General features: G+C 35.8%; 64 protein-coding genes and 2 tRNA genes (1 of these 66 running past the window's edge). 33 read left to right on the top strand and 33 right to left on the bottom strand.

All coding sequences use genetic code 11. From position 1 onward, the window contains the following. Positions 1 to 412: 412 nt before the first annotated feature. Together SB679_RS07375 and SB679_RS07380 are read left to right on the top strand one after the other, a co-directional pair. Positions 413 to 1,237 (top strand): hypothetical protein, encoded by an 825-nt coding sequence (locus SB679_RS07375; protein ID WP_410701619.1) that lies wholly within the window; start codon positions 413 to 415, stop codon positions 1,235 to 1,237. A 232-nt stretch (positions 1,238 to 1,469) separates the two neighbouring features. After that, a complete protein-coding gene (locus tag SB679_RS07380; protein WP_410701620.1) occupies positions 1,470 to 3,599 on the top strand; it encodes a carboxy terminal-processing peptidase in 2,130 nt (709 codons plus the stop codon). A gap of 52 nt (positions 3,600 to 3,651) precedes the next feature. On the opposite strand, the gene SB679_RS07385 is transcribed toward SB679_RS07380, so the two are convergent. Next, positions 3,652 to 4,155 carry a superoxide dismutase family protein gene (locus SB679_RS07385; protein ID WP_410701621.1) on the bottom strand — a complete coding sequence of 168 codons (504 nt, stop codon included), beginning with the start codon at positions 4,153 to 4,155 and terminating at the stop codon, positions 3,652 to 3,654. 149 nt (positions 4,156 to 4,304) lie between these two features. Here SB679_RS07385 and SB679_RS07390 point away from each other — a divergent pair, with 149 nt between their 5' ends. The 10 genes from SB679_RS07390 to SB679_RS07435 all read left to right on the top strand — a co-directional run bounded on the left by SB679_RS07390 (position 4,305) and on the right by SB679_RS07435 (position 13,054). Beyond that, positions 4,305 to 5,204: a GyrI-like domain-containing protein gene (locus SB679_RS07390; protein WP_410701622.1), complete on the top strand. Its 900-nt coding sequence runs from the start codon at positions 4,305 to 4,307 to the stop codon at positions 5,202 to 5,204. Between the two features lie 80 nt (positions 5,205 to 5,284). Then, on the top strand, positions 5,285 to 5,935 hold the full coding sequence (locus SB679_RS07395; protein WP_410701623.1) for a 4'-phosphopantetheinyl transferase family protein: 651 nt from the start codon (positions 5,285 to 5,287) through the stop codon (positions 5,933 to 5,935). A gap of 189 nt (positions 5,936 to 6,124) precedes the next feature. Continuing rightward, a complete protein-coding gene (locus tag SB679_RS07400) occupies positions 6,125 to 8,356 on the top strand; it encodes a TonB-dependent receptor (RefSeq protein WP_410701624.1) in 2,232 nt (743 codons plus the stop codon). A gap of 82 nt (positions 8,357 to 8,438) precedes the next feature. Next, positions 8,439 to 9,089, top strand: a complete 651-nt coding sequence (locus SB679_RS07405) for a hypothetical protein (RefSeq protein WP_410701625.1) — start codon at positions 8,439 to 8,441, stop codon at positions 9,087 to 9,089. Between the two features lie 128 nt (positions 9,090 to 9,217). After that, complete coding sequence (locus SB679_RS07410; RefSeq protein WP_410701626.1) at positions 9,218 to 10,543, top strand: 2TM domain-containing protein; 1,326 nt, start codon at positions 9,218 to 9,220, stop codon at positions 10,541 to 10,543. Between the two features lie 2 nt (positions 10,544 to 10,545). Beyond that, on the top strand, positions 10,546 to 10,845 hold the full coding sequence (locus SB679_RS07415) for a 2TM domain-containing protein (protein WP_410701627.1): 300 nt from the start codon (positions 10,546 to 10,548) through the stop codon (positions 10,843 to 10,845). A gap of 61 nt (positions 10,846 to 10,906) precedes the next feature. After that, a complete protein-coding gene (locus tag SB679_RS07420) occupies positions 10,907 to 11,476 on the top strand; it encodes a methyltransferase family protein (protein WP_410701628.1) in 570 nt (189 codons plus the stop codon). A gap of 181 nt (positions 11,477 to 11,657) precedes the next feature. Then, positions 11,658 to 11,954: a 2TM domain-containing protein gene (locus SB679_RS07425; RefSeq protein ID WP_410701629.1), complete on the top strand. Its 297-nt coding sequence runs from the start codon at positions 11,658 to 11,660 to the stop codon at positions 11,952 to 11,954. Positions 11,955 to 11,974: 20 nt separating this feature from the next. Then, positions 11,975 to 12,250, top strand: a complete 276-nt coding sequence (locus tag SB679_RS07430) for a 2TM domain-containing protein (protein WP_410701630.1) — start codon at positions 11,975 to 11,977, stop codon at positions 12,248 to 12,250. Between the two features lie 60 nt (positions 12,251 to 12,310). Then, a complete protein-coding gene (locus SB679_RS07435; RefSeq protein ID WP_410701631.1) occupies positions 12,311 to 13,054 on the top strand; it encodes a LytR/AlgR family response regulator transcription factor in 744 nt (247 codons plus the stop codon). Between the two features lie 154 nt (positions 13,055 to 13,208). Here SB679_RS07435 and mnmA read toward each other — a convergent pair whose 3' ends face one another. Beyond that, on the bottom strand, positions 13,209 to 14,396 hold the full coding sequence (gene mnmA, locus SB679_RS07440) for a tRNA 2-thiouridine(34) synthase MnmA (RefSeq protein ID WP_410701632.1): 1,188 nt from the start codon (positions 14,394 to 14,396) through the stop codon (positions 13,209 to 13,211). A gap of 116 nt (positions 14,397 to 14,512) precedes the next feature. On the opposite strand from mnmA, the gene SB679_RS07445 reads away from it, so the two are divergent. Continuing rightward, complete coding sequence (locus tag SB679_RS07445; RefSeq protein ID WP_410701633.1) at positions 14,513 to 15,040, top strand: hypothetical protein; 528 nt, start codon at positions 14,513 to 14,515, stop codon at positions 15,038 to 15,040. Here the strand turns inward: SB679_RS07445 and SB679_RS07450 are convergent. After that, a complete protein-coding gene (locus SB679_RS07450; RefSeq protein ID WP_410701698.1) occupies positions 15,037 to 16,035 on the bottom strand; it encodes a Gfo/Idh/MocA family protein in 999 nt (332 codons plus the stop codon). The two genes, SB679_RS07445 and SB679_RS07450, sit on opposite strands and share 4 nt — an antisense overlap. 35 nt (positions 16,036 to 16,070) lie before the next feature. Continuing rightward, a complete protein-coding gene (locus SB679_RS07455; protein WP_410701634.1) occupies positions 16,071 to 18,596 on the bottom strand; it encodes an ATP-dependent Clp protease ATP-binding subunit in 2,526 nt (841 codons plus the stop codon). A 374-nt stretch (positions 18,597 to 18,970) separates the two neighbouring features. On the opposite strand from SB679_RS07455, the gene SB679_RS07460 reads away from it, so the two are divergent. From SB679_RS07460 to SB679_RS07470, 3 genes are all read left to right on the top strand, one after another. Further along, positions 18,971 to 20,071, top strand: coding sequence for a glycosyltransferase (locus tag SB679_RS07460; RefSeq protein ID WP_410701635.1), 1,101 nt, complete (start codon positions 18,971 to 18,973; stop codon positions 20,069 to 20,071). Positions 20,072 to 20,178: 107 nt separating this feature from the next. Continuing rightward, the gene (locus SB679_RS07465) at positions 20,179 to 20,598 is read left to right on the top strand and encodes a SufE family protein (protein WP_034708936.1); all 420 of its coding nucleotides are present in this window, start codon (positions 20,179 to 20,181) and stop codon (positions 20,596 to 20,598) included. 2 nt (positions 20,599 to 20,600) lie between these two features. After that, on the top strand, positions 20,601 to 21,572 hold the full coding sequence (locus tag SB679_RS07470; protein ID WP_410701636.1) for a glycosyltransferase family 9 protein: 972 nt from the start codon (positions 20,601 to 20,603) through the stop codon (positions 21,570 to 21,572). Here SB679_RS07470 and SB679_RS07475 read toward each other — a convergent pair. From SB679_RS07475 to SB679_RS07530, 12 genes are all read right to left on the bottom strand, one after another. After that, a complete protein-coding gene (locus tag SB679_RS07475; RefSeq protein WP_410701637.1) occupies positions 21,562 to 22,683 on the bottom strand; it encodes a hypothetical protein in 1,122 nt (373 codons plus the stop codon). The two genes, SB679_RS07470 and SB679_RS07475, sit on opposite strands and share 11 nt — an antisense overlap. Before the next feature lie 216 nt (positions 22,684 to 22,899). Then, complete coding sequence (locus SB679_RS07480; protein ID WP_410701638.1) at positions 22,900 to 23,397, bottom strand: hypothetical protein; 498 nt, start codon at positions 23,395 to 23,397, stop codon at positions 22,900 to 22,902. A 4-nt stretch (positions 23,398 to 23,401) separates the two neighbouring features. Continuing rightward, on the bottom strand, positions 23,402 to 23,644 hold the full coding sequence (locus tag SB679_RS07485; RefSeq protein WP_410701639.1) for a hypothetical protein: 243 nt from the start codon (positions 23,642 to 23,644) through the stop codon (positions 23,402 to 23,404). Positions 23,645 to 24,064: 420 nt separating this feature from the next. Next, positions 24,065 to 24,316, bottom strand: coding sequence for a hypothetical protein (locus tag SB679_RS07490; protein WP_410701640.1), 252 nt, complete (start codon positions 24,314 to 24,316; stop codon positions 24,065 to 24,067). 15 nt (positions 24,317 to 24,331) lie between these two features. Next, positions 24,332 to 24,457, bottom strand: coding sequence for a hypothetical protein (locus SB679_RS07495; RefSeq protein WP_410701641.1), 126 nt, complete (start codon positions 24,455 to 24,457; stop codon positions 24,332 to 24,334). Between the two features lie 17 nt (positions 24,458 to 24,474). Continuing rightward, entirely contained in the window at positions 24,475 to 24,735 is a 261-nt protein-coding gene (locus tag SB679_RS07500) for a hypothetical protein (RefSeq protein WP_410701642.1), read from the bottom strand. A gap of 8 nt (positions 24,736 to 24,743) precedes the next feature. After that, the gene (locus tag SB679_RS07505; RefSeq protein ID WP_410701643.1) at positions 24,744 to 24,998 is read right to left on the bottom strand and encodes a hypothetical protein; all 255 of its coding nucleotides are present in this window, start codon (positions 24,996 to 24,998) and stop codon (positions 24,744 to 24,746) included. Between the two features lie 10 nt (positions 24,999 to 25,008). Next, positions 25,009 to 25,929, bottom strand: coding sequence for a cysteine peptidase family C39 domain-containing protein (locus tag SB679_RS07510; protein ID WP_410701644.1), 921 nt, complete (start codon positions 25,927 to 25,929; stop codon positions 25,009 to 25,011). A 27-nt stretch (positions 25,930 to 25,956) separates the two neighbouring features. Next, positions 25,957 to 27,408 carry a hypothetical protein gene (locus tag SB679_RS07515; RefSeq protein ID WP_410701645.1) on the bottom strand — a complete coding sequence of 484 codons (1,452 nt, stop codon included), beginning with the start codon at positions 27,406 to 27,408 and terminating at the stop codon, positions 25,957 to 25,959. A 246-nt stretch (positions 27,409 to 27,654) separates the two neighbouring features. Beyond that, positions 27,655 to 27,729 (bottom strand) — tRNA-Val (locus tag SB679_RS07520). Positions 27,730 to 27,764: 35 nt separating this feature from the next. Continuing rightward, positions 27,765 to 27,839, bottom strand: a tRNA-Val gene (locus SB679_RS07525). Positions 27,840 to 27,884: 45 nt separating this feature from the next. After that, positions 27,885 to 29,129 carry a bifunctional folylpolyglutamate synthase/dihydrofolate synthase gene (locus SB679_RS07530; RefSeq protein ID WP_410701646.1) on the bottom strand — a complete coding sequence of 415 codons (1,245 nt, stop codon included), beginning with the start codon at positions 29,127 to 29,129 and terminating at the stop codon, positions 27,885 to 27,887. A 97-nt stretch (positions 29,130 to 29,226) separates the two neighbouring features. Between SB679_RS07530 and SB679_RS07535 the strand changes: the two genes are divergently transcribed. Genes SB679_RS07535 through SB679_RS07555 form a run of 5 tightly spaced genes read left to right on the top strand, consistent with a single transcriptional unit; the run spans position 29,227 to position 33,450 of the window. Beyond that, positions 29,227 to 30,573, top strand: a complete 1,347-nt coding sequence (locus SB679_RS07535; protein WP_410701647.1) for a TolC family protein — start codon at positions 29,227 to 29,229, stop codon at positions 30,571 to 30,573. A 1-nt stretch (position 30,574) separates the two neighbouring features. Further along, complete coding sequence (locus tag SB679_RS07540) at positions 30,575 to 31,165, top strand: SprT-like domain-containing protein (protein WP_034708925.1); 591 nt, start codon at positions 30,575 to 30,577, stop codon at positions 31,163 to 31,165. 2 nt (positions 31,166 to 31,167) lie between these two features. Then, positions 31,168 to 32,250, top strand: a complete 1,083-nt coding sequence (locus SB679_RS07545) for a mannose-1-phosphate guanylyltransferase (RefSeq protein WP_410701648.1) — start codon at positions 31,168 to 31,170, stop codon at positions 32,248 to 32,250. Between the two features lie 35 nt (positions 32,251 to 32,285). Then, positions 32,286 to 32,948, top strand: coding sequence for a hypothetical protein (locus SB679_RS07550; RefSeq protein WP_410701649.1), 663 nt, complete (start codon positions 32,286 to 32,288; stop codon positions 32,946 to 32,948). Further along, complete coding sequence (locus SB679_RS07555) at positions 32,917 to 33,450, top strand: GNAT family N-acetyltransferase (RefSeq protein ID WP_410701650.1); 534 nt, start codon at positions 32,917 to 32,919, stop codon at positions 33,448 to 33,450. The genes SB679_RS07550 and SB679_RS07555 overlap by 32 nt, the downstream gene beginning before the upstream one ends. A 68-nt stretch (positions 33,451 to 33,518) precedes the next feature. On the opposite strand, the gene bcp is transcribed toward SB679_RS07555, so the two are convergent. Further along, positions 33,519 to 33,968: a thioredoxin-dependent thiol peroxidase gene (gene bcp, locus SB679_RS07560; protein ID WP_410701651.1), complete on the bottom strand. Its 450-nt coding sequence runs from the start codon at positions 33,966 to 33,968 to the stop codon at positions 33,519 to 33,521. A gap of 32 nt (positions 33,969 to 34,000) precedes the next feature. On the opposite strand from bcp, the gene SB679_RS07565 reads away from it, so the two are divergent. Further along, positions 34,001 to 34,621 (top strand): endonuclease III domain-containing protein, encoded by a 621-nt coding sequence (locus tag SB679_RS07565; protein ID WP_410701652.1) that lies wholly within the window; start codon positions 34,001 to 34,003, stop codon positions 34,619 to 34,621. Positions 34,622 to 34,666: 45 nt separating this feature from the next. Here the strand turns inward: SB679_RS07565 and SB679_RS07570 are convergent, their stop codons facing one another. Together SB679_RS07570 and SB679_RS07575 are read right to left on the bottom strand one after the other, a co-directional pair. Next, entirely contained in the window at positions 34,667 to 35,113 is a 447-nt protein-coding gene (locus SB679_RS07570) for a DinB family protein (RefSeq protein WP_410701653.1), read from the bottom strand. Positions 35,114 to 35,254: 141 nt separating this feature from the next. Next, the gene (locus SB679_RS07575) at positions 35,255 to 37,051 is read right to left on the bottom strand and encodes a DUF885 domain-containing protein (protein WP_410701654.1); all 1,797 of its coding nucleotides are present in this window, start codon (positions 37,049 to 37,051) and stop codon (positions 35,255 to 35,257) included. A gap of 168 nt (positions 37,052 to 37,219) precedes the next feature. Between SB679_RS07575 and SB679_RS07580 the strand changes: the two genes are divergently transcribed. The 4 genes from SB679_RS07580 to SB679_RS07595 all read left to right on the top strand — a co-directional run bounded on the left by SB679_RS07580 (position 37,220) and on the right by SB679_RS07595 (position 39,933). Continuing rightward, positions 37,220 to 37,684 carry a hypothetical protein gene (locus SB679_RS07580; RefSeq protein WP_410701655.1) on the top strand — a complete coding sequence of 155 codons (465 nt, stop codon included), beginning with the start codon at positions 37,220 to 37,222 and terminating at the stop codon, positions 37,682 to 37,684. A gap of 172 nt (positions 37,685 to 37,856) precedes the next feature. Next, positions 37,857 to 38,561, top strand: a complete 705-nt coding sequence (locus tag SB679_RS07585) for a MotA/TolQ/ExbB proton channel family protein (RefSeq protein ID WP_317740421.1) — start codon at positions 37,857 to 37,859, stop codon at positions 38,559 to 38,561. Positions 38,562 to 38,622: 61 nt separating this feature from the next. After that, entirely contained in the window at positions 38,623 to 39,021 is a 399-nt protein-coding gene (locus SB679_RS07590; protein WP_410701656.1) for an ExbD/TolR family protein, read from the top strand. A 30-nt stretch (positions 39,022 to 39,051) separates the two neighbouring features. Continuing rightward, entirely contained in the window at positions 39,052 to 39,933 is an 882-nt protein-coding gene (locus tag SB679_RS07595; RefSeq protein ID WP_410701657.1) for a ferric siderophore ABC transporter substrate-binding protein, read from the top strand. A 14-nt stretch (positions 39,934 to 39,947) separates the two neighbouring features. Here the strand turns inward: SB679_RS07595 and SB679_RS07600 are convergent, their stop codons facing one another. From SB679_RS07600 to SB679_RS07640, 9 genes are all read right to left on the bottom strand, one after another. After that, positions 39,948 to 40,340 carry a hypothetical protein gene (locus tag SB679_RS07600; protein WP_410701658.1) on the bottom strand — a complete coding sequence of 131 codons (393 nt, stop codon included), beginning with the start codon at positions 40,338 to 40,340 and terminating at the stop codon, positions 39,948 to 39,950. Positions 40,341 to 40,401: 61 nt separating this feature from the next. Beyond that, positions 40,402 to 41,805: a nucleoside recognition domain-containing protein gene (locus SB679_RS07605; protein ID WP_410701659.1), complete on the bottom strand. Its 1,404-nt coding sequence runs from the start codon at positions 41,803 to 41,805 to the stop codon at positions 40,402 to 40,404. Between the two features lie 104 nt (positions 41,806 to 41,909). Then, complete coding sequence (locus tag SB679_RS07610; RefSeq protein ID WP_410701660.1) at positions 41,910 to 42,422, bottom strand: DUF6973 domain-containing protein; 513 nt, start codon at positions 42,420 to 42,422, stop codon at positions 41,910 to 41,912. A gap of 54 nt (positions 42,423 to 42,476) precedes the next feature. Then, a complete protein-coding gene (gene accD / locus SB679_RS07615; RefSeq protein WP_410701661.1) occupies positions 42,477 to 43,331 on the bottom strand; it encodes an acetyl-CoA carboxylase, carboxyltransferase subunit beta in 855 nt (284 codons plus the stop codon). A gap of 90 nt (positions 43,332 to 43,421) precedes the next feature. Continuing rightward, the gene (gene fbaA, locus SB679_RS07620; protein ID WP_410701662.1) at positions 43,422 to 44,492 is read right to left on the bottom strand and encodes a class II fructose-bisphosphate aldolase; all 1,071 of its coding nucleotides are present in this window, start codon (positions 44,490 to 44,492) and stop codon (positions 43,422 to 43,424) included. Between the two features lie 71 nt (positions 44,493 to 44,563). Next, a complete protein-coding gene (locus tag SB679_RS07625) occupies positions 44,564 to 45,430 on the bottom strand; it encodes an NAD kinase (protein WP_410701663.1) in 867 nt (288 codons plus the stop codon). A gap of 3 nt (positions 45,431 to 45,433) precedes the next feature. Continuing rightward, positions 45,434 to 46,084, bottom strand: coding sequence for a CBS domain-containing protein (locus SB679_RS07630; RefSeq protein ID WP_410701664.1), 651 nt, complete (start codon positions 46,082 to 46,084; stop codon positions 45,434 to 45,436). Positions 46,085 to 46,269: 185 nt separating this feature from the next. After that, complete coding sequence (locus SB679_RS07635; protein WP_317740431.1) at positions 46,270 to 46,800, bottom strand: RNA methyltransferase; 531 nt, start codon at positions 46,798 to 46,800, stop codon at positions 46,270 to 46,272. Between the two features lie 4 nt (positions 46,801 to 46,804). After that, positions 46,805 to 47,419 (bottom strand): toxin-antitoxin system YwqK family antitoxin, encoded by a 615-nt coding sequence (locus SB679_RS07640; protein WP_410701665.1) that lies wholly within the window; start codon positions 47,417 to 47,419, stop codon positions 46,805 to 46,807. Between the two features lie 54 nt (positions 47,420 to 47,473). Here SB679_RS07640 and SB679_RS07645 point away from each other — a divergent pair, with 54 nt between their 5' ends. Continuing rightward, positions 47,474 to 48,073: a hypothetical protein gene (locus SB679_RS07645; protein ID WP_317740433.1), complete on the top strand. Its 600-nt coding sequence runs from the start codon at positions 47,474 to 47,476 to the stop codon at positions 48,071 to 48,073. Here the strand turns inward: SB679_RS07645 and SB679_RS07650 are convergent. Further along, positions 48,070 to 48,963, bottom strand: a complete 894-nt coding sequence (locus SB679_RS07650; protein WP_410701666.1) for a bestrophin family protein — start codon at positions 48,961 to 48,963, stop codon at positions 48,070 to 48,072. The genes SB679_RS07645 and SB679_RS07650 overlap by 4 nt on opposite strands. A gap of 49 nt (positions 48,964 to 49,012) precedes the next feature. Between SB679_RS07650 and SB679_RS07655 the strand changes: the two genes are divergently transcribed. Together SB679_RS07655 and SB679_RS07660 are read left to right on the top strand one after the other, a co-directional pair. Continuing rightward, positions 49,013 to 49,234 carry a hypothetical protein gene (locus SB679_RS07655; RefSeq protein ID WP_410701667.1) on the top strand — a complete coding sequence of 74 codons (222 nt, stop codon included), beginning with the start codon at positions 49,013 to 49,015 and terminating at the stop codon, positions 49,232 to 49,234. A gap of 137 nt (positions 49,235 to 49,371) precedes the next feature. Then, positions 49,372 to 50,250, top strand: coding sequence for a cupin-like domain-containing protein (locus SB679_RS07660; protein ID WP_410701668.1), 879 nt, complete (start codon positions 49,372 to 49,374; stop codon positions 50,248 to 50,250). Positions 50,251 to 50,257: 7 nt separating this feature from the next. Here SB679_RS07660 and SB679_RS07665 read toward each other — a convergent pair whose 3' ends face one another. After that, a complete protein-coding gene (locus SB679_RS07665) occupies positions 50,258 to 50,788 on the bottom strand; it encodes a GNAT family N-acetyltransferase (protein ID WP_410701669.1) in 531 nt (176 codons plus the stop codon). 195 nt (positions 50,789 to 50,983) lie between these two features. On the opposite strand from SB679_RS07665, the gene SB679_RS07670 reads away from it, so the two are divergent. Together SB679_RS07670 and mutS are read left to right on the top strand one after the other, a co-directional pair. After that, positions 50,984 to 51,583, top strand: a complete 600-nt coding sequence (locus SB679_RS07670) for a hypothetical protein (protein WP_410701670.1) — start codon at positions 50,984 to 50,986, stop codon at positions 51,581 to 51,583. A 61-nt stretch (positions 51,584 to 51,644) separates the two neighbouring features. Continuing rightward, complete coding sequence (mutS, locus tag SB679_RS07675; protein WP_410701671.1) at positions 51,645 to 54,236, top strand: DNA mismatch repair protein MutS; 2,592 nt, start codon at positions 51,645 to 51,647, stop codon at positions 54,234 to 54,236. 57 nt (positions 54,237 to 54,293) lie between these two features. On the opposite strand, the gene SB679_RS07680 is transcribed toward mutS, so the two are convergent. The 3 genes from SB679_RS07680 to SB679_RS07690 form a co-directional block, all read right to left on the bottom strand. Beyond that, entirely contained in the window at positions 54,294 to 54,455 is a 162-nt protein-coding gene (locus SB679_RS07680; RefSeq protein WP_410701672.1) for a bacteriocin, read from the bottom strand. Positions 54,456 to 54,623: 168 nt separating this feature from the next. Continuing rightward, positions 54,624 to 54,785, bottom strand: a complete 162-nt coding sequence (locus tag SB679_RS07685; RefSeq protein ID WP_410701673.1) for a bacteriocin — start codon at positions 54,783 to 54,785, stop codon at positions 54,624 to 54,626. Between the two features lie 39 nt (positions 54,786 to 54,824). Then, the gene (locus SB679_RS07690) at positions 54,825 to 54,989 is read right to left on the bottom strand and encodes a bacteriocin (RefSeq protein WP_410701674.1); all 165 of its coding nucleotides are present in this window, start codon (positions 54,987 to 54,989) and stop codon (positions 54,825 to 54,827) included. A 147-nt stretch (positions 54,990 to 55,136) separates the two neighbouring features. Between SB679_RS07690 and SB679_RS07695 the strand changes: the two genes are divergently transcribed. Both SB679_RS07695 and SB679_RS07700 read left to right on the top strand, forming a co-directional pair. Next, the gene (locus SB679_RS07695; RefSeq protein WP_410701675.1) at positions 55,137 to 55,622 is read left to right on the top strand and encodes a thioredoxin domain-containing protein; all 486 of its coding nucleotides are present in this window, start codon (positions 55,137 to 55,139) and stop codon (positions 55,620 to 55,622) included. Between the two features lie 10 nt (positions 55,623 to 55,632). Then, a protein-coding gene (locus SB679_RS07700; RefSeq protein WP_410701676.1) for a thioredoxin family protein crosses the window boundary here: on the top strand, positions 55,633 to 56,260 show its 5' portion. 26 nt of this gene lie beyond the right edge of the window; only the first 628 of its 654 coding nucleotides appear in the window; its start codon is at positions 55,633 to 55,635; its stop codon lies beyond the right edge, outside the window.

Here is a 56,260-nt window from a genome sequence, read left to right on the forward strand (position 1 = left end):
AGTACTGTTCATTTTATAGAAAAATTACATCGAAATATTGAAAAATTCAAGCTTTATAAAAACATTTTTTATAAAGCTTGAATTTTTCAAAGAGCGGAAAATCCTATCTGTCTTATAAAACTATTATTTTATGATACCAGATAAAAAGCAATCTACAAAATATAATCTTTCTTTTTAACACGACGAGTTCTGTCGTTTTCTCAATGGATATTTGCCTAAGAGAAAAAAAACAAAATGAAACATGATATTAAGAGGCAGGGTGGATATCCATTAGTAGGACACCACCTTAAAAAATAAAGCTAAATCTTCGAAAGTATTCTACTAAAAAGAAACTTTCAACAATTTAAACAAACTGCTGAAGGTGAAAAGTGATAAGCAAGCCTAAAGCATACAATAAAACACATTTACGAAAATGAAATCAAAAGACGAATTAAAACAATTATTTGAAAACGGAGACAAGCCTATACAAGAACACTTTTGGGATTGGCAGGACTCCTATTGGCATAAAGAAGAAAAATTACCTTTAGAACAGATCAATTATGATTTTTCACAAAAGGCAGATTTGGTAGGTGGAAAAATTCCTGCATCTCAACTTCCGAGTTATGTTGATGATATATTAGAATTTGCAAATTTTGCGACTTTTCCAATTATAGGTGAGCAAGGAAAACTATATATAGCATTAGATAAGAATAAATTATATAGATGGAGTGGTTCAATTTACGTAGATATTTCTCAATCATCTAACTTGCAAAACGTTATGAATACTGGAAGTCATGCTGTTTTACAAGATTCTAATTATTTATCTCAAACAGATTTTGAATCTTCCGGTATTCAATTTTTTGCCAACAGAACTAATGGAGTTAATGAATGGGGACAAGTGACAGCCTCTGCAGGTAACGTTGTCTTAATGACAGGAGACAATAATTCAGGAAGTGGCTCTGGGTATGGAGTATATGCAACAAATACCGATGGTTTACTAATATTTCCTAAGGAATTAAAAGCAGACTCATCATTTACAAAAATATTAGTATCTAAACCTGATGGAACCATTGGATTAACAGATATTTCAAATACATTAGATAGTTTACAAACTGTTGTGGATAAAGGAAATACATCTAATAAAGATATTGAAATTTCATCTTCAACAAAAGGTCTTATTTTACGTTCACCAAATGGAAGCAGATATAAAATATCAGTAAACAATTCAGGAGAGTTAGCAACAACTTTAATCCCTTAATTTGGAATGCTATCTTCGGTAGTTCAAGAATTAAAAAAAGACCATTATTTCAGGACTAGGTATTATTCATAAAGATGAACAACTATTATATTGTATTTCTTTTAACAAAAATATGTAAAACTATCTGATAATTGTAAATAAGGTATTAAATTTGATAGTTTGTAACAGCGAATTAAATGTTGCTACTAATATCAGTACATACTTTAAAAAAAATAATAAATTCAGACAGTTTATGTGGAAAAATTTTAAACTAAATAAATTTTTACTCCTAATTCCATTAACAAGTCTAATGTTTTGCTTCAACTCACCTAAAAATGATGATGAAAAAATGCAGACAATAATGGTGAGCGTTAAAAATACACTTTCTTATTTGCATTATAGTCCCAAAGCTATTAATGATGCCTATTCAAAGGATGTTTATAAGCATTATTTTGAATTAATCGATTCAGGAAAAAGATATTTCCTGCAGTCGGATATGGATGAATTCAGCAAGCATGAAACCAAGCTTGACGATTATATCAGCCAGGGAGATTTGATTTTCTATAAACTTACCATCGACAGATTGTATCAAAGGGTAGATGAGATTGATAAAATTACTCAGGATATTTTCAGCAAGCCGATTAACCTTGAAGAAGACGAATCCCTGACCCTTGAACCGAAACTTAAAAAAGTGCCGGCTAATAAGCAGGAGCAGTATAATGAATGGAAAAAATTCATTAAATACAATATTCTTCAGGAAATAGAATCGATGAACAGCAAAGAAGAAGCTCAAAAAGAGAAAAAAGATTCTGTTCAAAAGTATAACCTGAAAGATACGATCAAATTCCAGCCGCTTTCCCCTGATCAAAAAAGAATCAAAGCGACGGACGAAGTGAAAGATCTTGTAAAAGAAACATTTACCAGATTCAAGAAGAGAAAGAAAATGGATTGGTTTACCGTGTACATGAATGCGTATACTGAGGTATTCGATCCGCATACCAACTATTATTCTCCAAAAGATAAAGAAGATTTCGATACTCAGTTTAAAGGTAAAGTAATCGGTATTGGAGCACTTATTCAGGAGAAAAAAGGTAACCTGTATCTGGGCGCTTTAACGATTGGTGCACCGGCATGGAAATCTAAACAGCTTTCAGAAGGAGATAAAATTCTGAAAGTAAGATCGAATCCGAAAAGTGATGCTGTAAATGTAGTAGGAATGCTTTCTGATGAAGCAGTACGATTAATCAGAGGAGAAAAAGGAACACCGGTAACATTAACGGTTCAGAAGAAAGATGGTACAACGAAAGACGTAACGATGATCCGTGAAGAGGTAGCCATCGAAGATACTTTCGCAAGAAGTATTGTGGTAAATTCTCCAAACGGGAAAAAATATGGTTTCATCAACCTTCCAAGCTTTAATGCTGATTTTGAAGATGCTAAAGGAAGAAATGCTTCTGATGATATTAAAAATGAAATCATTAAACTGAAATCTCAGAACATCGAAGGAATCGTATTAGACTTGAGAAACAATGGTGGTGGTTCTTTAACGGAAGTTGGAGATATCATGGGTCTTTTCATGGAAGCAGGACCTTATGTTCAGGTAAAAGACGGAAACGGTAAGATTCAAACCTTAAAAAATAAGAATGAAACTCCAATCTGGACAGGACCTTTGGTGATCATGCAGAATGAACTTTCAGCATCCGCTTCAGAGATTTTGGCAGGAGTAATGCAGGATTACGGAAGAGCAATGATTATCGGTTCTCCGCAGTCATTTGGAAAAGGTACCGTTCAGACATTTGTTGATTTAAACAGATTCTTAAATACAGAAGATGATTTCGGATCTTTAAAACTGACCATTCAGAAGTTTTACAGAATCACAGGAGAATCTACTCAGAGAAAAGGAATTGTTTCTGATATTCAGATGAAAGACTTCTTTACTTATGCTGAAGTAGGAGAGCGCTATGATGATTATGCATTGGCATGGGATAAAATTCCAGGGACAAGCTTTAAAAAATTAAACTACTTCAATGCAGTAGCCCTTGAGAAATCAAGTGCAGAAAGAATGGCTAAGAACAACAATTATCAGTTGCTATTAGAATCTGCCCAATGGAGAGAAAAACTGGATAAAGAAGAAACGATCACGCTTAATATCAATAAATTTAATGAATTGATGAAGCAGAGAAAAGCTCAGATTGAAAAATTCAAGGCATTAACCAAATTTGAAAACGGCCTTAAATTTACTATGTATCCGGGAGAAATGGAAAGAGAGAAAAAAGATGAAGCCTTCAAGAAAAAATCTGATATGTGGATCAAGAACCTTAAAAAGGATCCATACCTTCAGGAAGCAATGAATATCGTTGCAGACATGGGGACAAAATCATAAACATAAAAAAACCGCTGATGAAAATCAGCGGTTTTTTATTGCAAATACTCAATTATTTAATCTCTACACATCCTACTCTTCCGCCTGCATTCCCTGTAGGCTGAGTATGAAAGTCATCCGCTGCTGCATGTACAATAAGACCTTTTCCGATAATATTCTTCGACTCATCTGTACATCCAAGACACCATTTGTCAGTCTTGAAAGTCAGCGTAGCATTACCGCTCTGGTCTGCTACCAGATTACCGATATCTCCCATGTGGAAATGTTCAGCACCCCATTTACCATGGTCGTCCTTTGCAGGGTTCCAGTGTCCTCCTGTTGAAGTTCCGTCTGCAGCAGAGCAGTCACCTTTTTCATGAATATGTACCGCATGGATTCCTGGAGTAAGGTTTGTTACATCAAGCTTCATAACTACCTCACTTCCTGCTTGGGTAAACTTAGCAGTTCCTCCTGTCTGTGTTCCGCTTTTAGCGTTTACAGGATAGGTTTTCATTGTTCCGCAAGAAACAGCAAATAATGCGCATCCTGCCAATAATGCTAATTTTTGTACTTTCATTGTATATGATTTTACGTGATTTTATAATCATATAAATGTAGAGATTATTTTTAAAAGACTTTATGATTGCAGTTCTTTTTCAAAAAGCAGCAATAAAAGACAACTCCGGTTGAGCCGATCTTAATATCTTTACCGATAAACCCTTCGAATTGGAAGAATATACAAAAAGGATTGTAAAAACCATCCAATATATTGATGATCACCTTGATGCCGATCTTTCTTTAGAGAGAATTGCAGAAATCGGGGCTTATTCGCCATTTCATTTTCACAGAATATTTAAGCTTATAACAGGAGAGACGCTCCAAATCTATATTGTAAGAAAGAAAATAGAAAAAAGTGCTTTTTATCTGGCTGTCCGGAAGGAGGTTGAAATAAAAGAAATCTATCTTGATCTGGGATTTTCAAGTCATTCGGTTTTTTGTAAAACATTTAAAAAATATTATGGAATATCACCCTCTGCATTCCGGAAATCAGCACCGGAAACCTTTCATAAAGTTGTGCAGAAAGAAAGCAAGAACGGACAAATAGCAGCGGTTTTCGCACCCTACATTTGTAGAATAGAAAACCTGTTAAATTGGTCAACAATGAATTTAAAAATTGAAATAAAAGAATTGCCGGAAATGAATCTGGCCTCTGTAATGAGCCTTGGAATTGCGAATGTAGAGCCTTCGTATACCACCCTCATTGATTGGGCTAAAAAGAAAAATCTCTTTCCCGCAGAACACGTTAAAATGATTTCCGTATACCATGACAGCTTCAAGGTCACTCCTGCGGAAAAAGTTAGAATTCATGCCTGCATGCTTTTGAATGAAAAGATGAGCAAGCCGGAAGGGGAAATTTTCCCCGAAAGCATTGCTGCCGGAAAATTCATTATTGGAAGCGGGGAGATGACATTAAGCGACTTTGAACAATGCTGGGTATCCCTTTTCTTGTGGATGAATGAAAATAAATATTCCATGAGAAAAGCATTCCCTTTTGAGATCTATCATTCTAATTTTAAAGAACACCCTGAAGGTAAGATGCTGGTCGACTTCTGTATTCCGATCTGATAATCTGAATCAATGTCTTTCTGTGGAATTATGAAGGAAGACATTTTTAATAGTATTTTTGAAAGGATAAATAATAGTGAATGATCATCTTATATGCTTTTATACACGAAGAGAAACATCAGGATCTCCTGGATACATACTTGCCTATTTTTTCCGGAAAATTCAGGGAAGATATCCTTAAATACCGGAGATGGCAGGATGCACAGCTGTCTTTACTGGGAAAGGTTCTTTTAGAACATGGACTAAGAGTATATTACAATCTACAAGATGTTGAAATAGATGTATTAGCGAATAAGAAACCCATTTTGAAGAGGCATGATATACATTTTAATATCTCTCATTCCAAAGATCTAGTGGTTTGCGCTATTGCTGAAGCTCCGATAGGTATCGATGTTGAATTTTTAGATCCACAGATTAATTATCTGGATTTTAAACCTCAGATGACGCCTGATGAATTTCATAAAATACACCATTCCGACTCCAAAATCAAAAGCTTTTTTACCTATTGGACAAATAAAGAAGCCGTATTGAAAGCCCATGGAGAGGGTATGATGATTCCTTTAGAATCTTTTGAAATTACAGAAAATGAATGCAGCATTGGAAATGAAAAATTCTACATAAAAGAGCTCTTCATTGATGAAAAATATCAAAGTTGTATCGCATCCACAGATATTAATACTGGAGAAGAAAATAATATTTATGTACATGTGGAGTTGGAAGAACTCTTGTAAAACGAATAAAAAAGCAACTTTTTAAAACAGAAATCTAAGCCGGTTACAAGATATTGCCATTCAAACAAGCCCTGATTTTTTATGATTATTCCATAATATGCTGTTCAGTAACGAAAGAATACCTTTCAGTAAGTTTTTTTTCCGACGAAGGCATTTCCGCACGTATTTTTGAATCGAAAATTAATAACAATGAAAACACAAGGACATCGATTATTACTTCTGATTACTTTTTTATCCTTCTTTTTGGGATATGCTCAGGTGAAGGTTTCCGGAAAAGTAGCATTCAGAAATAAAGGAGTAGCTGAAGTAAATGTCACTTTAAAAGACACCTATGATGGTGCCACCACGGATGCACAGGGAAATTTCACTTTTGAAACTTCAGAAAAAGGAAATCATATCCTGACTTTTACCCATCCTAAATATGAAACGGTTGAAAAACCAGTACTTGTTGAAAGTCAGGATCTTTCAGTAAGTGTAGATCTTAAAGAGCAGATCAGTGAAATTGATGCCGTTGTAGTTTCTGCAGGTTCCATTGAAGCAAGTGATAAAAAAAGAGCCACAGCATTACTTACTCCCATTGATATTTATACAACGGCAGGGGCAGACGGACAGATTTCTTCAGCATTAAATTATCTTCCGGGCGTTCAGAAAGTGGGGGAATCAGAAGGACTTTTCATCAGAGGAGGTACCGGAACAGAAGCTAAAATTTTCATGGATGGCAGTTTGATCAATAATTATTTTTCCAATTCCGTGCCGGGAATCGCAGGAAGGGATCGTTTTAATACTTCGCTTTTTAAAGGAAATATCTTTTCAAGCGGTGGATATTCTGCACTGTATGGACAGGCACTTTCAGGGGCCTTGATGCTGGAAAGTGTAGATCTTCCGGATCAGAGTTCTTATGATTTTGGAATTTCTCCAATATTTTTAAGTGCCGGATTTCAGAAATTAGGTGACAATAAGAATTACTCTTACGGAGCCACTTTAGGGTATTCTATTCTGAGCCTGATGCAGAAGGTGATTAATTTTAACACCGATTTTATTGATGCTCCACAAGGGCTTAACGGCGATTTTAATGTCAGAATTAAAACAAAATCCGGAGGGTTTTTCAAATACTACGGAATGTACGACAGCAATAAAATGGGAGTAAAATCAGAAAGCCTGGAGCCAGGCTATGATTTTAACATGATCAGACTAAAAGGAAAAAATACCTATCATAATCTTTCTTTCAGACAGAAATTCGGGAAATATCTGTTCAATGCAGGAGCTTCCTATTCATACAATCAGTCGGACCTTAATTTTTCAACACAGACAAGTGATGTAGAATCGGACAGGACAAAGCTTTTAACAGATGGCAATTATATCAACTTCAAAGCTGTTTTAGAAAGGAAAATCAATAAAATAAGTGCCTTAAGAGGAGGTTTTGAATTCAATAATACCGATGAAAAACTCAATTTTGAAGCAGTAAACAAAGATTACAAAGATTTGATTTCTTCTGTATTTGCAGAAACAGATTTAGGATTCAGCAATGCGCTATCCGCAAAAATAGGAGTGAGAGCAGAACATTCTTCTTTTCTGGACAAAAACAATATCGCACCCCGTTTGGCACTGGCGTATCGTTTAGCAACAAACTGGACAACATCTCTAGCCTACGGATTGTTCTTCCAGAATCCTGAAAGTAAATATATCAACGGACCTGCGGATTTAGATTTTCAAAAATCTCAACATTATATTTTACAGATTCAAAGAGCTTCGGAAGGAAGAAGCCTTCGGTTGGAAGCCTTTTATAAAAAATACGATCAATTAGTCAAAACGATCAATATCACACCGGATGTCAGTCAGAATCAACAGATTCAAAGTGCCTTCAATAATGATGGTTATGGTTACGCAAAAGGACTGGAGTTATTCTGGAGAGATAAAAAGACCTTTGATAATATAGATTACTGGATCAGTTATTCATTTCTGGATTCAAAAAGGGATTTCATGAATTATCCCGTGAGCCTAAAGCCCAATTTCGCATCTGCCCACACGCTTTCTGCAGTAGCTAAAAGATTTATCCCGGAATGGAAGCTAGGCGTCAATCTTTCCTACACCTATTCAAAAGGAAGACCGTATTATGATATCCTGACTCAGAATACGACCAATATCATCCGACATGAAGGCTCCCTGAAAGACTATAATGCCCTGAATATAAGTTTTAATTACCTGCCCAATCTTGGAAAAAAAGATTCAAAATCCTTTACCGTATTCGTGTTAAGCATTTCCAATGTGCTGGGAGCAAAAAATGTATATGGGTATAATTTTTCTATGGACGGCGCAAGAAGTTCGGCAGTCGTGCCTCCGGTAAATACTTTTGTCTTTGTAGGGGCTTTTATCAGCTTTGGAGTTGACAGAACACAGGATGCCATCAACAATAATTTATAAAATATAAGCATCCAAAACAGGAATGCAAACCACGGAATACATATCTTAGAACAAAAATAAAAACCTCAAAAAAATTAGAAAAATGAAAAAATACTTATTAAGCTTTGCTTTAGCTTTCGTAAGCTTAACAGCTTTTGCTCAGGCAGATTATGACAAAATCATGTCTGACAAAATCGCAAAAATAGAAACCTGCAAAACTCCTGAAGATTTTCAGACGTTAGCCAACGATTTTCAAAGGATTGGAAGTAAAGAAAGCAGTAAATGGCTGCCCGCATATTATGCCGCATTCTCTACCATACAAAAGGGAAGGGTAATGATGAGAAACGGAAATACCCAGGCATTGGATGGTGTTGCTGACGAAGCAGAAAAATACCTTGCTACTGCTCAGAATCTTGCAGGAGCTGATAATGCCGAAATTCGTCTTCTGAAAAAAATGGCCTTCTCACTGAGAATGATGGTGAATCCGCAACAGCGTTATATGACAGATGGAGCCAGAGCAACCGAAGAAATGAATACAGCAGAAAAATTGGAACCGGATAATCCGAGAATTGCACTAATCAAGGCCGAAGACGTTTACTTTACTCCTGAACAGTTCGGGGGAAGCAAAACCAAAGGTCTGGAAATGTTTAAAGATGCTTTGACAAAATTCAATGCATATAAGCCCAAAACTGCACTAGATCCTAACTGGGGTAAGGCAGAAGCTGAATATTTCATCAGCCAGCCGGTAAAATAATAAAACAATTAAACCTTCCGAATCAGGAAGGTTTTTTTATGCCGTTGGGAAAACAAAATCAACCCTTCGGTAAGAATTTATTTTTGATACCTTTAATATGAACTATTTTTGAACCAAGAAAAACGACAATGAAACGCAAGAACCTGATTGTACTGCTTTGGGTATCCATCGGAACAGCACTATTTTTCTTTTTATTCTTTACGGATGAAAAGACTCTCCACAATTTTATCCTTTCCTTTGCGATATCAGCATTGTATTCTTTCTTTTTAGGCATTGGAAACGGCCTTTTAAACGACTTTTTAAACAAAAAGATTCCATGGTCTGAAGCTACTACTAAAAGAGCCGTGATAAGCATTGTTTCTATCCTTGTTGCCAATTTTATTTTAGTGTATCTATGTAACTATATCAATTTTGTGATTTTTCAGAAAGCGGCTACGCCCGCAGAGTTTTTCTCCGGAAAATATAATTTCATGAATTGGTTCATGGTGAATATTGCCCTGCTTATTTCTGCTTTTCTCCACGCTAAAGGCTTTATGGAAGAGCTTAAAAAGACTTCCAAAAAAGAAGTGGTTGAACAAAAATTGATCGCAACATCAGCAAATGCACAATTTGAAAGCTTAAAAAATCAGCTGGATCCGCATTTCTTGTTTAATTCCTTGAATGTTTTAAGCTCCTTAATTGATGAAAATCCGAAGCAAGCCCAGAAGTTTACCGCTTCAATGTCAAAGATTTACCGGTATGTACTGGAACAGAAAGATAAAGAACTGGTCACTGTAGAAGATGAAATAGAATTTGCGAAAACCTATTGCGATCTTTTAAAAACAAGATTTGAGGACAGTGTAGATTTTATCTTCGAAGTCAATAAAGAAGATTACCGGCGATATGTCGTACCGCTTTCCCTTCAGCTGCTGTTGGAAAACTGTATAAAACATAATTTTGCCACTTCTTCAAAACCTTTAATTATTAAAATCTTTTCAGAAAATGACATCCTTTGCATTGAAAATAATCTCCAGGAAAGAGAACAGATGAAAGAAAGTGCAGGAATAGGTCTCGCCAATATTGTACAGCGGTATTCACTGCTTACCAAGAGAAATGTCTTTATTGAAAAGTCTGAAGATTATTTTAAAGTAAAACTTCCGGTACTGTCTGTTAAACCCAATACGATCAGTACAAAAATAGATAACAAAGATAAGGCGTATGAAAAAGCTCAGAAAAGGGTAAAAGAAATAAAAGGGTTTTATGGAAATCTCATTTCATACTGTATTGTTATTCCGTTTCTAATTATTGTAAATCTGGTGACGAGTCCCAAAAATATTTGGTTTTTCTTTCCAATGTTAGGATGGGGAATTGGTCTTGCAGCTCATGCCATGAATGTTTTTGCAATAGGTAAAAACTGGGAAGAACGAAAGATCAGAAAAATTTTAGAAAAGCAAAATAAACAACAAAATTTGTAGCCATGAAAACTATCGATGAAAATGATATGCAATACAGGGAAGCAGCACGCAAAGTAAAAAGAATCAAAAACTTTTATCTATCTGTTTTCATTTATGTGGCAGTAAATATCTTTATTTTATACCTTAATTACAATGAGTTAGGTCCAAATGAGACGATCTGGCATATTGAATATTTTATTCTTCCCATTATTTGGGGTGCTGTGTTGGTGGTATACGGAATGTCAGTCTATTTTTCGGGATTTATGCTGGGAAGCAAATGGGAGGAAAAGAAAATCAAAGAACTCATGGATAAAGAACAGTAAACAAATTATCTGTTTAGCGAATTCATTTTAACTATAAATAATAACCATAAAATATCAAATAATGAACCCTTTACAAATCGTATTTTATGTCTCCATGGCAGCGTGGTTTATCAGTGAATTTCTGTATAAAAATATGCTGAAATCCGGGAAGACTGATAAACAAAATCAAGACAAATCAACCCTGAATATCTTATGGATGGCAATTCCTTTTTCCATTGCCGCTTCTATTACAGCCTCTAATATGACGAGATTTCCGATTACAAATCAAGAATCAATCTATTACGCAGGAGAAGCATTGATTCTTATTGGTTTGATCTTCAGGTTTATCATCATCAGATCCTTAGGAAAGTATTTTACAGTAGATGTTACAATAAAAGAGGACCATAAAATTAAAAAAGAAGGCTTCTATAAATATCTTCGCCATCCGTCTTATGCTTTTTCTTTGCTGACATCGTTAGGACTTGGGCTTTATTTAAACAATTGGCTGTCGTTACTTTTAGCATTTATTCCTCCATTTCTTGCCTTTAGTTACCGTATTTCTATTGAAGAACAGGCGCTTGTGGAACAATTTGGAGAAGAATATATTGAATACAGAAAAAGCACAAAGAAATTAATTCCTTTTGTCTATTAATATACCTCAAACTACAGGTCAGATCTAAGAAAAGCGGAATTCTTTTTCATACAAATACTCCTTTTTACAGCTCAGATCCGAAATACTACAGTTCGGTAAGATAAAATTGATAGAGACCGATTTCCACTCTACCTTTGACTCAACAAAACTAACAAACTCAACAATTTTAAAACAAAAACTTATGGAAACAATATCAGTTAACAAAGAAACGATAGCCTACAGAAAAGCATCAAGAAGAGTAAAAGAACTGAAAGGATTTTATGGAAACCTCACTTCCTACTGTTTGGTAATTCCCTTTTTAGCCATATTAAATCTAATTACTTCTCCGGAACATTTATGGTTCTTCTGGCCTATGCTGGGATGGGGAATGGGGCTTTTTGCTCATGGAGTAAATGTCTTCGGAATCGGAAAAGCCTGGGAAGAGAAAAAAATCAAAGAATTGATGGAGAAAGACAATCAGTCATTTAAAAAACTATAATAACCTTTTAGACAAATATCATGGACTATAATAACGCATACAAAAGAGTCAATGAGCTAAAGAAATTCTATAAACATCTGGCCTGGTTTGCCATCATTGCAGGAATTTCATTGCTTAATGATTATTCAGGACACAGAAACTTTCACTTAAGTTTGTTTAATGGATCAATCCTGTTACTCATCTGGGGAGCTGTTTTAGTGATGAAAGCCGTAAAGCTTTTTATTTTTAACGCAGACTGGGAAAGAAGAATATTGGAGAAAGAACTTAAGAAGGATAAGGCACCAATAAATTTCTAAAAACCATAAGTTTTATTTACTTTTAGGGCTTAAATTTTAAAACTAAAAACCGCTAGGTCAATGATCAGAACTGTCATTATTGAGGACGAAAAACCAGCTTCAAGAAAACTAGAAAGAATGTTAAGCATTTTTCCTGAAATTCAGTTGGTTGCAAAGATAGAATCCGTAGAAGAAGGAGTTACCTGGTTTTCTGAAAATGAACACCCGCAGCTTATTTTTTCCGACATTGTTTTGGGAGATGGATTGTCATTTGACATTTTTGAAAAAATTCCTACAAAAAGTTTTATCATCTACACAACGGCTTTTGACCAATATACTCTTAAAGCCTTTAAACTAAACAGCATCGATTATCTCCTGAAACCTATCTTAGACGAAGACCTGGCGGGTGCAATTGAGAAATATAAATCATTTATTCCTTCAGATAACGCGGTCAGTTCACAGGAAATTAAGCAGTTAATAAAAAAGGATAAAAGTACCCTTTCCCGTATTTTGGTGAAAATCGGCTACAATTTGAAAATTGTGCAGACGCATGAAGTTTCCTGCTTTTACAGTGAGAATAAGATTGTATATCTGCAGACACAGGAAAGAAATTATCCCTCAGACTTCACTCTGGATGAACTGGAAGAAGTGCTGGAAGAAAAGAAATTTTTCAGGGTAAACCGACAGTTTATTATCAATTCAGATTTTATTAAAAATATTCACACTTCACCTAATTATAAAGTAGATTTAGAATTTCAGCCGCAGGAAGAAATCACAGTAAGCAGAGACAGAGTAAAAGATTTTAAAGACTGGCTGGTGTGTTAACTATTTGTCATTAATTTGATTATATTAAGTGTATTCAAGTTATTTTTAATTGAAAGGATAGAAATTTTCATTGAAATTAATCAAAATAAAACCCTGAGCACGAATGCTCAAGGTTTTAATATATAATAACTTTTACAGAAAATTTAAAAGATCTCTACGAAATTACCCCGCTTCCTAAAAGCTCATCCCCAATATACCACGAAGCAAACTGTCCCTCAGCGATCGCTGATTGTTCTTCTTCAAATTCCATATAGAATGCATTCTCAAACTGGTAGATAGTTGCTTTTTGCAATTCCTGTCTGTAACGGAATCTGGCCATTACTTCCATAGATTCTCCGGATTTCAGTGTTAAATCTTTACGAACCCAGTGAACTTCTGACAGATCTACTTTCAGTGCTTTTTTATGCAAACCAGGGAAGCTGTGACCTTCACCTACAAAAATAATGTTGTTTTCCATATCTCTGGAGATGATAAAACAGCTTTCTTTGTGTCCGCCTATTCCAAGCCCCTTGCTTTGACCGATCGTGAAAAATTGAGCACCCTGATGCTTTCCTATTACTTTTCCGTCAGTTTTTTTATAATTGATTTTTTGAGACAGGAATTCCAGCTCTTCTTCTTTAGAAGAAAATTCCGGTTTTTCCTGAGAAAAAATTGGAGAATCTTTGAAAATTTCTACAATTTCACCTTCTTTAGGAATCAATTGCTGCTGTAAAAACTGAGGCAGACTCACTTTACCGATAAAACATAATCCCTGAGAATCCTTTTTATCAGCAGTGACCAATCCGATTTCTTTTGCAATTTCTCTCACTTGCGGCTTTGTAAGCTCTCCAATAGGGAATAATGCTTTTGACAATTGATCCTGATTCAGCTGGCATAGAAAATAAGACTGATCTTTATTGTTGTCTTTTCCGGCTAAAAGGTGGAAAATTTCTTTTCCATTTTCATCAAAGGTAGAGTTTACCCTTGCGTAATGTCCGGTAGCAACCTTGTCAGCGCCCAAAGACATCGCTGTTTTCATGAAAACATCAAATTTAACCTCTCTGTTGCACAAAACATCAGGATTGGGAGTTCTTCCTTTCTGATATTCATCGAACATATAATCTACAATACGCTCTTTGTAAAGGTCACTCATATCAATTACCTGAAACGGGATTCCCAGTTTTTGGGCTACCATCAATGCATCATTGCTGTCCTCGATCCAGGGACATTCATCTTCTAAAGTTACGGAAGCATCATTCCAATTTCTCATAAATAAAGCCACGACTTCGTGACCCTGTTGCTGCAGCAAATATGCTGTAACACTGGAATCCACACCTCCGGATAATCCTACAACTACTTTCATGTTATTTCAATTTTACGAAACTCTTAACGGGAGTTCTTAGTTTGACGCGGCAAAAATACGATTAAAAAGATTCGCAAAAAAATGATAATTTTAGAGATTGATAAAAACGATATACTATGAAAAAAATTACAATTGCAATGATGCTGGTACTTTCAGGATCTGTTTTTTGCCAGGTTTCGGTCGGTACGGCCCCACAGGAAACGAATAAATGGACTTTCGGAGGAGGGATTGGCCTTGGCTTCGGAAGTAACAGCGCGTTCTATCTTCAGGCTTCTCCAAGGGTCGGATACCGGCTTACTGATGATCTGGAAGTAGGGGTTATTGGAAGTGTATCCTGGCAGACTTCAAACTCTTATAAATCAACGATGTTTGGAGTAGGGCCGTTTGCCAATTACTATTTTGCAAGATCGTTTTATGTAGGCGCTAATCTTCAGCACTATTTTATTAACTATAAAGATAAGTTTTACGATTATAAAGTGAATGGAGAGGAAACTGCTTTATACCTTGGCGGCGGATACATGCAGAGAATAGGAGGGAACTCTTTTATGCAGCTGGGATTGATGTATAATGTACTTTGGAAAGAACAATCCAGTGCCTTTTCTAGTGGATTGGTACCCAATATTGGTTTTGTAGTAGGACTTTAAGAATAAATATTCTCTAAAAGGGTTACAAGGGGGATTCCATCATTCAAATGGATAGCACAGTTATCTTCTCCTTTTAAAGATTTAAAAATTTCTAAATACATTTCCCTCAAATTATCTTCATTAGAGGTTGGGGGAATACTAAATTCTTCCGAATGGTTTGCGATATGTTGAAAAATGATTTCATTGAAATATTGGCCAGATATTTTTAAAGTCCCCTTTTCTGCTATAACATTCAGAGATGTTTCCTGATTCTTCTCAAAGACTGCTGTTGTAAAATTGATGGAAACTTTGCTCCCTCTTTTACCTTCCAATATGAGAATGGCGGTATCCTCAATTTCTGAAATACTAAAATTTCTAAAAGAGGAAAGATCTTTAAATAGAACATTAAATTCATCATCAAAGGCATGACATAAGAGATCGATCAGGTGTGAGAATTGGGTAAATAGAATACCCCCATCCATGCTCTTTTTGCCTTTCCAGGAATCTTTAATATAATATTTCTCACCTCTGTTCCAAAAAGCGTTGAACTGGATGTTATAGATTTTGCCAAACGCTCCTGATGTAACTAATTCTTGTAAAAAGCGGGTTACAGAAGAAAGCCGGTTTTGCATGACCAAGAAAACCTGACAGTTATTGTTAAGAGATACTTCTTGAAGAATCCTGGCCTGTTCTAGATTAAAAACGAAAGGTTTCTCAATCAAGACATGATATCCGTGCTCTATAAGTGTTTTAGCATGCTGAAAATGAAGGTGATTAGGTGTGGCTATGACAATGAGATCAGTATTGGGTCTTGCTTCTAGGAAATGATTGAGAGAATGAAAATGAATAGCAGGTTGATCGTTTTGATGCTGGTCAATTTCTGCATTGATATATACATTGGGGATGTGTTCTAAAATGGATTTATGTTTTTTACCCATAAAACCCGTACCTAATATAGAAATATTCATAACTGTTATAGACTTCAAAAGTGGCGTAAAAATACAAAAAAAGCCCATCAAATTTGATGAGCTTTTTTTAGTTATGATAAATCTTAATTAGATTTCTCTGTTTTCTTTGTTTTTTGTGGTTTTCCGGCTAATCCGTCTTTCGCTTCATTTACATCCAGTGTAATAGTTTCACCTTCGTTCAATTGTTTGTTCACCAGCATTTCAGCTAATAAATCCTCAATGTACTTCTGGATCGCTCTTTTCAATGGTCTTGCTCCGAAATCTTTATCCCATCCTTTTTCAGAAATGAAATCTTTAGCTTCTTCAGTAAGATCAACTTTGTAACCTAATTTTTCAAGTCTGCTGTATAGTTTGTTCAATTCAAGATCGATAATTTTCTTGATATCTGTTTTCTCAAGAGAGTTGAAGATCACGATGTCATCAATTCTGTTCAGGAACTCAGGGGCAAATGCTTTTTTAAGGGCATTTTCAATTGTACTTCTTGCTCTTGTATCTGAATTCGACTTTTTAGCAGAAGTTCCGAATCCTACACCGTCTCCAAAATCTTTAATATCTCTGGTACCAATGTTTGAGGTAAGGATAATGATCGTATTTCTAAAGTCAATTTTTCTACCTAAACTATCAGTCACGAATCCTTCATCCAAAATCTGTAGCAGAATATTGAATACATCCGGGTGAGCTTTTTCAATCTCATCTAAGAGAACTACTGCATAAGGTTTTCTTCTTACCGCTTCAGTCAGCTGACCACCTTCTTCATATCCAACATATCCCGGAGGCGCTCCAACCAATCTTGAAACTGCGAATTTCTCCATATATTCACTCATGTCAATTCTGATCAGTGATTCATCAGAATCGAAGAGTTCTCTTGCCATTACTTTAGCAAGCTCTGTTTTACCAACACCGGTAGTTCCTAAGAAAATGAATGTTCCGATAGGACGGTTAGGATCTTTCAAACCTGCTCTGTTTCTTTGAATCGCTTTAACGACTTTCTTCACAGCATCTTCCTGGCCGATCACTTTTCCGTTCAGTTTCTCATCCATCTGCGCAAGCTTATCAAGCTCGTTCTTACCAACTTTAGTTACAGGAATGCCGCTCATCATAGAAACAACTTCAGCTACATTTTCATCCGTAACGGTTTCTTTTTTCTCTTTTACATCTTTATCCCATTTTTCCTGGGCTACATTCAGTTCCATTTGAAGACGTTCTTCTTCATCTTTAAGCTTTCTGGCTTCAAGGTAATCCTGAGCTTTTACGGCTTTCTGTTTCAGATCTTTGATCTCTTCGATTTTTTGTTCAAAATCAATGATTTCGGTTGGAACTTTCATGTTTTTAATATAAACACGGGAACCCGCTTCATCCATTGCATCGATTGCTTTGTCCGGTAAGAAACGGTCTGTAATATATCTTGCGGTCAAATTGACACAAGCCAGAATAGCTTCCGGAGTATATACTACATTGTGATGCTCTTCATATTTATCTTTGATCTGATTCAAAATCTGAATGGTTTCATCAATAGAAGTAGGCTCTACCATTACTTTTTGGAATCTTCTCTCCAGTGCTCCGTCTTTTTCAATATACTGACGGTATTCATCCAGAGTAGTGGCACCAATACATTGAATTTCGCCCCTTGCCAAAGCAGGTTTGAACATATTGGATGCATCAAGACTTCCTGTAGAACTTCCTGCGCCTACAATGGTATGAAGCTCGTCGATGAATAAGATTACATCACGGTTTTTCTCTAATTCCGTCATGATGGCCTTCATTCTTTCTTCGAACTGTCCACGATATTTGGTTCCTGCCACTAAACTTGCAAGATCAAGCGTGATTACTCTTTTACCATACAGAACTCTGGAAACTTTCTTCTGCTGAATTCTTAAAGCCAATCCTTCTGCAATTGCAGATTTACCCACTCCCGGTTCCCCGATAAGCAGCGGATTGTTTTTCTTTCTTCTCGATAAGATCTGAGAAACTCTTTCAATTTCTTTCTCACGGCCGATCACAGGATCTAATTTTCCGTCTCTTGCCAGTGAAGTAAGATCCCTTCCGAAATTATCAAGGGTAGGTGTTTTGCTCTTTCCAGAACCTAAATTTCCTGAAGGTTTTCTCATTTGCTCAAAATCCTCTCTTTCATCGTCGTCGTCATATGCACTCATTTGAGGCGCCTGTCCGGAGTTTTTAAGCATGGTTTGATATTCCCTTGAAACACCTTCATAATCTATATCGTAAGCACCTAATATACTTGAGGTAGGATCTTCATATTTGTAAAGGATGCCGAGAAGCAGATGAACGGTATTAATTTCATTGCTTTTATATTGTCTGCATTCCAGTTCTGCACGCTTAATGGCATGATCTGCCATCTTCGTGAAAGAAATATTAGTAACCTCCTCAGAAATAGGATTAAGACTTGCTGTATTTAGAGTTTCAATTTTTCTTCTGATTTGTGTTAAATCCGCATTAAGGTTGTTAAGGATTTCTTTAGCAGAGTTTTCCGTTTTTATAATACCTAAAAGTAGATGTTCTGTATTAAGAAATTCACTTTTCAGCCTTTTTGCTTCATTTTTGCTCTGTTTGAACACTTGGCTCAAACCTTGTGAAAACTTATAATCCATAATATATCTCATTAGAATAATGGCAACATTACCATTTATCTATTATCTAAATTACAAATATTTTACCAAAAATCAATAAATGACTTTATGGCAGAATTTTTTTTATTAGTTTATTGAAAATGATTAAGTTTGCGTCTCTTAAAAATTTTCTATTAATTCTGAAATTACAGCTTATATTGTATGCTCTGCCACACTTTTTATAGTATTTAATTTCATGTTAAAAGAGATAAGAAATAGTAGAATTATCAATTTTATAAAGAAGGCATTTGTTTTGTCATTTATGACATTTTTAATGCATTCTTATAGTAAATTATCACTATTATTAGGAATAAACTTATTGTTTACTACAAAAAATTAATGACTAATACCGTTTGATGGAAAGAAAAATAATTACATCCGCTTTCAGTAATTTATATACAGACCAGCGCATTGAGAAAGTTTGCAAAACTCTTTTTGACAATGGATATTCTATTGATCTGATTGGAAATGATTGGGGAGGAAGTGAAAAAATGGAAAGGCCGTATTCTTTTTCCAGGATAGAGTTAAAATCTAAAAGTCTAAAAACTGCTTATTTTGAGTTTAATTGGAAGCTGTATAAAGAACTGAAGAAAAAGGTGGACAAAAATACCATTCTTCATGCCAATGATATAGATGCGCTTCTGCCTAATTATCTTATTGCAAAAAAAATGAACATTCCATTGGTTTTTGATAGCCATGAAATTTTCACGGAAATGCCTGCTGTACAGAACCGGATTTCACAAAAAGTATGGAGAATTTTAGAAAGAAAAATCGTTCCTCAGATTAAATTTATGATGACTGAAAGCGCAAGTTATGCGGAATGGTTTCATGAGAAATATAATGTAGATCCTATTGTGGTAAGAAATATTCCTAGAAAAATTCTTGTGGCTCCTGATATTCCTGATAATAATCCCAAAATAATATTATATCAGGGAGCTGTTAATCAGTCAAGAGGAATTGACAAGGCAATACTTGCTATGCATTTTATACAGGGTGCAGTTCTCAAGATTGTTGGTGATGGTCCCATGAGAAAGATGTATGAAAAATTGGTTATTCAAGAGAACCTTCAGAACAAAGTTCTTTTTATAGGAAAGTTAAAACCAGAAAATCTTCGTGAGGTAACAAAAACTGCTGATGTTGGAATTAGTCTTGAAGAGAATAACGGAGTAAGTTATTATTTTTCTCTCCCCAACAAAGTTTGTGATTATATTCAGGCGAGAGTACCACTTGTTATGATTAATTTTCCTGAAATGAAACGAATAAAAGAGCAATTTGAAGTAGGAGAGATGATTACTGATCATAAACCTCAAACAATTGAAAAGGCGATTAATAAAGTCCTCCAAAAAGGAAGAAAACATTATCAGGAAGAGCTCAATAGAGCATCCGAAGTATTTTGTTGGGAAAATGAAGAAACAAAAATTTTAGAAGTTTTTGAAAAAGCATCAAATTCACTATAAAACTTTAAGCAGAAGGGAGTAAGATAATGTTCACATTATTATATTTGCGTGCAGTTTACCACTTTAGGCCTAAAGCATAATTTAGTATCTTTGCAGAAAGTATAGAAATGACCATTAAAGAAAAACAGCAGGAAATAATCGACGAATTTGCATTTCTTGATGATTGGGAGCAAAAGTACGAATACATCATTGACCTTGGGAAAGAATTGAAAGGGCTTTCTGAAGACAAGAAGGTAGACGAAAACCTGATCAAAGGATGCCAGAGCAAGGTGTGGATTGATGCTGAGTTCAAAGATGGAAAACTTTTTTTCAATGCAGACTCTGACGGAATTCTTCCGAAAGGAATTGTTTCCTTGCTGGTAAGCATTTACAGTGGCCATTCTATGCAGGAAATTTTAGATTCTGATTTTGAATTTATTTCTGAAATCGGGTTGCAGGAATTTCTTTCTCCATCCAGAGCCAACGGATTGATGGCCATGACCAAGCAGATTAAATTTTACGCAGTTGCCTATCAACTGAAATCGTAGTCGTGACAAGAGTTTTAGCATATCGTTTTTCCGCTTTTGGCGATGTCGCAATGACAGCGCCTGTTTTTCGGGAATTTTTGGAACAAAACCCAGATGTTGAAATCATTATGGTTTCCAGAAAAAATTTCGAAGACCTGTTTGCCGATATTCCCAATGTAATATTCAAAGGGATTGATTTGGATGATTATAAAGGATTCTTTGGCTTAAGAAAACTTGCCAGCGAGCTTATTAAGGAATTTAATCCGGATTATATTGCGAATCTCCATGATGTGATCAGGACTAAGATTTTAGATAAAATTTACAGACAGAAAGGCCTTAAAGTATTCAAGATCAATAAAGGAAAAGAAGAAAAAGAACAATTAACAGATATCTGGAATCTTAATAAAGTGCAGCTCAAAAAAACAGTTGAGCGTTATGCGGATGTGTTTCGTGAAATGGGATTTAAAGTTGAACTTTCGCATCAATTAAGACCAGCATCCCACCAAAAATCGGGGATAGGTTTTGCTCCCTTTGCTCAGCACAAGGGAAAAATGCTTCCTTTGGAAAAATCATATGAATTGGCGAAAATTCTTTCTAAGAAACATACCGTTTATTTTTTTGGGGGAGGGAAAAAGGAAACCAAAACCCTTGAAAAATGGGAAACGGAGATCCCAAATACAAAAAGTTTATCCGGAAAATTAAGTCTTACTGAAGAGCTTCATAAAATATCCGAGTTGGAATTAATGATTTCAATGGATTCTGCCAATATGCACCTGGCAAGCCTTATGGGAACCAGATGTGTTTCTGTTTGGGGGTCTACCCATCCCTATGCCGGTTTTCTTGGCTTTGGTCAGAGTGAGGATGATGTAGTGCAGGTTACGGATTTGACATGCAGACCCTGTTCAGTATTCGGTGATAAAGAATGCTACAGAGGGGATTGGGCATGTTTGGAAGAGCTTAATATCCAAAAAATTGTTCAGGCCATTAATCTTTAAAAATAACGGCGGCTATTTCTTTTGCCTTAGCTTTATCCGAATAGTTTTGTTGTAAAATTTCTTTTCTCTCAGCAGTTAAATTATAATTCTGTTCTGCTAACATCATAATATGCGCACGAATTTCTTCAATAGTAGAACCGTAGCTGCATAAATTGATTAAATCTTTATCGTCTGTAATATTAGGATTAATGATCACAAACCTACTGTTGTAAAGTGCATTGAATAGCTTCACTTTCGTCCCTGAATTTTGGTAAGAAAGGAGAATATTGGCATGGGCATTTTCGAAAAGACGGTGCAGATTGTCATCGTTTCCGATGGGTACAAGCCGGATGTTCTCAATCTTATTGATTTTTTTCTTTATACTTTCATTGGCGCGGTCGGAGGCTACTATCAAAGGGTAACCGGGAAGGCTTTTAAACAGTAAAATTGTCTCGTCTAAAGCTTTTTTGTTGTCAGAAGTAGTCAGGTCTCCATGAAACAGAAAATAATCCCCTTTTTTGTCTAAATTTTTCACAACTTCATTTCCATGAAACAGATGAACGAGTACAGCGTTTGCTGAAAGGTTGGATGTTTCCATGTATTCCTTTTGGGAAAGGCAGAAAACAGCGTTGAATTTCTTTAAAAGCTTGTTCTGGTAATGATGAAACTTAAAGCTTTCAAGCGTGTAGATAATTTTTTTTAAAATATTTTTTTCTGATTTCGCAAGTCCCTTATAGTAAGCTGATTCGTTATTATGAAGCCGAAGATAGAGCTTGAATCCCCTGTCTTTAAGATAGTTAATAACAGCTGTAGTCTGGAGTCCTTCAAATAACAAAGGGGCTTTATAGGTGGTTAAATTCTTAAGCAAAGTCTCTGAATTTCTTATCGCAGCAGCAAAAGGTTTTCTGGAGAAATAGAGCATTGGATTTTTCTTCTTCTCATAAAAGAAAATATTGCCAACGAGACTCTTTATTTCATCATCAACTTTTTGTGGGATTTTGTCTACAAAACAGTGCAGGTGGATGATAGTGCCCAGTTCCGACAGAGCTTTAATTTTATAGTAAACGTCAATGATTCCACCGTAAGTAGGGGGGTAGGGATAATTAAATGATATGATGTGAAGTTCCTTCAAAGCTTAAAAATATTAATAAAGCCAAACAGGTGGCAAAGGTAAAGAAATATCGGAGGAATACCATTCACTGAAAGATTTTGTAAAAAGATTTGTGTCAAAGAAAGGTGATAAAGTTTAGGTAGTTAGTAAAACACTACCATACTTAATCTGATAATTATAATAACCCATTCTGTTTTAAGAATGGGTTATTAGTAATGCGCGCTTTGGTTATAGGGTTTATTTTAATATCTTATAAGAAGTGTAGTCTTTGATAGTCTTTAGTTCGTAAAATTCTTGTTTATCAGCATCTATAATCCTAATATCATCTAAAGGAACATTTTGACAATGGATAAAATTAATGAATTTCCAACTATTAAATTTGCCTTTCACAATGATGTCAAATCCTTTTTCTACTTCTATTGAGCTGTACCATTCCCAATCTCTAAGTCTTTGATAATCATCGATACTTGAATTAACACTATACAAAAATTCATCATACTTTTTATCATCATCATTTAACTGATTAATTTTAGATACAATTCCTTGTGGTAAAAGTTTTTCCCATTTAGGGTCTTCATCACTTAAATTTTTATTTTTCAAAATTGTTAGAACAGCTTCCTTAAAATTGGTCAATACCTCTTTAGCGTTGTTTATATTTCTTATTCTCACAATTTGATAACCTTTTAAAGGCTTTTCACCTTTTACATTAAGTTGTATGTTTCCTTGTTCTGTCATCACTTTATTTTTTAATAATTACTGCTTTTTTGTTAAATATTTTTTCAAAATCTTCTATTTTCATACTATAAGAAGAGCCTTGATTCATAGGTAATGGGTCTCGTAAAAATACTTTTTCCAATACTACTGCATGTCCTTTAAACTCATTAGTCCATAAACTTACAACAGCCTTATCTCCATCTTCTAGTTTTTCTAAAAGTTTGGTGAATTTAATGTCTCTTTCAGCAAGGGCAACTATTTCATCCAAAGAACTACTATATAATACATCTGGTATATCTAAATTAGAAGTTCCATTCTTGTGTGCCTAACAAGGTTATTGTTCCTTTAAAGTATGAAAAAAATAGATAGAACTTTTGAAGAGTTAAGCATATTGATTAACAATAATAAACAAGGTTTTTTTTGATGATGATGGTCTGAAATAGATAGATGCTAAGTATAAAAAAGTCCTTAAAAAAACTAGGGTTAATATTGACTTTAACAAAAGCTTTAATCTATATAAAATCCTTCTTGACAATTGAAAGGAAGCTTATGTTGGAGAAAATGGTGTTGAATATTTCAATAGTTGAATTAGCCAATATTTATCCTTACAACTATAAATAAAACCATTCCTTGAGTAGGAATGGTTTGTTCATTATATGACAATACTCCCCCTTAATAAGGATTATTCTTATAGTGGAAAAACTTGTCTCACAAACTTAAGAAGTTCTTCTATGGTTGTAAATTCTTTCTCAACAGGAATTTGTCCTAAAGGGTATTGTATGACAATTTTTTCTCTTTCAATTCTAATTTGTGATACAGAATTCACTTTAGGATTTCCTTTATTATCATTAATACTATTAAAAATGATTCCCAATCTTTCTTGTAAATAAGGATTATAGCCCTCTTCAGAAAGTGTATCTATAATTTCTTTAATGTTCATTATATATAATTTTAATTATTTCACATGATAGCTAGAAGCTCCACCTCGTAACCAAGAATCAGCAAATTCATCCAATCCAATCACTGCTTCAACTCCTTTTCCTTTTCCTTCAGGAGGAATGGTTTGTTCATTATATGACAATACCCCCTTAATAAGGGTTATTCTTCCAAAGGAAAAACCTGTCTTACAAACTTAATAAGCTCTTCAACTGTTTTAAACTCTTTTTGTACATCAACTAACTTTACAAAATATGTTAGGGTAATTAACCCATTTTCAAATACAATATTTGAAACAGTATTCATTAAAGAGTTTTTGTTTTCATCTTCAAGTGAAAAGAAAAGAATTTCTTTGTCTTTTATTTTATGAATTACTGGAAAGTAATCTTCGCTTTCCAATTCTCCTTTTATTAATTCTAACATTGTTAATCCTATATTGGGAAAACCTGTCTCACAAACTTGAGTAGCTCATCTATGGTTTTAAATTCTTTTTCTGTTGAAATCTGACCAACTAAATAGCTGATTCTTATTTCATTTAATAATTTAATGCTAAATGTATTGTTCAAAACAAAAGTTCCTTCAATAGGACCTGTGTCTCCTTTAATGCCAGAAAACAAGACTCCATTTTTTTGGTAGCAATAATATCCCAAACTTTCTAATTCTTCTTGTAATTCATTGATATTCATAATTCAAATTTTATTTTTTAAACCAAAAGGCATATTTACCTGTTCTACTCCATGCTGTTTCAAAGTCTTCCAACTTTATTGTTGCTTCAACTCCTTTTCCTTTACTTATTCCTTCCATTGGCCAAGGGTCTCTAATATGGACTAAACCATTTTCAAACTTATCTATAATAATAGCATGGTTACCTCCATTAGGAGATTCTTTTATCCAAGCAACCCAAGAATTTTTCTTACCAAGGATTTCAATCAGTTCAGATGTACCAACAGGAATATGGTCTATAGTCCCCTCACTAAATTCATTCTCTTTGAAGATTCTCTTAGCTGCATCTGACATTCCTTTTTCATGAGTTCCTAATTCTTCTGTAGTACCTGCTAATTTTCTTATTGCAGCTTCAGTCATTTCTAACCCATTATCCTTAGCTAATTGCCTAATACAGGCAGCTGCACATGACATACTATGCTCCTGAGCAACCATGTTTCTAGAAAGAACTTCAAGATACTTTAATATACCTCCAGTTCCAGTTCCTATTCTAGGTTTCAAAATCTTATTCCAGAAAGCATTGACCTCTTTAAAATTTCCTTTGAAGATAGGTTTTTCTCTCCATTTCAGAAGGTAGCCATCAGCCTTTGCTACAATCTCAATACCAAGCTTTTTAAAGCCAGTTCTTGCACTGGCAAGGATATTGAAAATGCTCTGTGCTTTCTTTCCTTTTAATACAACTTCTTCAATCTCTTCTGCTGTCATGGCTAAATCTTCAGCTTTAGCACCATTCTTAGCACCTTGTAGTAGTTCTTCAATAAACTTTATAAAACCTTTAAAACCTTTGACACAAGCTTTCCCAAATCTAACAATAAATCTCGAAAGTAAAGCCAGTAAATCTGTAATTCCAAATGTTACAGCAGAGATTGCTTCCCTTGTTATTACTTTTAACAAGCTTGTAGCTTTTTGTAGATAAGTTGTTCATTTTATGACATTTCCTGCACCCTCAGTAAAAATAAAAAGTAAAATATTGATGATGAACTCAAAAAAGACTATACCTACATAAAATGCTATTGTATAACGAGAAGCTTTATCCCAATACTCCTTCATCTTGTCAAATATACCTTCAAAATCAGATTGGGAGATACCTTCACCTGAACTGAACAGATCTTTAACTCCTTTTAAAAATACAGGACTATTTGCAAGAATCCAGTCTAATACATCTTCTGCTTTCTCTAACAAATCTCTTCTATCCTTATACTGGTCATAAGACAAGGCTGTTGTTGGCTGAAAAAGAAACTGTAAGATGTATAAAATACATTGTAAAAGACCTACAAGCCCACTGTTTATACCACAGTAAAAGGCATTAGCAACTTTCAGAACCTCTATTCCTTGTTTTGCCAGCTCAGTAAGGTCATCTCCAACCTCAGAAAGAAAATTTTTAATGGTATCAATGACACCACTAATCTTATCTACAAGTCCTTTGAAAGCATCGGGGAGATGTTCAATAGAAGCATCCTTAACTTTACTTGCTGCCTGCTTTACCAACTGCCATACTTGGGTAAAAGCAACTTCTGCTCCCTGAACAAAAGGATTATTTCCCAGATTTTCAAAGAACTGTGAAGCTTTATTCATATTTATTGGTATAGGAATCACACCTATACCAACTACAAGAGGAATCAAAGGTGTGTAATCCTTAGATTCAGGGTTGTAATTCTTCTCTGTAGGTTTTAAGCTTTCCAATTGCTCTGCACACCATCCAATGGCATCAGCAGGAATGGAAGTGATATTACCTATGATTTCTTCAAATCTTCTGTCTCCAGTGTAAAACTGATATTCTCTCATTAATGCATCACGTGCAAGAGTTGCATTAATCTTATCTCCTTCATGGGTGTATGCTAGCTGGGCTAAAAAAGCAGCTTCATCTTCCAAAGATGTGATGTTCTTAAAGAACTTTCCACCAACAGTAGAGGGGAGTGGGTCTGGAAATCTCTTAAAAAGCTGAACAAAATAATCTCCCATCTTGGCAATATAAAAATCACCTGCAAAGTTAGATTTCTTAGAATCTGGTTTTTCATAAAAGAGGAAGAGACTTTGGGGTTCTCTTTTGTTGGCATTATAGCTTTCCAATACCTGAGAACCATTCTCACAAGGTAATACCTGAGCTTGATACTCATATCCTTTCTCTCCCTTATCATTTATTCCAGTAGAAGCAAAGACTGATACAGGATTATCTGTAAGATAAGAATATCCTAAAGGTGTATTTCTGTAATCATGGAAGGGACTTCTATAATCAGGAGAATTATCTTTGTTGATTATAGTGTTTCCCAAGGCACTATTATTACCTACAAATCCCTTATTTAGGTCTTCTATGGAAATGACTTTGAACTCTGATGAATCATCACTCCATTTATCATCAAATAGTTTTTTCATAAGCTGTGTTTTAGAAATTAATATTTTGGTTAAATGTTTCTAAAACAAAGCTAAATCTCACTCACGTCATAACTTGACGCGTTTAAAGTTATTTTTAATAATGTCGACTTTTTGATAATAGATTATAAAATCAATCTAGAACGGAAAACTTAATTTAAAAACCAAGGATAATCAAAATTACCACTTAGTGCTTTCATGAAGTAGGAATAAAATAAAAAAAACTCTCAAGAAATTGAGAGTTTTTCGTGGGCCCTGAGGGATTCGAACCCCCGACCCTCTGGGTGTAAACCAGATGCTCTGAACCAACTGAGCTAAGAGCCCTGAATTTTTTTTGAAAGGCTTCAGTTACCTTTGTGTGGGCCCTGAGGGATTCGAACCCCCGACCCTCTGGGTGTAAACCAGATGCTCTGAACCAACTGAGCTAAGAGCCCCTATGTATAACGATTATCTCGTTTAGAGTGGTGCAAATATACGACTTATTCGGAAATCTCCAAATTTTTTTCTAAAAATTCTCCTACAACAAAGTTACTTCCGCCGATAAAAATCATTTCTTCGTTTGTACATTCCTCTTTTGCAGAAAGATAGGCTTCCTGCACCGAATTGAAAATTGTATAAAAAATTTTTGCTTCGATCAGTAGATTTTCATAATCTTCGGGATGTCTGCCCCTATGAATACACGGTTTTGCAAAATAAAATGTAGAATTCTCGGGAAGCATATTCATCACTTCATCTATTTTTTTATCGTTGACAAAGCCCAGAATAACGTGCTTGCGTCGGTCAATAGAATTAAGCTGGCCAAAAACCTGCTCTAATCCTGCTTGGTTATGGGCAGTATCACAAACCGTCAGGGGAGTTTGTGAAAATTCAAACCAGCGGCCTATAAACCCGGTATTTTTGTGAACGTGCAATAAACCCTTTTCAATATGTTGGTCGGAGATTTTTATCTGTAATTTTTTTAGTTCTTCTACCAAAGCCAGCACAACTTTGATATTCTTTTGCTGATAATTGCCTCTTAAATCTGACTCTAAATCCGACTGTATCAGCGAAGCATCAATAAAATGAGCGTTTTCCTGCTTGGCTTTCTCTTTAATGATATTTTTAACCACTTCATCGTCATCTCCAAAAATGACAGGAGTATTGTTTTTAATAATTCCTGCTTTTTCTCCGGCAATTTCCTCAATGGTATCACCTAAAATATTTTGATGGTCAAGCTGAACATTGGTAATTGCAGCAACCAACGGTTTGATAATATTGGTTGAATCAAGCCTTCCTCCTAAACCGACTTCAATAATAGCAAAATCTACCTGCTGCTGATGAAAATATTCAAAAGCCATAATGGTGGTAAATTCAAAAAAAGAGGGTTGTATATCGTTAGGAAGATTTTTAAGTTTTTGAATAAAATCAAAGACAAACTCTTTATTACAGTTTTTGCCGTTAACTTTTATACGTTCTGTAAAGTCAATAAGATGAGGTGAATTATACAAACCTACTTTATACCCCGCTTCCTGAAGAACGGATGCCAGCATATTACTCGTAGATCCTTTTCCATTGGTGCCTCCGATATGGATGCATGGGATACTTTCCTGAGGATTACCAAAGAAATCACAAAGTCTTATAATGTTATCTAAACCAGGCTTGTACGCTTTTTCTCCATCAATCTGATAGTTGGGAGCCTGCACAAAAAGCCAGTCTATCGCTTCTTGGTATTGTTCGTTTGTCATGGTGCAAAATTCTCAAAAGTTTTTTTAAAATAAAATAATAATTTTTAAAACTGTAACTTTTTTATATTTGGGTCGTCTAATAAGTTAAAATATTAATATGAAAAAAGTTTGGATTATCGTTTTTGGATTAAGCTGTCTGGGGATCAATGCTCAGAAAAGGTGGTCCTTAAGAGAATGTGTAGACTATGCAGTGGAGCATAATCTTCAGGTTATCCAAAATCAATATTCAAAACAGATTCAGGATTCTAACCTTAAAATGGCGAGAAAACAATATCTACCCTCTGTATCCGGAACCATGTCTAACAGCGTGAGTTTTGGGCAGACTTCATTCGGAACCGGAAGTTTGAGGAATGATAGATTCAGCAACAGTTCTAATTTGGGTGCAGATATGTTAATTTACAATAACGGAAGACTGGAGAAAAACATTAGAAAAAGTGAGTTTGATGTAGAAGCCAGCCAATATGATATTGAAACGATTAAAAATGACATTTCCCTGCAGATCGCACAGCAATATCTTACCACTTTATTAAATAAAGAAATTGTAAAGATCTCTGAAAGTGCGGTTGAAAATGCTCAAAAGCAATATGACAGAGCAAAAATAACAACGCAGGTTGGAACTACAGCTCAGACTATTTTAGCAGAAGCAGAAGCGGCATTAGCAAGGGAGAAGCAAAACCTTAAAACAGCAGAGATCAATGTTGGAAGAAGCCTTTTTGCCATGGCACAGCTTTTACAGCTATCAGATTATAAAGATTTTGATGTTGAAAATGTAAATGTGCCTGATCAGCTAGAACCGCAGTTAAAATCAGTAGACGAAGTACTTACTACAGCATTTGAAAACCAGCCTCAGATCAAGGCCGCAGAAAGCAGAATAAATTCTGCCATCGCACAAACGGAAGTGAGTAAAACAGCTTTCTGGCCTACTATTTCTGCAAGTGCCGGAATTGGAAGTTTTTACAATAATCTTTTAACTACAAATATAACAGGATATGATGTGTTTGGAAGCCCTGTTATGGAAAGAAATTTATTTGGACAGTATAAGGATAACTTTGGACAGCAGGCAAGTATTTCACTGAATGTTCCTATTTTCAATAAAGGAATTACCAAACTTCAGGTAGAACAGTCTAAAATAAATGAAAGTATTGCTAAAATTACATTGGAGCAACAAAAACAAACGATAAGACAGAATGTACAGAAAGCACAGTTTGACGTAGATGCTAACTATGAAACATTTTTATCAGCTGTGGAAACAGAAAAAAGTACAAAGCTGGCCCTGGATTTTGCAGATAAAAGCTACACAGCAGGAAGAACAACCATCTATGATGTGAATGTTGCTAGAAATAACTACGCTAATGCACAAGGATCTGTGGCACAGGCTAAATACAATTACCTTTTCAGCCTTAAGCTGCTGAATTTCTATGCCGGAATTCCATTAAGTTTATAAAATGTCTATTCAATCCTTAGAAAAATATTTACCACAAGATACACTTCAGTATTTAAAAATATGGTTTTCAGATTATTATATCCATATAAAAATTACACGAAACAGGAATTCTAAACTGGGAGATTACAGAAAGCTCCCAGATAATTCCCATGAAATTACGATCAATTCTACCTTAGCTCCACAGCTTTTTTTCTTTGTTTTAACTCATGAGCTGGCTCATTTGATCGCCTTTGAAAAATACGGACGCAGAATCTCCCCCCACGGCAATGAGTGGAAGGAAACTTTTAGAAAAATGCTTCTTGAAAGTCTTCAGGTGTATGACGAAGATTTAAAGCCTATCATTGTGAAATTTTCAAAATCTCCGAAGGCCAATTTTATGGCCAGCCCGGATCTTGTAAAATATTTTCATATTGAAACACAAGATGATAGCCTTCAGTTTATTGAAGAACTTCAAAAAGGAGATTTTTTTATATATCGCAACGAAAAGTATTTATTAGAAGGTCTGATTAAAAAAAACTATCTTTGTAAGAACCTGGCTACAGGAAGGAAGTATTCTTTCAAGCCTCTGGCAAGGATAGAAAAATGTAGTTAAGAATGTCAAAATCAGATAAATACTGTGTCATAATGGCGGGAGGAATCGGAAGTCGGTTCTGGCCTATGAGTACGCAGAAATTTCCAAAACAGTTTCAGGATATTTTAGGAGTGGGACGAACCATGATCCAGCAGACCTATGACAGGATCAGCAAGATTATTCCTAATGAAAATATATTCGTCATTACCAATAAGGAGTATGTAGCGCTTTCGCACCAGCAGCTTCCGGAGGTTCCTGAAGAAAATATTGTCGGCGAGCCGTTGATGAAAAATACCGCTGCCTGCAATTTGTATATGGCCAATAAAATTGCTGAAATTGACCCGAATGCCACCATGATCGTATTGCCGGCAGACCATTTGATTTTAAAAGAAGAGACTTTCCTTCAAAAAGTGGAAATTGCTTTTGATCTGGCTTCAAAAAATGACTATCTGGTAACCTTAGGAATTACTCCTACAAGACCTGATACAGGATATGGCTACATTCAGTTTGTAGAAAAAAAGAACTCAGATTTTTTTAAAGTTAAAACCTTCACCGAAAAACCGATTTTGGAACTCGCTCAAAGTTTTCTGGAAAGTGGAGATTTTCTTTGGAATGCAGGGATATTCATCTGGAATGTTAAAAGCATCCATCATGCCTTTGAAATGTATCTTCCGGAAATGACACAGCACTTTATGGCCTGCGAATACAATTCTCAGAAGGAGAACTCATGTATTGAAAACATTTATCCGAAAGTTCAAAAGATTTCTATCGATAACGGAATTTTAGAAAAAGCGAAGAACGTATATGTAGTCCCTTCTGACCTGGGATGGAGTGATCTGGGAACATGGACTTCTATCTATGAAAATACGGAAAAGGATACCAATAATAATGCGGTAAAACTAAAGCATCTCCTGACTTACAATGCGAAAGGAAATATTATCCGCTTAAAAAATAATAATAAAGCCGTGATTATTGACGGGCTTGAAGACTATATTATTGTAGATACAGATAAAGCACTGTTGATCTGTCCAAGAGCTAATGATCAGCTGATAAAAGATTATGTCCTTGATTTGAAGAGTTTCAAAAAAGGAGAAAAATTTATGTAACAATCATTGGTATACTTTCTGCTGATTTTTAATCTATGAAAAAATTTACAACCCCACTTATCTTGCTTATTTTCTTGTTTTTAGGATTCTCAGGGAATGCTCAGGAGAAGAAAAATTTTGCAAGCATTCAGAATATTCTATATGAAATCGTCCCAAACGACAAAATAGATTCTTGGGTGTTGGTATACAACAGCTATGGAAAAAACCAGGAAGTAAAAACTTCTGGCGGAAAGAAAGAATACACAGTGCAGTTTTCCGGGTTTAATTTATTTCCCAGTGAAGACAGTTTTTACTATATTGCCTATGCTGCGGGCGGAAAAATGAATTATGTAACAGATCTTGAAGGACTTAAAAAGTTCATAGGAAAGATTGATAATGTGGAAGAAGCGGCCATTGCAATGACAATTGATGGATATCTCATTGATGAAGAGTTCAAAGATATTGCCGGGAACTATTATGAAGACCGTTCCAATTATTATTTAGATATGGGGAAGCTTACTTCAAAAGAATGCCCTTACCAAAAGACACATTATACGCTAACCATCAATAAGTCGACCGGAGCCGTTAGTCAGGTAAAAGATAACGGAACCTATATCGAGCTTTATAATAAGAAATGTGCAAATAATCCCAGACTTTTAAAAATAGAAAAAAAAGAAGAACCAAAGGATGGAGCCAAAAAAACAACCAAGAAAAAATAGTTCTTACGAAACGGAAAGACTGATTATCCGTCCCATGTCACTGGGTGATAAAGAATTCATTTTTGAGCTTTATAACCGCCCTAAATTCATACAATACATCGGAGACCGTAATATTAAAAATATTACCGATGCCGAAAATTATATCAGAGACCGCTTTCTTCCGCAATTTGAAAAGTTAGGATTCGGGAACTACCTGGTTGTGACCAAAGATGAAAATAAGAAAATCGGTGGAGTAGGAATCTTTGAAAGAGAAGGACTTGATGTTATGGATATCGGATTTTCTCTGCTGGAAGAATTTGAAGGCAAGGGATATGCCTATGAAGCTGCTCTGAAAGTAAAATCCATTGGGATGGATGAGTTTGGGATGAAGAAAATCTCCGCCATTACTTCAAAAGATAATTTTTCCTCTCAGAAATTGATTGAAAAACTAGGTTTACAATTCAAAAAATATGTTACAATTCCGAATGATGAGGAAGAGCTTATGTATTATGAATTAGGCTAGCTAATATACTATTTGTCATTCTGAACTTAAAGAATCATTTAAACGTTCAGAATGACAATGATTTTTTTTTACCCCTCTAAAATCTGTTCTGCCGCTGTTTTAGAAGTCACTTTTTCGATCACTCTGGTGCAGATTCCGTTTTCGTCAAAAATAAAGGTTGTTCTTACAATTCCCATATAAGTTTTTCCAAACGTTTTTTTCTCCTGCCAAACCCCGAACTTTTCAATGATATCATGGTTCTCGTCTGCAATCAAATCATACGGAAAAGCAAATTTGTTGTGAAAATTTTTCTGTTTTTTTATAGAATCCCCGCTGATACCCAATAACTGAAATCCCGCTTTCTCCAATTGAGAATAATTATCACTCAGATTACATGCCTCCACCGTACAGGTAGGGGTATTCGCTTGTGGATAAAAGAATATAATTAATTTTTTTCCTGCTAATGTTGATGAGGTTATAGTCTCTCCATCCTGATTAACTCCTTCAAAATTTGGTAATTTGTCTCCTGCTTGCAGCATAATGTTTATTTTTGTTCAAATTTAGTGGTTAAATGACAAAAAAACAAAGAGCGGAACTCGTTCAGCTTGAATTAGAAAAATTATATCCGGAAGTTCCCATTCCGTTGGCTCATACCGATAATTTCACCCTTATGGTTGCGGTAGCACTTTCTGCACAGACAACTGATAAAAAAGTGAATGAAGTTACCCCCAATCTTTTCAGAGTGGCCGGGACGCCGGAAAAAATGGCTGAACTAGAGGTTTCTGAAATTAAAGAATTGATTAAAGAAATCGGACTCTCTAATACCAAAGCTAAAAACCTTAAGAGAATGGCTGAGCTTTTATTGGAAAAACATAATGGAGTAGTGCCGCAAACGTATGAAGAACTAGAGGCACTTCCTGGAGTAGGGCACAAAACAGCATCTGTGGTGATGAGCCAGGGCTTCGGTTTTCCTGCTTTTCCGGTCGATACACACATCCAAAGACTGATGACGCAATGGAAGCTTACTTCAGGAAAAAACGTCGTAGAAACGGAAAGAGATGCAAAAAACATTTGGAAGGAAGAAGTTTGGAATAAGCTCCATCTTCAAATCATTTTTTACGGTAGAGAATATTCTCCCGCAAGAGGAAAAGGCGAGAAGGACTTCATTACGAAAATGATGTTTGAAAAATAAAAAACAACCTAGAAAAGGTTGTTTTTTACTATTGAAAATATGTTTTTAGTTGTCCAGCAATCTTCTGTGATAATTGATCTGCCCCAAATGATAACTCAAATGCCCAAACAAATGAATCAGAAAATATTCAGTTGTCATTTTGTATCCTAAAGCTTCAAGAGGGTATTCTTTTTCCAGATCATTTGCATTAAGCTGCCCGAGTGTTTTGATAACAATATCTAATGTTCCTTCAATTTTTTCAATGAGCTCAGTACGTGGAATATTTTTTAATGAAAACTCAAGTTCTCTGTTTCTCACATAACCCGAGTTTCCCAATATTGCTCCGACAAAATGATTAAGATTTCCAACCAAATGGAGACAAAGATTTCCTGCAGAATTAGAGATGCTTTTATCTATTTTCCACATTGAATCTTCGTTCTGGTAAGATTCAATTTCGATTTTTAATTTATGTAAATCTCTTTCGTAAAGTGATTGTAGACTTTCTGTGATCATTGTTTGTTATTTTAAAAGATCTTATTGTAAAATTAGGAGAACATTTCTGGTGAATTAAAAACGGGATATTCTAATAAATTATAATAGAAAAATCCCGTTATATGTATAATTATTGCCTTTAAAGACGAATATTACGAAATGTTACTTCTGCTTTTTCGCCCAGAGATCCATTTTTCTGTTCAAAACATCCAATGGTAAACATCCCTGGCTCAATACTTCATCGTGGAAGCTTGCCAGACTGAATTTTTTGCCCAGTTCTTTTTGGTATTTATCTCTTAGCTCACGGATTCTCAATGAACCTATTTTGTACCCTAATGCTTGGCCCGGCATTGCCATATAGCGTTCCACTTCCGCAGTTGCTCCAGCCTCATCATAGGAAATGTTGCTTAAAAAGTATTTAATCGCTTCTTCTCTTGTCATTCTTCCGGTGTGAAGACCAGTATCTACTACCAATCTCACAGCTCTCAGCATTTGATCGCTTAAATATCCCATTTTTTGATAAGGATCAGTGTATAATCCGAATTCAGGGCCTAGCGTTTCACAATAATGTGCCCAGCCTTCTCCATAAGCCCCGAACCATCCGAATCTCATGAACTTAGGAAGTTTTGTGTTTTCCTGCTGTAAAGAAACCTGATAATGGTGCCCTGGAATCGCTTCATGCAGGAATAAAGATTCCATGCCGGAAGTAACGTTGAATTTTGCAGGATCAGGAAGCGGAACATAAAAAATTCCGGGTCTCTTTCCGTCAGGAGTTCCCTGGATGTACTCAGCACTCGCACTGGCTTCCCTGAATTTTTCAGTTTGTCTGATCTCAAATTTTGTTTTTGGAGTCACGCTGAACATCGTTTTCAGCTTCGGAGTAATTTTAGCTAAAATTTCGTTAAATCCGGCCAAAACTTCTTTTGAGGTCTTATAAGGCATGGCTTTAGGATCTGTTTTCACAAAATTGATAAACTCTTCCAGGGTTCCTGTGAAGCCAACCTGTTGTTTTACTTTTTCCATTTCTGCACGGAGCATAGCTACCTGCTGCAGTCCTATTTTGTTGATCTCTTCAGGAGATTTGTTGGTTGTGGTCCAGCTTTTTGCGTAATATCTGTAGATTTCATTACCATTAGGCAGGCTGTTGTATCCATCGGTTTCTCTTGCCTTTGGAAGGTATTCTTTTTCTAAGAAACTTCCCATTTTAACATAAGCAGGAATGATTTTTTTAGAGATAGCCTCTTTATAAAGCGCTGAAAATTTATCCTTTTGAGCCTGTGTAAAATCTTTCGGGAAATTTTTTATCGGTCCGTAGAATATATTTTTATCAAAATCAGGAGTGGTAATTTCTTCAGCTTTCATTTGAGGGATCATCTTAATAACCAGCTTTTTAGGCAGGACTATTTTATTATTGATTCCCTGTTTGAAATTTTCTGTTGCAGCATCCATCCATTCCGGGAATTTATCCATTCTCATTAACCAGTCGCTGTAGTCTTTTTCAGTTTTAAAAGGTTGGCTTCCCTGTCCGCTTCCATATAATGGGAAACTTAACGGAAGTCCGCCAAACTGTGTAAAAGGAATATATTCTGGGTGATAGGCGTAGCCTTCAATTCTGTCTTTTAATGTATAATCCAGTACATCATACACCACTTTGTCGTCATCAGTAAGGGCTTTATAATCTACCTGGTCCAATTGTTTTTGGACGGAGTTGTAAAAAGCAACTTCTCCGGAAATAAAGTCTTTATCAATATTTATCGGAAGCTGGTCGTTATATCGTAAATCTCCCTGAGAAGTAGCCTCCAAAGGATAAAGTTTTAAATACTGCTCGTAATAATTGGAAGCAATGGAATCTAAATTGGTAGGAGTAACTTTCGTTAAAGGAGAATCGGATTTTTTACAGGAAGCAAGACCTACAAGTAAGCCTATCGCCAAAATACTTTTCGAAACAATGTTTTTCATTTTCAGAATCTTTATTAACACAAAAGTAAGTAATATTGATCAACGAACTTATCAAACAGGAGGATTTTAAAAAAATAGTTTTCAAAATATTTTTACCTTTCAATCTATTTTTTATCTTTGCTGAAAACGTTTAACAATCATATTATTACAGCTCTTTTTTAAGAAATAATGAAAGGGATTTTAAAAATTTACCATCCGGACGAAACGCTAAAATACAATATTAGAAATACTTATTGTAAAGCAGTTTACAGCAATGAACAACATTTTCTAGAAGTAGAAATCATTACGGATGACAGTTTGGATCACGTTGACGATGATTCTTTACAGTATAATTTTCCACAACTTTCGCTTGAAGTCGTCGACTTTCCTATTGAAACAGCGGAAATAGAAGGAAAAACTATTCAGATCAATGACTCTGATGAGGAAACTTACACAGAGGTCGATTTATTCGATGATGAAGATGCTTTTGTCTATGATAATGAGCTTCAGTTCGAGAATAATGAAGAAGGAATACTTCAGTTGATCTGGAAAGGAACGATTGATGATTTCTATACGGGATCAGAAACACCCATTCCTTTTAGGTTGAAATGCGAATTCAAACAAGATGAGATTGTAGTAGACGAAGACTTATAGTCATCTTCCCGATATTTTTGAAGCAGATTTCTTTTCAGATTTTTTTTGGAAAGAAATTTGCTGTTGGTATTTAATAACAAACTTTAAGTTGTTTTTAAGCAATTTTTAAGAGTGCTATTCATAATATTCCACTACATTTGTCGTTAAAATTTTATAAAAAAATTCATATTAAATGCTGTTAACGGAACTTACTCAGATTTTATTTGCACAAATTGCTGCCCCTGCAGTTGCTACAGACGATTTAGAATTTTCATTTTGGAAGATCATGTTCCATGGAGGAGCTTTCGCTAAGATAGTGATGGGAGTGGTATTGCTGCTAGGTATCTTTTCTGTATATCTGTTTTTTGAACGGTTTTTCTTTATCAAAAGAGTGACCTCAAAAACAGATGCTAACTTTATGAATAATATCGAGGATTTTATCAAAGAAGGGAAAATAGAATCTGCTGCTGATTACTGCAAGAGACAAAATTCTCCTGAAGGCAGAATTTTAGAAAAAGGAATTTCAAGATTAGGACGCCCTGTTTCAGACATTGTAAGTGCAATGGAATCTCAGGCTCAGATAGAAGTGGCAAATATGGAAAAGAACCTGAACCTGTTAGCAGTTGTTCCAAGTATCGCTCCGATGCTGGGGCTTTTGGGTACGGTAATAGGGATGATCATTGCGTTCTTTAATTTATCACATGCAACGGGATCTTTCTCTCCAAAAACGCTTTCAGAGGGTATTTATACAGCGTTAGGACAAACGGCGGTAGGTTTGGCAGTAGCGATTCCTGCTAACTTTTTCTATAACATTCTTTTAACCAGAATTGATAAGTTTGTATTGAAAGCTCAGGATCTTTCCGGAGAATTTTTAGACCTTATCAATAAACCTTTATAAATCTTTCTTATGAAACCGAAAGGTTCCATCTGACCATTAGCAAAACAATAAAAGTAAACAGATGAAAATTCAGAGAAGAAATAAAGCGAACCCCGAGTTCAGTTTGGCAGCGATGACCGATGTTATCTTGCTGATGCTGATATTCTTTATGATTACCTCTTCAGCGGCCAACCAGAGTGCAATTGATGTAAAATTGCCTAAAGCAGGAGCCGTAGACGATAATATACCAAATCCATTAACGGTAAGTATCAAGCCGGATGGTTCTTATTTCGTGGACGATAGTCCTGTAACGAGAGAACAACTTGAGCAGACGATTGTAAGCAAGCTTGCCAATCAGGCGAATAAGTCTTTCACGATAAGAGCAGACGAAAATACGATGCATAAAGATGTTGTCTTTGCAATGGAAATTGCGGAGAAAAATAAATTCAACATTGCCATTGCAACAGTAAAAGATAAATAACAAATCCGGAGCACCGGGAAGGAAGTTAAAATGAAAACGAATACGGTAGACAAAAGTGGAGAAAACAGAGATAAGATAAAAAGTGCCATACTTTCTATCCTTATTTGGTCTGCCATTCTGCTTTTTGTTTTTATCTATAAATTAAAACCTGAAATTGACCAGCAACCGGAAATTATTACCACGATGCTAGTCAACTTTGGGGACAACAGAAACGGAAACGGGGTGGAAGAACCAGCAGAACAGGAAGGAAGCATGGCTGCAAAAGCAGAGGAGATTACTCCTGAACCTGTTGAGGCAGTGGTTCCTGAAACAAAAACCGTTGTAAAGCCGGATCCTCAGCCAGAAACCAAAAAGACTGAGGCTAAAGAAAAGGTAATTACAGGAACCAATTCAAAAACAACCGTTCCTAAAAAAGAGGAATCTAAATCAAATAAAAAAGAAACTTCAAGCACCACTGCTACTAAAAATAATAAAAAGACATCTGCCGCAGCTGGAAACTCCAAAACAGGAGCCGGAGACGGAAAAGGCAATGCCGCTATAGGAAACCTTATCAAAGGTAGAGGAACTAAGGCAGGAAGCCAGGGAACCGGAGAAGGAATAGGTAATGCAGGTGATCCTTTGGGCGGTGATGGGAATGGAGACAGCAAAGTAGGGATTGACCGAAAACTGATTGGATACATTCCTGGAACAATGGGAAGAGGAGGCGCACAACCGGCAAACAGCTGTACTGCGAGCGGTACCATTACCATTGCTTACACCGTTGATAAAGCAGGAAATGTAGTTTCCGCAAGAAGATCAGGCGGAACATCTGATCCGTGTATCAGTTCAAATGCTATTTCATGGGTGAAAAAGTATGTAAAAGCCGAGAAGGCAAGTACATCTTCCACCGGATCATATAAAATTACTTTCTAAAATACAAAAGCACTTTATTCAAGTGCTTTTTTTATTTCATTGATTCTGTTGATAATCGGTAGGGCGAAAATCCCGCTGGCTTGAAGATAGAGCTCGTAGAACGTTTTTGCTTTGTCTAAAAAGTCATTATTCTTTTCTCCTCTGCCTGTAAAATAGAAAAGATTCCCCAGCATTTCGTAATAATCCTTATGGTCTCTTTCCTGTCTTTCGTTGACGATTTCTATAATTTCTTCTTTTGATTTTGCTGAAAGTGTAGTAAAGTCAAACTTAAAAATATCCCTCATTAAAGTCTCAAAATCTAATTCTTTCTGCATTAAACTTTCTTCGGGTTTGTCTAAGATCAGTTTTTCCAAAGCCTGTGTCAGTTGTCGGATTAGCCGCAATGTAAATTCTTTATCTGTAATCATATGTAGAGTTGTTGATTGATTGTTGTTCGTTGATGGTTTTTAGTGTAAAGAAAGGGGCTGTTTACGCAAAAAACAGATAAGCTAACGCAATAGAGGTGATAACGCCTACCAAATCTGCCAAAAGCATGGCAATAACCGCATATCTTGTATTCTTTACAGCCACGGCCCCAAAGTACACTGCGATTACGTAAAACGTCGTATCTGAGCTTCCCTGAAGCACGGCGGCCAATTTACCCTGAAAGCTGTCTGCTCCGAAAGTCGACATCGTGTCCACCATCATTCCACGGGCTCCGGAACCGGAAAGTGGTTTGATTAAAGCGGTAGGAAGACCATCAACAAAACGGGTGTCCATATTGGTCATCATTGCGACCCATTTCATACCGTCGATAATAACGTCAAAGACTCCTGAAGTTCTTAAAAGTGAAATGGCAATCAGCATTCCCACCAGATAGGGGATGATTTTCACACACGTGGTAAAGCCTTCTTTGGCTCCATCAATAAAGGCATCAAATACATTGATTTTTTTATACACGGCACCAAGGATAATGGCCAGGAAAATAAAGAGAATCAGTCCGTTACTTAAAACTTTACTGAATGTATCCAGCTCATCTTTGCTCAGTTGTACCAGATAAAGCACCAAAAGAGCAATCACCGCTGAAATTCCCCCTACATAGGCAATTACCACCGGACGCAACAGATTGATCTTCTGATATAAAGAAACAATAATCATAGCGGCAAGTGTTGCTGTAAAAGTAGCAATCATACAAGGAAGAAATATGTCCGTTGGGGTTTTAGATCCCATAGATGCTCTTATTGCAATAATAGAAACCGGAATCAGCGTCATTCCTCCTGCATGAAGGCAGAGAAACATAATCTGGGAATTACTCGCGGTATCTTTATTAGGATTTAAAGTCTGTAAACTTTCCATGGCTTTCAGTCCAAATGGAGTGGCAGCGTTATCAAGTCCAAGAAGGTTAGCGCTGAAATTCATCAGCATGTGTCCGAATGCGGGGTGATTTTTAGGAATATCAGGGAAAAGCTTGGAAAAGAAAGGCTGGATCAGCCGGCTGAGAAGATTGATTCCTCCTGCTTTTTCTGCAATACTCATAAATCCCATAAACAAAGTCATGATTCCTATTAGTCCGATACAGATTTTGACTGCTGTTTCAGAAGTACCGATCACACCGTCTGATTCCTGAACGCGGTAAACTTTTACATTCTGTTGTAAAGCATCTGCTTTATAATGAATTCTGTTTTCTGCAAAATCAGGCTTCTTCATCAGGCTGTCTCTTACCACTGGAGAGAGCGTATTCATTTTCTGAGTGGCAATCTGTACCGTATCACCGCCTTTTCCAACGACCATATCGTTAAAAATAGTTTGGTAATGGCTTGATGAAATGTATTTTATACTTGCAATAGCAATGGCAACGATGATAAAAGCTGACCAAATTCTGCTGAGAACCATTTGATTAAATTAAAATTTGAGAAAAGATAATAAATTTAATGTAAAACTATTACACTTTTATTTTTTTTGGACGATTAAGATGATTCTAGAATATTCCTGAACACTTATTTTTCATCAAGATATACTAAATATCCTTCAAAATCATCATCCAGGTTTTTCAGAACTTTTGCCTCCTCCATTTTTTTTATTAAGGCGTCTATAAAGAATCCTTTTTCAAAAAACTGACGGTGGATTCCCGGGAGAAGTTCCATGAAATAATCCATCCCTATTTTATTGTTGTGAAGATCCATTTTGGTTTCCAGAGGTTGATTGGGAAACAATTCTTCATGTAAATCCGTAATTTTTTTACAAAAATCCACTGCTTTCTCCGGCGAAGATATTTTACTGCAGTACATGATGATAAAACAGCACCAAAGAGCATGTCTGAAAGCATTTCCGATACCATTTGTAGAAGCCGTTTTAGGAAAGCGTTTCTGTGCGATCGTGAAAGCCTGAATAGTTGCATAAAAGCTTAACAATGAAAAAAGAGGATGAGGAAGCACCAAGGATAAAAGACGCATAATCTTTTTAAAACTCATGCTCCGGATGGTATTGAAAAATATTTTAAAAGTCCTCATAAATAAAAATCTCTCCCTAATTAGAGAGAGATTGTATCGTTTTTGTTACAAATGTTATGCTTTTACAGCTAATAAATTTACTGTTTTAGCCACAGTATCTCTAATTTCAGTTCTTTTAACGATGAAATCCACGAATCCTTTTTCCTGTAAGAATTCTGAGGTCTGGAATCCTTCCGGTAGATCTCTACCAATGGTTTCACGGATAACTCTTGGGCCTGCAAAACCGATTAAGGCTTTTGGTTCAGCCATGATGATATCTGCTGTCATGGCGAAAGAAGCGGTAATTCCTCCAAAAGTAGGGTCGCATAAGTAAGCAATATATAAAAGACCTGCTTCTGAAAGCTGGGCTAATTTTGCCTGTACTTTTGCCAGCTGCATTAAAGAATAAGTTGCTTCCTGCATTCTTGCTCCTCCGGACTGACAGATGATCATGTACGGAAGTTTCTTCGCGATACAGTAATCAATTGCTCTTCTTATTTTTTCACCCATCACAGAGCCTAAAGATCCACCGATAAAAGCAAAATCCATACAAGAAACTACCATTTCGGTTCCTTTTACGGTTCCTACTGCATTTCTGATAGAATCAGTCAGTTTTGTTTTTGCTCTTACTTCTTTTAAACGGTCAGCATAAGGCTTTGTATCTTTGAAGTTGAGGATGTCTATACTTTCAACATTAGCATCCAGTTCAGTGAACTTGCCTTCATCAAAAAGGATATCAAAAAACTCTGCACTTCCTATTCTTACATGAAATCCATCTTCAGGAGAAACATAGTTGTTTTTCTTCAGTTCTTCATGCTCCACAACCTTTCCTGAAGGAGTTTGGTGCCAAAGACCTTTGGGAACATCCTTTTTTTCATCAGTAGAAGTGGTAATGTTTTTTGCTTTTCTTTTAAACCAGTCGAATGCCATTTTGTATGTATTAATGTATAAATGTAAAATGTATTTATGTAGAAAGCTTTAATCATTATTACTTTTTACACAAATACATTTTTACAATTCTTATTTTAAAGTATTTACGTTATTTAAATCTTCAAACGCTTTAACCAATCTCGTAGAGAAAGTTTCTTCACCTTTTCTTACCCAGTTTCTTGGGTCATAGAATTTTTTATTAGGTTTTTCTTCTCCTTCAGGGTTTCCGATCTGAGATCTTAAATAATCGATATTGTTCACCATAAAGTCTCTGATTCCTTCTGTATAAGCGAACTGAAGGTCTGTATCGATGTTCATTTTGATAACACCGTAATCAATCGCCTCTCTGATTTCTTCTATGGTAGAACCAGAACCTCCGTGGAATACGAAGTTTACAGGTTTTGCTGCTGTTCCGAATTTCTCCTGAACAAATTTCTGAGAGTTATCTAAGATTTTTGGAGTAAGAACTACGTTTCCTGGCTTGTAAACACCGTGTACGTTACCGAAAGCGGCTGCAATCGTAAAGTTATCAGAAATAGCTTTTAACTTTTCGTAAGTATAAGCGACATCTTCAGGCTGCGTGTATAATTTAGAATTATCAACATCAGAATTGTCAACTCCGTCTTCTTCACCTCCTGTTACACCGATCTCAACTTCCAGAGTCATTTGCATTTTAGCCATTCTTTCGAAATATTCAGCAGAAACCTGAAGGTTTTCCTCTAAAGATTCCTCAGAAAGGTCAAGCATATGAGAAGAATAAAGAGATTTTCCTGTCTGCTTGAAGAATTCTTCGTTAGCATCCATCAATCCGTCGATCCAAGGCAATAATTTCTTTGCACAGTGGTCTGTATGTAAAATTACAGTTGCTCCGTAAGCTTCTGCAAGAGTATGAATATGTTTTGCACCTGCAATTGCTCCTAAAATAGCAGATTTCTGACCGTCATTACTCAGTCCTTTTCCTGCGTTGAAAGAAGCTCCACCGTTAGAAAACTGGATAATAACAGGAGAATTCAATTTCGCTGCAGTTTCCATAACAGCATTTACATTGCTTGAACCAATTACGTTTACTGCAGGCAATGCAAATTTATTTTCTTTAGCATATTGGAAAATATCCGTAACTAACTGACCTGTGGCAACTCCTGCCGGAAAAATTCTGCTCATGTTTTACTTTTTAGTATATATTATTAGGCGTTTTTAAAATTCGTGTAAAGGTATGAAATTTTGCTCAATTGCTAATTTCTTTTGTCTCTCCCCCAAAGTAGTTTCTGGCGGATGGTTTCATAGAAACTCAGGTGGTTGGGCTGTACCAAAAGAATCTGGAAACTGGCTTTTTTAACGATGATCTCTTTGTCTGTTTCTATATGTATTAACCTTGAATCTAAAGAAAGGGAATATTGTGGTACTCTGCTTTCTACTTTAAATTTTATTTCCACTCTGTCGTTCACCACCAAAGGTCTTACGTTCAAATTGTGAGGAGCAATTGGAGTGATAACGAAATTTTCGTTGTTTGGAGAAATGATCGGTCCGCCGCAACTTAAAGAATACGCTGTAGATCCAGTTGGAGTAGAGACGATAACGCCGTCTCCCCAGAATACATTAAGGAATTCATCATTAATATAAGAGTCTACCGTAATCATCGAGGTGGTTTCCTTTCTGGAAACGGTAACATCGTTTAAGGCATACGGGAAGAATTCATCTGATCTTGGAGATACGACTTCAATAACAGCACGGCGGCTGGTCTTTACATCGCCCTTTAAGATTGCATCCAGTTCTTTGAATGCTTCTTCTTTGGTGAAACTTGCCAAAAATCCTAACCTCCCGGTATTGACACCGACAATAGGAATTTCAAGATCTTCGATGAAGGTTAAAGAGTTCACAATGGTTCCGTCTCCTCCAAAAGTGAAGAAAAGATCCACTGCTTTATCTACAAGATCCTGTTTACAATTAAAGGTCTCGAAAATTTTTGAAAATTGCAGGGCTTCAGCCATCTCATCATACAAAACAGATTTTACGCCCCGGCTTTCCAGCTCTGAAACAAATTTGCTTAAATATAAAAAAGTATCGAGATCTTTTTTCTGAGAATATATAGCTGCCTTCATTGTTTATATTTCTATGAATTTTTGGAAAAAACCGAACCGGTCCTTAAAGAGATCCGTTTTCTCATCAGAATAGTATTTTTCAACAATTCTATAATCGTATCTGTCAAATGTTTCATCAATAGAACCCAGATTTTCATTGCTTATTTTTATCGTCACATGAATGACTTCATCAGACATAAAACTGATAAAAGCGCCATAAAATTTAGAATTATTACTCTCCACAATATTGGCAATTTCGGTCATTGAATATTTTTTCACCGGAGTTTCTACCGTAAGCATAGCACCTGTTTCGGAAAACAGGGGATAGCGGGACAGGTCCTGAAAAACATCTTCACATCCGATGTATCCCAAATACTTTTCATTCTTATTGATCACCGGAATGATATTGGAATTGAAGGTATAAAAAAGGCGAATGCTGTCCATGATATTATTATCTTCAAGAATGGCAAACCGCTCGATCTGGTGTTCCAGATTCTTTAAAGTTCCTTCAGCTTCATCAAGAAATTCCTTGGCAATAGCTCCGTAAAAGTGGTGGGATTTTTTAATGAAAATATGAGAATATCCAAAGTCTTCTAAGGTATCCCTTGCTGATTCTATTGAGTCAGTCAAGCTAAAACACGGGAAATCTTTTGAGATATAGTCCTTGATAAACATTGTGCTAATTTATAAAAAATTAAATGAAACTTTTTCTGAAAACATACTTTTTTTTTGGAAAAAAAGAAAAAAATGATTTTAAAATTTGTTCGTGACAAAAAATAAAGTATCTTTGTCGCCTTTCATTTTTACTTTTTATTAGATTTATTTCAAACTGCACTGTCTATTAGACATATGCAGTTTTTTTATTTTAGGGCTTTTGCAAACTCCCACATCACAATTCCACCACATACACTCACGTTTAAAGAGTGCTTGGTTCCTAATTGTGGAATTTCCAAAAATACATCGATGTTTGGGAGTGCTTCATCACTGATTCCTTCTACTTCATTTCCTAAAATCAAAGCATATTTTTTCTCTTTGTCAATCGTAAAATCAGTGATCAATTGGCTGTTGGTCGTCTGTTCTACGCCTACAATTTCATAGCCACGGCTTTTTAAATCGCTGATGGCTGTGTTAATGTCACTTTCATGCACCCAGTCTACACTTTCTGTAGCTCCAAGCGCTGCTTTGTGGATTTCTCTGTGCGGAGGTACCGGGGTAATTCCGCAGAGGATTATTTTTTCAATCAGAAAAGCATCTGCTGTTCTGAAAGTAGCACCCACATTGTGCATACTTCTTATATTGTCTAAAATGATGACTAATGGAACCTTCTCAGTTTTCTTAAATGTTTCTACATCTATTCTGTTGAGTTCTTCCAATTTTAGTTTGTGTACCAATGTATTATTTTGTTGAGATTAATTTTCCGTCTTTATAAACTTCTGTCTTTTCAATGCTTCCATCTTCGCGGTAGTGTACACGGGTTCCGTCTCTTTTATCATTTACGAACTCCGTTTCTCTCTGGATTTTCCCAGATGGATAAAGGACTTTCCATTTTCCTGTCGCCAGACCGTTTTGATAATATCCAACTTGTTTTACCGATTTTCCATCCTCATGAAAAAGTTTACTTTCGCCCTCCAATTTACCGAATTTATAATTAGAAACCTCGGTTATTGCACCGGAAGGCGTGTAAAATGTTGCCGTAGAGCTGTTGTCATAGATATCTTTCTGTCCATTTCTATAGACTTCCTTAGATTGTAAGACGCCGTTGTTATCGTAATAAGCCCATTCTTTTACTTTATATCCTTTCTTATATTCTCCTTTAGCCTGGATTTTCCCATTTTCATAATAAAAAATGGCATCACCTTCCAGCTTGCCTTTTTTCCAGTCGGCGATTTCTTTTACCTGTCCGTTGTCAAAAAAATGTTTGCAGTTTCCCTCTTGTAGCCCGTCTTTAAAACCACAGGGTTTTTGTGCAGATGCCCATGCTGAGAAGAGCATTAAAAAAATGTATTTCATTGGTTTTTTTATTCAAAAATAGCAAAATACTTATATTTGGCTAAAATATATACCATGAAAAAAATATCCATTGTCATGATGCTGGTATTTGCTTTTATTTTTTCAAAAGCACAGAATACCTACTATCCACAGGCTTTTTTCGATAAAAAGCTGGCTCAGCAGATGATCGGTTTTGGAAACTCTACGATTGAAGGAGTCGCTTCTACAAAACAAAAAAACAATTTTGGAATCAAACCTCTTCTTGGCGAAAAACATTATGCCCCGAAAGGAACGGTGGTGATGCTTTTTCCGGTAACGCCTTATTTTGAAGAGTTTTATGACATGAGAAGGAAGTATGAAAATAAAAAAACAACCGTTTATATGTCTGAAGAGGCTTTTAAATACAGAATAGAAGCATTAACAGATGATCACGGACGATTCAAGTTTGAAAAACTGAAACCCGGAAAATATTATCTGGAAACCATTGTAAATTTTACAGCAACAGCCAGCTATCAAAAACAAACGGGACAGTCGGATGCCTACAATGCCTATGGAGGCTATCTGTATTCTACCCCGATATACCAGACTTTTTTCTACGGATATTCTTCCGGAAACAGAGAAAGTAAATTTGTCGAAATAAAACAGGACGGTGAACTCAAGGAAATCAAGCTTTAAGCTTGATTTTTATTTTTTAAGCCCATGATCTGGTGTACATTTTTTTCAATATTTTGAGCCAGAGCCTCCATTGGAATATCATTTTCATCGTTGTTAAAGGGATCTTCAATCTCTTCAGCGATCAGTTCCAGACTCATTAAAACATAATAAACAAAAACCGTCAGGGGAATCATAAAAAGTCCGATGTTGATGACATAAGCAATAGGAAGGGCAAAAACATACAGGATAATAAACTTCTTGATAAATGAAGAATAAGAATAGGGGATGGGTGTGTTTTTAATCCTCTCGCAGCCTCCGCATACATCCAGAAAACCGGAAAGCTGGGTATCTAAATATACCATTTCAATATCTGAAATCTTACCTTCCTTTTTTAACTGGTTCAGTTTGTGGGTTAAAAGGATAACAATTTCAGTAGGTCCATGATGTTTCAGCGATTTTTCAATTTCAGAATAATCTTCATCTAATGCCAGGCTGGTGGATTCTTTCGATAAATGCTTTGCCAAAAAGTGAGGATAGAATTTAAGGTATCTTGCAATCTGCTCCATATGTTGGCGGTCATCTATTAATATGTTACTGATTTTTACTGCAAAATTTCGGGTATCATTCACCAGTTTACCCCAAAGTTTTCTCCCTTCCCACCATCGGTCGTACGCTGTATTGGTTCTGAAAACCAATAGTAAAGAAAGTACAAAACCTAATAAAGAATGAATCATCCCTACATTGCTTACTCCTGATTTTGACGTGAGGTGAAGATATTCTACTTCTAAATATTGAATACCCCAGGAATATAACCCCACAAGAATCATGCTTGGAAAAAGGATTTTCAAAGTATCACTTTTATGTAAGCTGAAAAGGATTTTTAGGAAATGTTTGGTGTTATAGGCTCTCATAAATTTTGTTCGTCCTACAAAGATAATTTTTTCGTTTTATCCTGACTTTATGGGAACCCGTAAAATTTATGCCTATGATACTATTTATTTTGCCATAAAAATAGATAACATGGGATATTATCGAAAAGGACATTTTAAGAAAAACGGCACCTGGGTGAGCGGGCATTATGTAAGTACTTTTGGCAGGAAAAATTCTAAAAAGAGCCCGCCGGGATGTGTGGTTATTATCTTGGGAGGAATGATTTCACTGTTATTCTATTTTTTGAATTAAAATAAGGTGATGTTTCCGATGGTGTAATCTTAGATTAATTTTCAAAATCTATATCGATGGCGGAAAATAATTTGATGTTGAAACTTTTATAACTTTTGAAAAAAAGCTATTTTTATTTCGCATTAAATCAAAAAAAGATGATTCTCAAAAAGGTAGATGTTGTCAGTGATATCAGTAAAGAAGACTTTCAGAAAAATTATTTCAGGAAAAAGAAACCCCTGCTGATCAAGAATTTTGCGGCCCGCTGGGATGCTTTTGACAAATGGAATCTTGCCTATATCCGTGAAAAAGCAGGCGAACAGGAAGTACCGTTATACGATAATAAACCAGCCAGCGCGTCAAAAAGTTCAGATGAGCCTGTGACGCATATGAAGATGAAAGAATATATAGATACCATTAAAAGTAAGCCATCCGATCTGCGTATTTTCTTTTACATCATTACAGACCGTCTTCCCGAACTGCTGAAAAACTTCACCTATCCTGATCTGGGCATCCGTTTTTTTAAACGTCTTCCGACCTTGTTTTTCGGAGGAAGTGAAGCGCATGTTTTGATGCATTATGATGTGGATCTGGGAGATTTTCTTCATATTCATTTCGAAGGGAAGAAGAGAATTCTGCTGTTCGATCAGAAGCAGTCAGCATTTTTATATAAAGTGCCTCTTTCAGTGCATACCGTTTACGATGTGGATTATGAAAATCCTGATTATGAAAAGTTCCCGGCGTTACAATATGCTGAAGGATATGAGATTTTCATGGAACATGGGGATGCCCTTTTTATTCCGGGAGCATTTTGGCACTTCAATCGGTATCTGGAGCCTGGGTTTTCTCTTTCTCTCCGTGCATTGCCTAATAAGCCTAAAGTTTTCGTCAATATGCTGTACCATGTTTTTATCATGAGATATACCGATAAAATTTTACGGAAATTGGGTAAAGAAAACTGGGTGAACTATAAACAGAAATGGGCTTACGAAAAAAGTAACGAAGCTTTAGAAAAACATCTTCATACCAAAAAATGATTTTGTTCTACTCATTAATAAGCCCGAAAATTTTAGCATCTACAAATTTCCCTTTTTCAAAAAAATAATCATGCATAGTCCCTTCCTCATTAAAGTGCAGTGATTGCAGTAATTTTTCTGATGAAATATTGGCGGGATCAATAAACGCTTCCACACGGTGCAGGCCCATTCTTTCAAAACCGAATGTCAAAATAGGAAGAATGGCTTCTTTCATGTATGATTGATGCCAGAATGCAGGATTAAGCTCATAGCCGATCTCTGCTTTAAAGTGCTCCTGATGCCAGTTGTGGTATCCGCAGGTTCCGATGACTTTCTTTTCAGATTTTAGCTCCAGTGCCCAGCGGAATCCCTTTCCTTTTTCAAATTCATTATTAAAGTGAAGAATGATATTGTTAGCATCTTCCAGCGTTTTAAACGTTTCCAGATCGTAATATTTCATTACCTGATCCTGAGAAAAATATTCAAACAGGTCTTCAGCATCATGAGGGGTAAGCTGTCTTAAAATAAGCCTTTCGGTTTCTAAGATGGGATAAGTCATCGTTTCTATTTTACTGAAAAGTACGATAATTATTTTATTGGTGAAATAAAATGAATAGAAACTCTCTGAAAACCAGATGCTTCTGAGTTTGTCTAAAAATGCGTATTTAAAGTAAAAGTTATGATATTTTTATCATAAAATTAATATTTTGTCAAATAAAATATTAATTTTGTTACAAACACAAATTGATTCACCATGAAAAAACAACATTTTTTTCTACTTTTCCTCTTATCAGGAATTTTTACTTATGCTCAAAATAAACTTTTTCCCCAAAGCTTTTTCGATAAAAAACTAGCCCAGGAAATGCTTGCCATCGGAACATCTAACATCGAAGGAGTTGCTTCTACAAAACAAAAAACGGTATATGGTTATAAGGCACCTTTAGCCAAAAAACAACTTGCACCAGAAGGCACATTGGTAACATTGTATCCCTTAACACCTTATTTTGAGGAATTTATCAAATTAAGAAAACAAAAAGAGAACAAAAAAACTTTGGTTTACATTTCTGATGAAGCTTATAAATATAGGATAGAAACCAAAACAGATGCTTATGGAAGATTCAAATTTGAAAAGCTGAAACCTGGAAAATATTTTATTGAAAGTATTCTACCTTACGTTGGGACCTACACTTATCAGCAGCAGACAGGAACCACAACCACTTATAATGGCTATGGAGCTGCAATTGCTTCATCACCATATTATGAAACTTTTCGTTCCAATTATGACGCCTCAAACCGGGAAACTAAAATTGTAGAAATAAAATCTGATGGAGAGCTATTAGAAATAAAATTGTGAGAGATTATTTAAAACTTTGAAACCGTGAATTTAATACATAAATTTGAGGTTTTATTTTGATATGGCAAAAGCAGTGAAGAAAGAGACCCCGTTAATGACGCAGTACAATACCATCAAGGCGAAATATCCTGATGCACTGCTATTATTCAGAGTAGGGGATTTTTATGAAACTTTTGGGCAGGATGCCGTCAGAACTTCTCAGATTCTGGGTATAGTGCTTACCAAAAGAGCCAATGGTGACGGGCATATAGAGCTGGCAGGATTTCCGCACCACTCTGTGGATTCTTACCTTCCAAAATTGGTAAGAGCAGGCATGAGGGTAGCGATCTGTGATCAGCTGGAGGATCCAAAAACAGTGAAAGGAATTGTGAAAAGGGGAGTTACGGAATTGGTAACACCCGGAGTAACATTTAATGACCAGGTATTAAATTCCAAAAAGAACAATTTCCTGCTTTCTCTTCACAAAGAAAAAGAGAAGTTCGGAATGGCCCTGGTGGATATTTCCACAGGAGAATTTTTAGTGAGTGAAGGAAATCTGGATAAACTATTGCATATCGTCCATACGTTTGATCCCAGTGAGATCATTTATCAGAGAAGTGTTCAGATTCCGGAGCAGCTTAAGAATAAAAGTGCTTTTAAACTGGAAGACTGGGCCTTTCAGTATAATTTTGCCTACGAAAAACTGACAGGACATTTCAAGACAAATTCCTTAAAAGGTTTTGGTATTGAAAATCTTTCACAGGCAATAACTGCAGCAGGTGCTATTTTTGCTTATCTGGTGGAAGATACCCATCATAATCTACTGGCACACATTACCAAACTTCAGATCATTCCGCAGGAAGATTACCTAATGATGGATAACTTCACGTTACGCAATTTAGAGATTGTGTATCCAAGCAATCCACAGGGTAAATCACTGCTTGATATTATTGATAAAACCTCTACTCCGATGGGGGGAAGGTTATTGAGAAGGAGAATTATTCTTCCCTTAAAATCTGTTGCCGAAATTGGCAGAAGACTCTCATTAATTGATTTCCTGAATGAAAATGACAGCCTGAAATATGAAATTTCCCAGCTGTTAAAGTCTATTTCCGACTTGGATCGTTTAATGGGAAAACTGGCTGCAGAAAAGATCTCACCTAAAGAACTGGGGTATTTACGCCAAAGTTTGATTAATATCAGTAAAATTAAAGCTTTACTGCATCCGCATGCTGATGTACTGTCCTGGCTGGAACCTTTATATGATTTGGAAGAGCTGATCAAACAGTTAGAGTCTTGTCTTAATGATGAGCTTCCCGTAAATATTGCAAAAGGGAATGTAATTAAAGAGGGGATTTCCGAAGAACTTGACAAGCTCAGAGGTCTTCAAAGCAAAGGGCGTGGTTTCCTAGATGACATGTGCCAGAGAGAAATTGAAAGAACAGGGATTTCCAGCCTTAAAATTGATTTTAACAATGTTTTCGGGTATTATATCGAAGTCCGGAATACCCATAAAGATAAGGTTCCGAGTGACTGGCTGAGAAAGCAAACCCTTGTGAATGCTGAACGCTACATTACTGAAGAATTAAAAGAATATGAAAGCCAGATTCTGGGCGCCGAAGAGAAAATTGGAGTACTGGAAAACCAGCTTTACAGAAATGTATGCGCTGAAACGCTGGTATATATGGATCAGATCCAGGAAAATTCCAGTATCATCGCGCAGCTTGATGTGGCAGCGGGATTCTCTGATCTTGCGGTTTCTGAAAGTTATACCAGACCGGTCTTAAATGATGGCTATGCAATCGATCTGAAAGAAGCAAGGCACCCGATCATTGAAAATGCACTTCCATTAGGAGAAAAATATATTCCGAATGATATCTTTTTAGATAAAGATACCCAGCAGATCATCATGGTTACCGGGCCTAACATGGCGGGTAAATCGGCGATTCTGCGTCAGACGGCAATTGTATGTCTATTAGCACAAATCGGAAGTTTCGTGCCTGCAAAACATGCTGAAATAGGAATGTTGGATAAGATCTTTACCAGGGTAGGGGCCACTGATAATATTTCTGCCGGAGAATCTACTTTTATGGTAGAAATGAATGAGGCCGCGAATATTTTGAACAATATCTCAGAACGCAGCTTAATTCTGTTGGATGAAATCGGTCGTGGAACGTCAACCTATGACGGGGTTTCCATAGCCTGGGCGATTGCAGAGTACCTGCACCAGCATCCTACACAGTCCAAAACATTGTTTGCCACCCATTATCATGAACTGAATGAAATGACGGTAAATTTTGACCGGGTGAAAAACTTCCATGTCTCTATTCAGGAAAATAAAGGAAATATAATTTTCATGAGAAAGCTGATTCCCGGGGGAAGTGAGCACAGTTTCGGTATTCATGTTGCCAAGCTTGCGGGAATGCCTGCGAAAGTGATCAACAGAGCGAATGAAATCCTTAAAACCCTTGAAGCAAGCCGTACACAGGGCACAAGTTCTTCAGAAACCATCAAAAGAGTGACCGAAGAAAACATGCAGCTTTCATTCTTTCAGCTTGATGATCCTGTATTGGAGAACATCCGAGAAGAGCTTACCAAAATAGATATCAATACCCTGACCCCGATAGAAGCTTTAATGAAGCTTAATTCAATTAAAAAGATGATTGGAAAATAAATAATAAAGAGAGCTGAAAGGCTCTCTTTTGTATTGTAAAAATGAATTTAGATGAGATTAATAACAGCAGGTTCCGTCAGAAGTACATACTCCTACGTGCCCTTCACCGCCGGGAGTCATGCAGATGCATTCCATAACACAGTCGTGTGCGGAACCACCATTAATTTCTTTTAATTCTTTTTTGGTTAATTTCTTTTTCTGAATGATTGATTTTTTCATAATAAAAATATTGAGTTTAGTCAGACTAAAATATGCATTTATCTCAATAATTCCAGCATTTGTGAGTAAAAATATTGCTCTCTTTTATAAGGACGGAAGATTTAGAAAAAACAAAAACGAAAGTGAAAAGCTTTCGTTTAGTATTGTGAAGATTGTATTCCCGGTTATTTAGCAGCAAATCCCTTTTGGATTACACGTCCCGATATAAGGCTCACCGGGTCCGGTAGAAAAACAAAGACATTCCATAAGACAGTCTGTATCGTTTCCTCCGTTAATTTCCTTTAATTCTTTTTTGGTTAATTTTTTTCTTTGGATGTTTAACTTTTTCATAATGAATTGTTTTAATTGATTTTGGGTTAATCGGTTTTGTTAACAGCAATATCCGTCCTGTTCACCGGGAACTCCGGATCTTTCTTCTCCTGTTTCCCGAACAAAACAGCTTACTACTCTTGGGCAAAAAGGTTTTTTACCGCCACTAATTTCTTTCAATTCTTTCTTCGTTAATTTTTTCTTTCGAAGGGTTGATGTTTTCATGGTTAAAATTTTTAATTTGGTTAGACTAAAATACGTTTTTATTTCAATATGTCAATTTAATGTGATTTATTTTAAAAATAAATTAACATAAACGGTATTAAGCTAAATAAATCGTCTCCGGGTAAAAGCTTTTTACTAATTTTGAGTATGAAGAATTTCTTTAATCTATTATTTCTGCTTGTGTGCTTCAGTATTTCTAAAGCGCAGCAGGCTGTAGTTGTTTCTGTAAAATACGAAGAGCTGGAAAAGCGTATTCAGCAGGAAAAAGATAAGTTTCTTGTGGTCAACTTCTGGTCGACAACATGTGGACCCTGCGTAAAAGAACTTCCTCATTTTATGGAGGTGAATAATAAATATGCAGGAAATCCTAAATTTAAAATGATCTTAGTATCATTGGACAGACTGGCGGATATGGAAAAAGTGGTTAAATTCATTAAAAATAAAAACCTGACAGCTGAAGTTATTCTACTGGATGATATCAAAAGAATGAATACCTGGATTCCAAGGTTTAATAAAGACTGGGACGGAAATATTCCGGTAACGGTCTTCTACAAAAATGGACAGAAAGTATATTTCAACGATGGTGAGATGAGCAAGGAAGATCTTGAAAAAGTAGTAGAACAAAATTTATAATAAATATCTTATGAAAAATCTAAAAATATTGATGGCTGCCTTTATCGTGGGTCTGGGCTTGCTAAGCTTTACCACAAGAGATCATGATACCAATACGCCTCATAACAAGATCAATCCTGTAAAAGGTTATGAAATCGGAGACGCGGCAGCCGATTTTAAACTGAAAAATGTTGATGGAAAAATGGTTTCGCTCAGCGATTTTAAGACGGCTAAAGGCTTTATTGTCATATTCACATGCAACCATTGCCCATACGCTAAAAAGTATGAAGAAAGAATTATAGAGCTGGATAAAAAATATAAAGATCAGGGCTATCCGGTGATTGCCATTAACCCGAATGACCCAAACATACAGGCAGAAGATGGCTATCAGGAAATGATCGAAAGAGCTGCACAGAGAGGATTTACTTTTCCATACTTAGTAGACGAAGGACAAAAGGTTTTTCCGCAGTATGGAGCAACAAAAACGCCGCATGTATTTGTTCTGCAGAAAGAAAATGGTAAGAATATCGTGAAGTATATCGGGGCCATCGACAATAATTATGAAAACCCGAATGATGTTTCAGAATATTATGTGCAGGATGCAGTGAATGCTCTGATAGAAGGAAAACCCGTGAAAATGACAAAAACTGTTGCGATCG

Origin of the sequence: Chryseobacterium sp. SIMBA_029, assembly GCF_046535275.1 — a bacterium.
Lineage (GTDB): Bacteria > Bacteroidota > Bacteroidia > Flavobacteriales > Weeksellaceae > Chryseobacterium.

What these genes read in the sequence shown, in the direction of transcription:
- SB679_RS07565 (WP_410701652.1), top strand. Translation starts at nt 34,001, where the DNA reads ATGACAAAAAAACAAAGAGCGGAACTCGTTCAGCTTGAATTAGAAAAA.
- SB679_RS07540 (WP_034708925.1), top strand. Translation starts at nt 30,575, where the DNA reads ATGTCTATTCAATCCTTAGAAAAATATTTACCACAAGATACACTTCAG.
- SB679_RS07490 (WP_410701640.1), bottom strand. Translation starts at nt 24,316, where the DNA reads ATGAACATTAAAGAAATTATAGATACACTTTCTGAAGAGGGCTATAAT.
- SB679_RS07685 (WP_410701673.1), bottom strand. Translation starts at nt 54,785, where the DNA reads ATGAAAAAGTTAAACATCCAAAGAAAAAAATTAACCAAAAAAGAATTA.
- fbaA (WP_410701662.1), bottom strand. Translation starts at nt 44,492, where the DNA reads ATGAGCAGAATTTTTCCGGCAGGAGTTGCCACAGGTCAGTTAGTTACG.
- SB679_RS07505 (WP_410701643.1), bottom strand. Translation starts at nt 24,998, where the DNA reads ATGAATATCAATGAATTACAAGAAGAATTAGAAAGTTTGGGATATTAT.
- SB679_RS07460 (WP_410701635.1), top strand. Translation starts at nt 18,971, where the DNA reads ATGGAAAGAAAAATAATTACATCCGCTTTCAGTAATTTATATACAGAC.
- SB679_RS07595 (WP_410701657.1), top strand. Translation starts at nt 39,052, where the DNA reads ATGAAAACGAATACGGTAGACAAAAGTGGAGAAAACAGAGATAAGATA.
- SB679_RS07380 (WP_410701620.1), top strand. Translation starts at nt 1,470, where the DNA reads ATGTGGAAAAATTTTAAACTAAATAAATTTTTACTCCTAATTCCATTA.
- SB679_RS07690 (WP_410701674.1), bottom strand. Translation starts at nt 54,989, where the DNA reads ATGAAAACATCAACCCTTCGAAAGAAAAAATTAACGAAGAAAGAATTG.
- SB679_RS07395 (WP_410701623.1), top strand. Translation starts at nt 5,285, where the DNA reads ATGATCATCTTATATGCTTTTATACACGAAGAGAAACATCAGGATCTC.
- SB679_RS07580 (WP_410701655.1), top strand. Translation starts at nt 37,220, where the DNA reads ATGAAAGGGATTTTAAAAATTTACCATCCGGACGAAACGCTAAAATAC.
- SB679_RS07660 (WP_410701668.1), top strand. Translation starts at nt 49,372, where the DNA reads ATGATTCTCAAAAAGGTAGATGTTGTCAGTGATATCAGTAAAGAAGAC.
- SB679_RS07415 (WP_410701627.1), top strand. Translation starts at nt 10,546, where the DNA reads ATGAAAACTATCGATGAAAATGATATGCAATACAGGGAAGCAGCACGC.
- SB679_RS07530 (WP_410701646.1), bottom strand. Translation starts at nt 29,129, where the DNA reads ATGACAAACGAACAATACCAAGAAGCGATAGACTGGCTTTTTGTGCAG.
- SB679_RS07600 (WP_410701658.1), bottom strand. Translation starts at nt 40,340, where the DNA reads ATGATTACAGATAAAGAATTTACATTGCGGCTAATCCGACAACTGACA.
- SB679_RS07405 (WP_410701625.1), top strand. Translation starts at nt 8,439, where the DNA reads ATGAAAAAATACTTATTAAGCTTTGCTTTAGCTTTCGTAAGCTTAACA.
- SB679_RS07575 (WP_410701654.1), bottom strand. Translation starts at nt 37,051, where the DNA reads ATGAAAAACATTGTTTCGAAAAGTATTTTGGCGATAGGCTTACTTGTA.
- SB679_RS07400 (WP_410701624.1), top strand. Translation starts at nt 6,125, where the DNA reads ATGAAAACACAAGGACATCGATTATTACTTCTGATTACTTTTTTATCC.
- SB679_RS07630 (WP_410701664.1), bottom strand. Translation starts at nt 46,084, where the DNA reads ATGTTTATCAAGGACTATATCTCAAAAGATTTCCCGTGTTTTAGCTTG.
- SB679_RS07655 (WP_410701667.1), top strand. Translation starts at nt 49,013, where the DNA reads ATGGGAACCCGTAAAATTTATGCCTATGATACTATTTATTTTGCCATA.
- SB679_RS07610 (WP_410701660.1), bottom strand. Translation starts at nt 42,422, where the DNA reads ATGAGGACTTTTAAAATATTTTTCAATACCATCCGGAGCATGAGTTTT.
- SB679_RS07625 (WP_410701663.1), bottom strand. Translation starts at nt 45,430, where the DNA reads ATGAAGGCAGCTATATATTCTCAGAAAAAAGATCTCGATACTTTTTTA.
- SB679_RS07605 (WP_410701659.1), bottom strand. Translation starts at nt 41,805, where the DNA reads ATGGTTCTCAGCAGAATTTGGTCAGCTTTTATCATCGTTGCCATTGCT.
- SB679_RS07545 (WP_410701648.1), top strand. Translation starts at nt 31,168, where the DNA reads ATGTCAAAATCAGATAAATACTGTGTCATAATGGCGGGAGGAATCGGA.
- SB679_RS07430 (WP_410701630.1), top strand. Translation starts at nt 11,975, where the DNA reads ATGGACTATAATAACGCATACAAAAGAGTCAATGAGCTAAAGAAATTC.
- SB679_RS07515 (WP_410701645.1), bottom strand. Translation starts at nt 27,408, where the DNA reads ATGAAAAAACTATTTGATGATAAATGGAGTGATGATTCATCAGAGTTC.
- accD (WP_410701661.1), bottom strand. Translation starts at nt 43,331, where the DNA reads ATGGCATTCGACTGGTTTAAAAGAAAAGCAAAAAACATTACCACTTCT.
- SB679_RS07640 (WP_410701665.1), bottom strand. Translation starts at nt 47,419, where the DNA reads ATGAAATACATTTTTTTAATGCTCTTCTCAGCATGGGCATCTGCACAA.
- SB679_RS07665 (WP_410701669.1), bottom strand. Translation starts at nt 50,788, where the DNA reads ATGACTTATCCCATCTTAGAAACCGAAAGGCTTATTTTAAGACAGCTT.
- SB679_RS07670 (WP_410701670.1), top strand. Translation starts at nt 50,984, where the DNA reads ATGAAAAAACAACATTTTTTTCTACTTTTCCTCTTATCAGGAATTTTT.
- SB679_RS07420 (WP_410701628.1), top strand. Translation starts at nt 10,907, where the DNA reads ATGAACCCTTTACAAATCGTATTTTATGTCTCCATGGCAGCGTGGTTT.
- SB679_RS07555 (WP_410701650.1), top strand. Translation starts at nt 32,917, where the DNA reads ATGGAGCCAAAAAAACAACCAAGAAAAAATAGTTCTTACGAAACGGAA.
- SB679_RS07425 (WP_410701629.1), top strand. Translation starts at nt 11,658, where the DNA reads ATGGAAACAATATCAGTTAACAAAGAAACGATAGCCTACAGAAAAGCA.
- SB679_RS07680 (WP_410701672.1), bottom strand. Translation starts at nt 54,455, where the DNA reads ATGAAAAAATCAATCATTCAGAAAAAGAAATTAACCAAAAAAGAATTA.
- SB679_RS07695 (WP_410701675.1), top strand. Translation starts at nt 55,137, where the DNA reads ATGAAGAATTTCTTTAATCTATTATTTCTGCTTGTGTGCTTCAGTATT.
- SB679_RS07445 (WP_410701633.1), top strand. Translation starts at nt 14,513, where the DNA reads ATGAAAAAAATTACAATTGCAATGATGCTGGTACTTTCAGGATCTGTT.
- SB679_RS07410 (WP_410701626.1), top strand. Translation starts at nt 9,218, where the DNA reads ATGAAACGCAAGAACCTGATTGTACTGCTTTGGGTATCCATCGGAACA.
- SB679_RS07650 (WP_410701666.1), bottom strand. Translation starts at nt 48,963, where the DNA reads ATGAGAGCCTATAACACCAAACATTTCCTAAAAATCCTTTTCAGCTTA.
- SB679_RS07550 (WP_410701649.1), top strand. Translation starts at nt 32,286, where the DNA reads ATGAAAAAATTTACAACCCCACTTATCTTGCTTATTTTCTTGTTTTTA.
- bcp (WP_410701651.1), bottom strand. Translation starts at nt 33,968, where the DNA reads ATGCTGCAAGCAGGAGACAAATTACCAAATTTTGAAGGAGTTAATCAG.
- mutS (WP_410701671.1), top strand. Translation starts at nt 51,645, where the DNA reads ATGGCAAAAGCAGTGAAGAAAGAGACCCCGTTAATGACGCAGTACAAT.
- SB679_RS07455 (WP_410701634.1), bottom strand. Translation starts at nt 18,596, where the DNA reads ATGGATTATAAGTTTTCACAAGGTTTGAGCCAAGTGTTCAAACAGAGC.
- SB679_RS07450 (WP_410701698.1), bottom strand. Translation starts at nt 16,035, where the DNA reads ATGGGCTTTTTTTGTATTTTTACGCCACTTTTGAAGTCTATAACAGTT.
- mnmA (WP_410701632.1), bottom strand. Translation starts at nt 14,396, where the DNA reads ATGAAAGTAGTTGTAGGATTATCCGGAGGTGTGGATTCCAGTGTTACA.
- SB679_RS07500 (WP_410701642.1), bottom strand. Translation starts at nt 24,735, where the DNA reads ATGTTAGAATTAATAAAAGGAGAATTGGAAAGCGAAGATTACTTTCCA.
- SB679_RS07585 (WP_317740421.1), top strand. Translation starts at nt 37,857, where the DNA reads ATGCTGTTAACGGAACTTACTCAGATTTTATTTGCACAAATTGCTGCC.
- SB679_RS07535 (WP_410701647.1), top strand. Translation starts at nt 29,227, where the DNA reads ATGAAAAAAGTTTGGATTATCGTTTTTGGATTAAGCTGTCTGGGGATC.
- SB679_RS07570 (WP_410701653.1), bottom strand. Translation starts at nt 35,113, where the DNA reads ATGATCACAGAAAGTCTACAATCACTTTACGAAAGAGATTTACATAAA.
- SB679_RS07645 (WP_317740433.1), top strand. Translation starts at nt 47,474, where the DNA reads ATGAAAAAAATATCCATTGTCATGATGCTGGTATTTGCTTTTATTTTT.
- SB679_RS07375 (WP_410701619.1), top strand. Translation starts at nt 413, where the DNA reads ATGAAATCAAAAGACGAATTAAAACAATTATTTGAAAACGGAGACAAG.
- SB679_RS07465 (WP_034708936.1), top strand. Translation starts at nt 20,179, where the DNA reads ATGACCATTAAAGAAAAACAGCAGGAAATAATCGACGAATTTGCATTT.
- SB679_RS07480 (WP_410701638.1), bottom strand. Translation starts at nt 23,397, where the DNA reads ATGACAGAACAAGGAAACATACAACTTAATGTAAAAGGTGAAAAGCCT.
- SB679_RS07385 (WP_410701621.1), bottom strand. Translation starts at nt 4,155, where the DNA reads ATGAAAGTACAAAAATTAGCATTATTGGCAGGATGCGCATTATTTGCT.
- SB679_RS07435 (WP_410701631.1), top strand. Translation starts at nt 12,311, where the DNA reads ATGATCAGAACTGTCATTATTGAGGACGAAAAACCAGCTTCAAGAAAA.
- SB679_RS07590 (WP_410701656.1), top strand. Translation starts at nt 38,623, where the DNA reads ATGAAAATTCAGAGAAGAAATAAAGCGAACCCCGAGTTCAGTTTGGCA.